Raw genomic sequence first — 57,671 nt, 5'->3', positions numbered from 1 at the left:
TCAGCGCTTTATTTAATGGGGTGTTCATGGCTGCCTTGCCGGAGTCTAACTCCTTCCACCATAGCTGGTTCATATCTTGGAGCTTGGCAAAGTAGTCCGAAAAGAAGTGATTGTTCATAACAAAAACCCTGTACTTGGACTAATTCAATTACACTAAGGAACAGTTGACTCAGCATAATTGAGATAAGCTGTAACAAAAAAGTCGCCCTCATATAAATGAGAGCGACTAGAAATAAACCTTAAGCTACTGGCGTTGCTTTTTTAACATTGTCAGCAACAAGCTCTTCTACTTCTGTTTTGAATGATTGAGCAACAGCGTTGAACTTGTTGCTATCATCAATAAGCTGCTTAGAAAGCTTAGTCAACGTTTCAAGTTGTTGGCTATTGAACGCAGTTAGAGATTGGATATCTTTTACTTCGCTAACAGCTTTAAGCTGAGACAGACCTAAATCACTGTATGCGCGAACAGCAGCAAGTTGAAGTTCAGTTAGTTCTTCAACATTCTTAGTGAATAGTTTGTTGAACTTAACGTATGGTGCTAGAGATTTCTCAGTTTGTTCAGAGAACGACTTAAACATTTCCGTATACATAGATCTTTCCTCATTGATAGTAATAAAGCACTGCATGTATCCTCATACAGCGCCGATATTTAGATAAAAATTAAACGCGTTTTAGAATGACCGCTGTACCCATACCACCACCTACACATAAGGTCGCAATACCGTACTTATCTTCGCGGCGGCGCATTTCATGTAATAAGCTCACTAAAATACGATTACCTGATGCACCTAATGGGTGACCTAGAGCGATGGCTCCGCCATTGATGTTTGCACGTTCAACGAGATCTTCAACTTTTGAATTCGTTTCTTTTGCTACTTCATAAAGCACACCCAGCGCTTGGCCAGCAAAAGCCTCGTTAAACTCTAAACGCTCAATTTTATCAATTGATAGTTGTGCTTTATCTAATGCTTTAAGTACTGCTGGCACAGGCCCTAAGCCCATGATTTCAGGAGCAATACCTGCTTGCGCATAACTTTCAATTTCAGCAAGTGGCGTCAGGTTATATTTATTTACTGCCGCTTCTGAAACAACAATAATTGCACTACCGCCATCATTAATACCTGATGCGTTACCTGCAGTAACAGAACCATCACGTTTAAATGCAGGACGTAGTTTTGCCAGACCTTCGATTGAAGCATCTTGTTTCGGGTACTCATCGGTATCAACAATAACCGTTGCACGACGACCTACTACTTCTACAGGTGTAATTTCATCAACAAACTTGCCTTGCTCAATAGCAGCAACGGCTTTTTGTTGGCTCGCTAGTGCGAAATTATCTTGCTGTTCACGTGTTAAGCCTACTTTCTCAACAACATTCTCAGCGGTTACACCCATGTGGTAATTATTAAAGGCATCCGTTAAACCGTCAGCAATTAATAAATCGCTAAGTTCCAGATTACCCATTTTTTGCCCATCACGAATTTTCGATGATGCACAAAATGGAATTTGAGACATGTTTTCTGCGCCTGCAGCAACCACGATATCAGCATCACCTGCTTTGATGTGGGCGGCAGCATCCATTACCGCTTTCATACCACTACCACACACCATGTTTAATGTGTATGCAGGTACTTCATTAGGAATGCCCGCTTTTAAAGCTGCTTGTCGACCCGGTCCCATACCTTGACCAGCACCAACGACATTTCCGAAAATCACTTCATCAATCGCTTCTACTGGTACTGATGTTTCTGCTAACGCGCCTTTGATTGCGGCTGCGCCAAGTTCTGCTGCTGTTACTGATTTTAGTGCACCGCTAAAACTACCGATTGGTGTACGTTTTGCAGCAACAATAAATACCCTAGCCATATTAATTCGCGTCCTTACTTAAAAATTCAATAATCAGTCAATCTTGATCAGTTCATGTATAAGCCGCCATTTACTGATAATGTTTCACCAGTAATATAGGCTGCTGCATCACTTGCTAAAAATGTCACTGTTGCCGCTACTTCTTGTGGTAGCGCTAAACGGCGCATCGGAATTTCAGCTTTAATTGAATCAAGTATTTCAGGTTTAATCGCTTCAACCATTGGCGTGCCGGTATAACCAGGAGCGACCGCATTTACCGTTACGCCAGCACGTGCGCCTTCTGCTGCTAGTGCTTTTGTAAAGCCAATCATGCCAGCTTTAGCTGCTGAATAGTTTGCTTGACCAAACTGACCTTTAAGTCCATTTACTGATGTAATATTAATAATGCGAGCATTACCTTTATTACACATTGAGTCGAATAAAGGCTGAGTAACATTGAACAGACTATTTAAATTTGTGTTGATTACTGCATTCCATTGATCAGCAGTCATACGCTTGAATGTCGTATCTTTAGTGATACCTGCGTTGTTAACTAGCACATCGATTTGACCTTCTTCCTGAAGCAATGTTGCTAACGCTTCTTGACAGTAATTCGTATCAGTTACGTCGAGTGGAAATAGTCGAACAGACTCAGATGAATAATTATTATCCGCGAACCACTCTTGAGCCGCTTTTTCACCTGTTGGATAATATGTTGCAACTACTCGAAAACCTGCATCGACTAATGCTTGAGTGATCGATGAACCAATACCACCTTTAGCACCTGTAACTAATGCTACCTTACTCATTTAAGGCTCCTTCCTTTCTATCAAATTATTAATACACTTAATAAGCTCAAGGTTTGTTCCATAAATTTAAACAATTCAACCTATGAGCTCTATCTAATCATTAATACAACATAGCTCACATATTAAGCCGCATATAATACAGATGTATTACAAACACGTTGCATATTTAATATAACAACACAGATGCATATTGATGGCAAGAAAGGAATTAACAATTTCAACGCTATTTGTCACTGGTATTAACAAAAGTGTCAATATAACTAAAGTGACAAATTTGAATTTAACAATATATTTATGGATTAATATCAGAGCATTCTTGGATAAATTTATTATTCCAATAAAAAAAATACTGTTAGAAATCTTGTTAACCGTGCAATAAAACACGTTATATATTTGTTAATAATGCATTTCTTATTAAGACGTTGTGAGAAAAGTTATGCGCCATCTTTGAAATACTACTTAGCGTTTACTTTTTGAGCAGCTCTATCTCAACCTTTGTTTGCAGTAATTCAAAACATAAGACGACATAAGTGACTTGATAACTTTCTTGCTGCCCTGATATATATAAAACGCCATGAAACGTATCGAATGAATGGTTAACAGCTATTCTGGTAATCTAAAAAACGTGAACTAAAGCCATATTAGATAGTCTCAGGTTTTTTACTTAATGTATTAAGTAAGCTCTATAGGAAAATGAATTTATGTTAGCGAGTACTTTTCAACGATTAAATCACTACTTACAAAGCCAAGTCATTGGTCAACCCGATTTAGTGAAACAGTTATTAATTGCTTTACTGGCTGATGGACACATCCTTGTAGAGGGTCCTCCAGGACTGGCAAAAACACGCGCTGTTAAAGTGCTTTCTGATTGTATTGAAGGTGATTTTCACCGTATTCAGTTTACGCCCGATCTATTACCTTCTGATTTAACAGGTACTGATATTTTTCGTCCTGAAACTGCCGAGTTTATTTTTCAACCCGGTCCTATTTTCAACTCATTAATTCTTGCAGATGAAATCAACCGAGCACCAGCAAAAGTACAGGCTGCAATGCTTGAAGCGATGGCTGAAAAGCAGATCACTGCTGGTCGAAAAACATACCCATTACCTGAGTTATTCCTCGTAATGGCAACGCAAAACCCCATTGAGCAAGAAGGTACTTACCCACTGCCTGAAGCACAATTAGACCGTTTCTTATTGCAACTTAATGTCGATTATCCAAGTGCTGAAAGTGAATTAGAGATATTACGTCTAAATCGTGGTGAAGCTTTAGGTATTGAAAAAGCAGAGCCTGTTCATATTAGCCAACATGACATTTTTGCTGCGCGAAAAGAAGTGCTTAACATTCATATGGCAGAAGATGTAGAGCATTACATTATTCGTCTCGTCATGGCGACACGTCAATCTGACAAGTTCAGCTCTCAGCTTAAAGATTGGCTTCAAATGGGTGTTAGCCCACGTGCAACATTAGCCCTTGATCGTTGTGCTCGAGCTCACGCTTGGCTAAGTGGTCGTGATTTTGTTACACCAGAAGATATTCAAATAATGGCATATCCTGTTTTACGTCATCGCTTATTACTTAGCTATGAAGCACAAGCTGAAGGGATTGCCGCAGATCGCGTAGTTGAAGAATTGATTTCACAGGTCGCTAGTATATGAGCAAATCACACTTAACCGTAGCGCTGCCCCCCCATAGCGATGGGGTTAATGTGTGTTTGGCTGAGCTACTGCAATATAAGAATCAGGCCGTGCGTTGGTTGCCACCAGCGCACAGTATCTGGTCACAGTTAAATGGCCTACATCAAAGTCGCCACAAAGGACGTGGGATGAACTTCTCAGAAGTACGTCCCTACCAAGCTGGTGATGATATTAGAGCTATTGATTGGCGTGTAACCGCACGAACTGGCAAAACACATACCAAACTCTTTACCGAAGAGCGCGAGCAACCCGTTATGTTGCTTATTGATTTAAGCCGAAGCATGCAATTTGGCTCACAATTAATGCTGAAATCTGTTCAAGCGGCTCACTTTGCTAGCTTATTAAGCTGGCTTGCTATAAGTGAACAAGATCGTATAGGGGCAGTAATTTATAACGGTTTGAATGTTAATGAATGTAAGCCAACGGCACGCCAGCAAGGTCCACTTCATATCATCAATAAGCTGATTGAATCACAACAGTTAGCATTAAATTCATTAGAACAGCCTCAACAATTTAACTTTTCTGATGCATTAAAACGGTTACACCACCTTTGTTCTAAAGGTAGTGAAATTATTGTTATCAGCGATTTTAACCAATTATCGCTTAATGATAAGCGACGTTTAACACAATTACGTCAACATAATCGAATTCAGTTTGTCCAAATCCATGACCCACTAGAACAAGGACAAACACAATTTAGAGGCTATGAACATGTTGCTGATAAAGAGCAATCTGCATGGCTTAATTTTTCATCAAAGAAAACACGTGATTCATTAAGTCAGCAGTATCTAACGCATCAAAACTTTGTGGCTGATATTGCGAAATCACTTGCGATCCCTCTACATTATTTATCTGCAGCGGAACCTTTGTTGCAGCAATTAACAACGCGTCAAAGGAGTTAAGTAATGGCAACACCAAGCGTTCAGCAACTCCCTTTAGCGGATATACATCTTCCTCAAGCTCCAAACTTTTGGCCTTTAGCATGGGGATGGTGGGTATTATTTGCCGTGGTGATCCTCGCTATTGCAGTTGTCGTCACTTTTATTCGGCGTAAAAAGCATGCTGATGCTGCACAAAAAGAAGCATTACAGAAACTGTCGCTAATAACAGCAGAACAAGGGTTACCCGCTCTCAATACGTTACTAAAACAAGCCGCGTTAAGTTATTACTCGCGCACCATTGTTGCACCATTAACAGGTGAGGCATGGTTGGCATTTTTAGATAATCAACTGCCCGTAAAATATAGTGGTTTTTCAGAACTTAAATCGGTATGGCTATCAGGTTCATTTTCAAATACGCCACTGAGTCATGATGACTTTCAACAATGTAAAACAATGGCAAACACATGGCTTAAACATGCTTTGCCGCCACGAAAACTACCCAGCATGACGCAAAAGGAGTCTTCAAATGTTTGAATTTGTATGGCTTTGGGCTTGGGCATTGTTGCCTTTAGCATGGCTCGTTTACCGTTTTAGTAAACCGGTTGTGCAACCTGCGGCAATTCAATTACCCAAATTACCCAGCGGTGTTGGTCAAAAACAGCCTCGCTCTATCATACGTAAAGTATTAATGGCTTTACTGTGGACTTGTCTTGTCTGTGCTGCTGCAAGACCGGTTTGGTACGGGAATCCTATCGAAATAAAACCAGAACACCGTGACATGTTATTAGCTGTCGATTTATCAGGCTCAATGTCAATTCCAGATATGGTGACTAAAAATGGGAAAAGTATTGATCGCTTAACCGCAGTAAAACATGTGTTATCGGATTTTATTGAAAAACGAAAAGGTGATCGCTTAGGTTTAGTCCTTTTCGCTGATCATGCTTACTTACAAACACCTCTTACATTTGACCGTAAGACGGTTGAACAACAACTAGATCGTACTGTTTTAGGCTTAATTGGGCAAAGCACTGCAATTGGTGAAGGCCTAGGTATTGCGACAAAAACCTTTATTAACAGTAAAGCGCCACAACGGGTAATTATTTTATTAAGTGATGGTGCAAATACCTCTGGTGTAATTGATCCACTTGAAGCCGCTAAATTAGCCAAAGAAAGCGGTGTGAAAATCTATACCGTAGGTGTTGGTGCCGATCAAATGGTGCAACAAGGTTTCTTCGGTGATCGCATCGTCAATCCATCACAAGATCTTGATGAAAAGACTTTAACTGAAATCGCCAAGATGACGGGCGGTGAATATTTCCGAGCACGTAATCCACAACAGCTTGAGAAAATTTACGACATCATCAATAAACTTCAACCTGTCAATAACGCCCAGCAAACATGGCGTCCACGTGATGAGTTGTTCCGATATCCTTTAGCCATAGCATTACTACTTTCTGTCGTCATTGCTGTTATGAGGAGACGTCATGGCTAATTTTACTTTTATGCACCCTATGTGGTTTTTGGCACTTGTGCCATTAGTCTTTCTTTTACCTTGGCTTAAAACCAAGAAACAAACCACGGGGTTAATTGCGCCACACCTAGCAAAAAAATTAGGTATGGCTCAGCCTAAATCGACATCATGGCCCATTGCCATACTCACTTTGGGCTGGCTAATCGCTGTTATTGCGATGGCTGGTCCTAGTTGGCAAAAAGTAAAACTACCTGCTTATAACTTAAGTGGCGCACGCGTATTGGTAATGGATATGTCCCGCTCTATGTATGCGACCGATATAAAACCGAACCGTTTAACACAGGCGCGTTTTAAAGCGCTTGATATGTTACCGGGCTGGAAAGAAGGCAGTACGGGGTTAGTCACCTATGCGGGAGATGGCTATGAAGTCAGCCCGTTAACTGAAGATAGCCATACTTTAGCAAACTTGATCCCTAGCCTATCGCCAAAGATTATGCCAATTCCTGGTAGTAATGCCGCGGCAGGTATTGCTGAAGCGATAAAGTTACTTAAACAGGCTGGTAATAGTACGGGTGATATTATCTTAGTGACCGATGGTATGTCTAAGCAGGAATCAGCTAAAAGTTTAGCCGAATTAAAAGGTACTAAATATCGTGTCTCTATCTTAGCAATGGGCACAGTTGATGGAGCACCTGTTCCACTGCCTGATGGTCGATTATTAATGGATAATGGCTCTCCTGTTATTTCAAAAATTAACCTGAAAACACTAGAACCTATTGTTAAGCAAACGGGTGGTATTTTGCAGATGGTTCAACCGACAGATCAAGATGTTAATGCGATTGTCCACTTCACTGCAAAACCACAAGATAGCGGTAAAAAAGATCAACAAAAAGAACTGCAAGAACGTTTAAATGGCGGATTTTGGTTAGTTTTACCTTTGTTATTACTGGCATTACTGGGTTTCCGCCGTGGCGTTGTCATTGCCACTATGTTCTTCTTTTTACCTATTGATCATGCACAAGCGAGCCCATGGGTAAATGCTGAGCAGCAAGCTTACCAAACTTATACCGATGGTAAATATAAGCAAGCGGCACAAGATTTTGAATCTCCGCAATGGAAAGGTATCGCTGAATATAAAGCAAAAAATTATGCACAAGCCATTGAAACCTTAAAACCATTACATGATTCAATGTCGCAGTACAACCTAGGTAATGCTTATGCACAAAGTGGGAAGTTACAGCAAGCAGTAGATACCTATGAAAAGCTACAGAAAGCCGATCCTAACTACCCCGATGTTAAGAAAAACCTCGATATAGTGAAGAAAGCACTGGAGCAACAAAAGAAACAACAGCAACAGAATCAGCAGAAGAGTGACAAGCAACAGCAGCAATCACAAGGCTCTAACAACAAAAATCAGAGCCAAGATAACAGCCAGCAGTCACAACAAAACCAAGATCAGCAGAAATCATCAGATAACAAACAATCTAATGATAAGCAGTCTTCACAATCGAAACAAAATGACCAAAAGCAGGATCAGAGCAACACGAGTAAACAGCAACAAGGTCAGTCTGATAAACAACAAGGGAAAGATCAGCAGCAATCTCAGCAAGCAGGTAGTGATAAACAATCACAGCCAGAAAAAGAGAAAACTGCCGAGCAAAAAGCGGCTGAACAACAACGTGCTGATGAAAATGCGAAACAAGCAGCAAAGCAACAGCAACAGCAACAGCAACAGCAAGCAGAGTCAAAATCAGCCACTAAGTCAGAACAAGATAAAAACAAAGAAACAACCAACAACAATCAAGTACGAATGAGTGACCAAGCAGCAAAAGACGGGGATGTGCTTTCAGCCAGTAACCCTATTTTGAAAAAATTGGAACAAGTGCCTGATGACACCAGTGGTTTGATCCGAGCTCAATTAATTTTGCAAGCGCAACAGAAAGAAGCGCAGCAAAAAACTGAGAACTCATGGTAATAGGACAATGAATAGATTTATGAATAAATTATTTTTTGGCAAAAAAGTAACGACACCATTGTTGTACATTGCTTTGTTTTTCAGTGCGCTACTATCAACCCAAGTGATGGCGGCACAAGCGGAAGCAACAGTGTCTAAAAATATTGTTGGTGTTAATGAGGTTTTCCAATTAACGGTTGCTGTCGATGATAGTGTGAATACCAATTCACTTGATCTTGCGCCATTAAGTCCTGATTTTGCTTATGGTCGTCCTAGCGTAAGTAGCGGGACTTCGATGATTAATGGGGTTATCTCACGTAATACTAGTTGGACAGTAGCACTAGCTGCAACCAAGGTTGGCACTCTTACTATCCCTGCGTTTCAAATTGGTAGCTCAAAAACCGAACCAATTACGATTACTGTTTTAAAAAGCAGTAAACAAACACAGGCAGCCAATGCGAAGCAATCATCTATTTCCATTGAAGGTATTAACGATAAATCAACCATCTATGTGGGCGAATCAATTAATTATCGGGTGCGTATCTTAATTGGCGAGCAAATGGATCAAGCGACTTTAGCACCACCTTATGGTGATGGACTAACAGCAACGCAAGTTGGGCAAGATGCTCAAAACGAAGTTGTTCAAAATGGACGTCGCTATATTGTGATCACCCGCAATTACCAGATCACAGCAGATAAGCCAGGGAATATTACCTTACATGGTGCGAAATTCAGCGGTAGCGTGATTAAAGGGAGTCGTGGCTTCGGCTCAACATTAACAGTGCCAGTGGATAAAACAGCAAAAAATATTGAACTAACAATTAAAGCAAAACCAAGTAACTATAAAGGTTTATGGCTACCAACCTCTGATTTGCAACTCAATCAGGTATGGCAACCATCGGTCAATGGTAAAACAACCGTAGATGCAAAAGTAGGCGAGCCTATTACACGTATTTTAACCTTACGTATTAAAAATATTGCCCAAAGTAATATGCCGAATATCAGCTTAACGTATCCAACATCGGTAAGAAGTTATGATGAGAAACCTGAATATTCAGAAGGGAATGGCTATACAACAATGACGTTAAAGCAAGTCATCATTCCTCGTGAAACAGGCACGATTGAATTACCTGCGGTTAGCATTAATTGGTGGAATACCCAGCAAGAAAAGCAGCAAACCACAAAAGTTGATGGATTAACATTAAATGTAACGGTCGATCCCAATGCAGGCAATACAATTACGCCACCAGCATTAACAACCCCATCCGTTGTTACGCCTCAACATAGCGCTAATACTAACAATGCGGGTAATAATGTAGCACAACATGACTACTGGCAATGGGCGACAGCAGTATTTGCCTTACTTTGGTTAATAACACTAGGACTATTAATTAAAGCCCGTAAAGCGCAGCCTGCATCACATACCGAAATCGTGCTTCAATCAGGAACGACAGATGTAGAGCAAGCGTTGAAAGAAGCCATTACCAAACGTGAAACTGTACAAATTCAAACTTACTACCAACAATGGAAACAGCAGCAGCGTGAGAAACTCTCTGCCAATCCAGATCTAGCAGAACAATTAGATAATGCTGTCGCTGAAATTATGGCATCAACTTACAGCCAAGATCGCCAGCAATGGAATGATAAACGTATTATGCAATTGCTTAATCAAGCACAGCAACTGAAAGCAACTGCATCACGTGCATCATCTCTCTCAGACTTAGATCCTAAATAAATATATAAATTTAATAGCGACCTCAAAAACCTCTGTGGCAGATATAAATGCTGTAGCAGAGGTTTTATTTTCTTACATATTAAAGCATTTAATTCTTTCTGTTTTTTTGCCTTTTCATCACGATTGGCATAACCACACAACATCCATTAACACACATTATACATTCACTGTCATTTATCGTTATCAAACAAGCTGTTTGTATGCCGATTCACCATGTTTTGATAAAAAAATGTTAAATATAACGTTATATTAATGTTGGTTAAAACCTTATAAAAAGATAACTGGCTATTTCAAACAGATCCTGTTAAAAAATGTTTCAGAAGCAAAATAAAAAGCTATTCACAGAATATAAAATGCAGGATGTTATATGAGTCAATCACAACCTTTTTTAGCCAGAGTGGCCAATGGTAGTTTAGTTATACAAATTATGGTCGGTATTGTTGCTGGTGTATTACTTGCAATACTATCACCATCATCAGCGATGAGTGTGAGTTTTCTTGGGGGGTTATTTGTTGCAGCGCTAAAAGCCGTTGCCCCTATTCTTGTTTTCATTTTGGTTGCTTCATCTATTGCCAACCAAAAGAAAGGCACTCATACCAACATGAAGCCAATTATCGTGTTGTATTTATTTGGCACCTTAATGGCGGCATTTACTGCTGTCGCGATGAGCTTTCTTTTCCCGACCACTTTAACGCTTGTTGCTAGTTCTAACTCAATTGCACCACCGGAAGGTATCGCAGAAGTCATTAGTTCCCTGCTATTTAAGATTGTTGATAATCCAGTTCATGCACTTATGAACGGTAACTTTATTGGGATTTTGGCATGGGCTATAGCGCTTGGTTTTGCGCTTCACCAAGCAAGCGATGCAACGAAACAAGTTTTCCATGATATGTCGAATGGCGTTACACTCATTGTTCGCTTTATTATTCGTTTAGCACCTATCGGTATTTTTGGCTTAGTCTCTGAAACCTTTGCTAAAACAGGCTTTGCAGCATTGGCGGGATACGCCCACTTATTAGGTGTACTATTAGGCTCAATGGCAATTCTTGCTTTTGTTATTAACCCAATCATTGTTTACGTAAAAACAGCTGAAAACCCTTACCCACTTGTTTTCCGTTGTGTACGTGAAAGTGGTATTACCGCTTTCTTCACTCGTAGCTCTGCCGCTAACATCCCAGTAAATATGAAACTTTGTAAAGATCTTAACCTGCATGAAGATACTTACTCTGTGTCTATCCCACTGGGCGCTACCATCAATATGGGGGGAGCGGCAATCACTATTACTGTATTAACCCTTGCAGCCGTTCATACCTTAGGTATTGAAGTCGATTTAGCAACAGCCGTTTTACTGAGTGTTGTTGCTGCGGTTTCGGCTTGTGGTGCATCAGGTGTCGCCGGTGGTTCACTACTGTTGATCCCTTTAGCTTCAAGCTTATTTGGTATCCCTAGTGAAGTAGCTATGCAGGTTGTTGCTGTTGGCTTTATTATTGGTGTGATTCAAGATTCAGCAGAAACGGCACTCAACAGTTCAACGGATGTGGTATTTACCGCTGCAGCATGTCGAGCAGCAGAGCGAAAAGAAGCGAAGGCGAAATTACAAAACTCATAATTACGACTTATATACTTAACCCAAATTATGGGTAAAAAAAGCGGCGATATCATTCTATTTATATAGATAATGATATCGCCGCTTTTTTATCACTATACTTAACTTAGTTATGCTTAACTTAATAAACGTTCGTTGCTTTACGTATCGCATTCGATGACTTATTAATGACCCCATTCACGACTTTACGCTTTTGGTTGCGTACTTTTTTTTCAACACGCTTTTCTACATAAGTACCATCTTGAATTTCACTGATAGCACGTTGTGTATTATCAACTTTATTCTGGCCATTGCGTATCGAGTTCTGCGTTCCATGAATTGTATTTTGTACTTTATCTATAGAGTTATCGACACGATTTAACCCTTGAATTAGAGAATCGGCATGGGCCGTTGAGAGAGTCAATAAAGCAACCACTGGGATTAAAGTAAGGTAACGCTTACACATTCATATATTCCTTTAACGTATTGAATTTATTGCACCTATCAATAGTAGCAACAGAGATTAAAATTTCAGACTAAAATGAAATAATAAAAAAAATCGACTATTGATTATTCCTGAAATGGATATCCCCTCCTTTCATATGGCTTTAAAATCAGTGAGTTATGCGTTAATAATTGGTTACATTTTAATAAGTAGAACTGATGATAATGATAGATTTTTTTAGTTGGTAACACCTTGTCTTTGCCCGATAAAATCTTCTGACAGCGACAGACGTTTACCAACGTCCTAGCATATTTTAGAACAGAGGGAGACAAGTCATGGCGCAGTATTCTTCCCATGCCGATATCTATACAATTGCAAGATCAGCCTTAACCAAAGCCAGTAAAAAGCTGGCCGATGATGGTTTTGACACCGATCTTTATTGTATCGATGGTCGTATTCGTTTGGTGATTGATAACAATCGACATCAACCTTATGAATACGCATTACAGCTCCATAAAAACACTGATAATGAACAAATTCATCTTGAGGTAATGATTAAAAACAATCAACAATCGTATTTAGTTGATGGGCTGTCTGAGCCTGAATTGATTGCCGATATTTTATCGCAATACAAACGGTATCGCGCTTAATAGTATCAATAAACATAGATAACTAAGCGTTATCTATGTTTATTTCTCGTTATCTCTTCGCTATTTATCACGTTACACACCCGCTTTTACCTATTCCTAATTTCTTGTCGCAAAAACATTCAACCCAATTTTTTTGCAACCACTATGCTTTTATCATTGCCTTCTGCAATCAACTACGCATGCTGCGTTTCATAGCTAGGTAGGTGTCGATGGTTGATAGTATCAATACCATGATTTTCGAGCTTTGCGCGATTGTGATTAGCGCTGCGGGCTTAGGGAGTTTGTTCCTCTTTGCCAAGCAACCGATCATCATCGCGTACATCGTTGCGGGTATTATTATTGGTCCTTATGGGCTCGGCATGATCAATAATGCTGACGCGATGACCCAAATGGGGCATATTGGCGTCATTTTACTGCTTTTCTTACTTGGCCTAAACTTACAACCTCAACGCTTGCTGCGTCTGTTTAAAGAAAGTGCACTTATCACGCTTTGTTGCAGTCTATTCTTCTTCATTTGCACATTGCTTTTCGCATTAATGATCCAACTTCCTCTCAAAGATGCCATTATCACAGCGGCCGCAATGATGTTTTCTAGTACCGTTATTGGCCTTAAGTTAATTCCTACCACAACGCTTCACCACCAGAAAATGGGAGAAATAATGACCAGTATCTTGTTAATTCAAGATATTTTAGCCATTACTGTTTTACTACTGCTCAATATCGATACCGAGCAGCGTATCGACCTTGCTATCGTTTTGATATTCGCCAAGCTTCTCATTGTGATTGTAAGTGCATACTTCGCCGTTAAGCTCATGCTGCTTCCGCTAATGAAAAAGTTTGATGTTATTCAAGAATACAGTTTTGTCGCAACCCTAGCGTGGTGTTTCTGTTGGGCTGAAATCAGCCATCGTATTGGTCTATCGTACGAAACAGGAGCGTTTATCGCGGGTACATTGTTAGCCGTTAGCCCCATTTCCAATGTTATTTCTATTCACTTGAAACCATTGCGAGAGTTTTTTTTAATCCTGTTCTTTTTCGCTATTGGTGCGAACATTAACTTACTGGCCAGCGATATTTATACTTTATGGGGGATTTTATTTGGTGTAGTACTGATTCGTCTAAAGGCATGGGGATTTTATCGCGCTCTTATCATTTCAAACACAGAAGCTCCTATCAACAAAGAGTTGAGTGCAAGATTAAGCCAAGCCAGCGAGTTTTCTTTATTGCTCGCTTACACTGCCGTCGCTAATGGATTAATTTCAGAACAAGGAAAGACATTTATTCAGATCGTAACATTAACAACTTTCATTCTTTCAACCTATTGGATAGTGAGTCGTTACCCAACCCCTATATCGAATATTAATACGTTACGCCAAGACTAAAAAAGCCAGCTTCTTTATAATAAGAGAGCTGGCTTATTGTATATTGTAAGTAATTACTTACATTGACCACACATAGAATAGCTGAGACTTCATTCGAATGATGATCCCACGTACCACATCTAAGAAACCTAAGAAGCTAATCGGCTTTTCTGCGCTGATCCAACCGATACCGACCGATCCGACAGGAATATCATAACCTTCCGTTTCAAGTACTTTCAGGCGGACGAAGTGATGTTTATTTGCCATATTCGCCCCCGTTGTTTGACGCACATTGGTTTCTCGACCAATCAAGTTACCTTGTGATTCACCCGTCGCTTCAACAATACCTTCCACTTCAGCGGTAAACACCTTTCCAGGGTAAACTGCCGTTGCAAATTCAGCCAGTTGTCCCACTTTTACATTACGGATAGCCTGATGGTTAACTCGCATTAATACGTATTTTTCGTCGGTATACATTTGCATACGAGGTACAGAGCCGACAAACTGCCCTTCACGCATAATAAAGTTTGTTACATAACCATCTGCAGGCGCATATACTTTAGTATGATCTAAATCCCATTGTGCTTTTGCTACATTTTCATGCTGTGTATCAACATCAACTTCACGGCTATTCACGGCTAAACGTGACTTTTCTAATGCCAACTTCGCTTTCTTCACTGATATTTTTGCTTTTTCAATTTGTGAAGCAAGCATCACCTTTTGTGACTTAGCAACTTCTACAGCTGTCCGTTGCTCATCTAATTTACTTTGCGTAATCGTATGTTGTACGACTTTATTTTGCTTAATATAACGATTCAGCATTGCTTGTTTTAATTTATAATCTTCATTCGCGGCAACAAGCTGGTTTTGCGCGATCTCAATATCTTTATCTGCGGCGTGATAACTCGCTTGGGCCATATCAACATCTTCTTTAGCAATATCTAAAGCCACTTCTGCTGATGCTAAACTTGCTTGGGCTTTATTAAGCGCAATACGATAGGGTTCCGTATCAAGCTCATACACTAAATCCCCTTCTTTCACCTGACTATTTGGTGTAACGTGAATAGCCTTAACATGGCCATTAATTGTTGTTGCTGCAGGCCTTAACTGAATATGGGGTGACTGTACTAGTGAGCCTCCAGATAAATCCATCGGTGCGAACGTAATTAACCCGTACCATACAAACACTAGCCAACTACCACCGCCAATATACGCAAAAGCCTTAGTAAACTTATTCCATGGCATACCCACCAAACGAAGCAGATAAATAAATAGCGCCCATACAGCTAAACCTTCAAGCATTCGTCTGCTCCTCTTTTGTTGGTGGCGCTAAAGATGAATCATTATCTACACTATTGGTTTTTGTATTAGGACTATCGCCATGCCAGATATCACGTAATCGCTTCAGTGCTTGCTCTCCATCAACGAACGCAATAATCACGGCAAGAACCCATACCCAATGCCAGATAAAGCCTATCCAGGTTAATGCTGTAATTAATCCTATTTGATGATGTTGACTACTTGATGCTTTATGAATCGGTAATTCATGTAGTTTCCAAAAACCAATGCCAATAGCTGCAATCGTGCCAATCAAGACAACACCTGCAACAATATGTAATACCGTATCTATGTTCGTGCCAGTGAAAGGCATACTAAATAAACTCATTAAATTCTCCGGTCATTTAGTCATTATTCTTATTTAACGGATTAGCGTTATTAATTGAGTTCATTGTGAGTAATTTTGTGTGTCGAGAAATAAAAATGGACTGAAAACATCATTTATTACTACTATTTGATATATTCTATCCATTACATACTTTTTGTCGGTCTGCTAACATGTTAGATATTGCTTTTATAAGAACCTTATTTATCAAGCCTCTCAATAGTGCACTCATAAAGCATTACGACCTTTCATTCAGCCACCTTGAAGTGCCAGATTTATTGCTTAAAGAAAGCATGTCGCTGCTCCCTTTTAATGATTATTTGGCTTGGTTAGAACGTATTGAACAACTCACCGATGACTCCGCTTATATGGTAAAGCTGGCTAAAGAGATAACATTTGAACAAATGGGAGGATTAGGAGAATGGTATTTAAGTTGCCCCGATTTGCCATTAGCACTGAGACGAATCAACTATGGCTTATCATGCTTGCAAAGTGGTGCGTCATACCACAGCGAACTCTCGGGCAATATCTTAAAATGGACTTATCACAACCCTTACTCTAAAGGACGAGGAGGGCTGCATGATAATTTGCGGGTAGCTATCTTATTTGTTCAAACAATTCGTGAGTATTTGGGTGACTACTTCACTCCATTAAAGATCCAACTAAATACCACTGAAACCCACAACTCAGCTATCAATGATTATTTTCAATGCCCTATTCGCTGGAACGCACATTCAACCCAAGTTTGGCTGCCTATGTCAGTATTAGAGCATGTCGATAATCGTGTGCTTAAATTCAAAAAACCCATGTTAATGTCAAATTTACAACTTGATGATTTTTTAAACATGCCACAACCGACTGATACCGCAAAATTAATGTTTGAGTTGATCAATTATTCACGCTACTACCAGTACCCTAATCTCGATTTTATTGCACAACGTTTAGACTTATCAAAGCAACAGCTGCAACGACGATTGCACCGCTTTGGCTGGACATTCACCGATACCACTAACTATGTATTATGTAACATTGCAATAAAGTACATGCAACGCGGGCTGCCCATAACAGAGATCGCGGCGAATTTAAGTTATAAAAATGTCCAAAGCTTTAACAAAGCCTTTCAAAGAAATCGAGGGGTAACGCCAATACAATATCAGCAGCGTTTACTAGAAAAACAAAAATCATAAATAGCAGATACAAAAAAGCGTTAAATAACTCAGTTATTTAACGCTTTTTTCAATTTTAATCATTAATTTAAGCGACAGCTTGTGCAGTTATATCCGTGCCATCGGCTGTAACGTTAATCACTTTATCTCGGATTGTCGACATCAACACGATAGGCCCCATCATATTGACACGCAACGGTGTTCCGCCTAAACCATAGTGTATTTCAGAAGAATCAGATGATGAGTAGTTATATTTGTAGTTAAATTTATCGCACGCCATATGCAACAAATCAAAATCTTTACGATGACAAGAAATATAAGCACGCCAATACATTGCATCAATGATCTCTTCAGGCTGCTCTGCCCGAATGATGAAACGCCAACTTCCATCTTCCCCGTAAAAATCGAGAGGAAAAATTTTCCTTACCTTTCTTTTCTTCAACAAATTAAACCTTCCCACAACCCTTCGTAGAAAAAGATAGCTTTACAAACTGGCCACCTTTTAAGAATAGCTTCTCATTTTAAAGATACGAATTATTTCAAATTTTATTTTTATCAGTACAAACTACGCAGGAAATTATGCAAGGATTTACCAAGAATGGAAGCGAAAAGTTTATAAAAAGTATTACTTTGATAGTAAATCAGGCTAGTTTTATCTTCATTTATCGTCACAAATACACATTTATTTACATTTATAGGCTTGTTTTTGAAAATTTGCTTCCTATAATGTTGAAAACCGGAGCGTCTGACAACGCTCCGGTTTTTTTGTGCCTGCTCACTAGGCGAAAATGTTTACCTGCCAGTAACGATTTCGTTGAGCAGCATTCGATAAGATAAGTTTAAGGAATAACCATGCGTATCGAACAAGACTTGAAATTGGGCTTTAAAGATGTACTGTTTCGTCCAAAACGTTCAACCTTAAAAAGTCGCTCTCAAGTTGAATTAACCCGCGATTTTACATTCAAACATAGTGGTCGTCAATGGTCTGGCGTACCCATTATTGCTGCAAACATGGACTCTGTTGGTAGCTTTGAAATGGTTAAATCCTTATCAAAACACAATGTGATGACAGCAGTTCATAAACACTATACGGTAGAGCAATGGGCTGACTTTATTAACAGCAACGACGCCTCTGTTCTGAATAATGCCATGGTTTCTACTGGCACTTCTGACGCTGATTTCCAAAAAACCAAAGACATCATGGCTATGACAGATGATTTAATCTTCATTTGTATTGATATTGCTAATGGTTACTCTGAACACCTTGTTGAGTATGTTGAAAAAGTACGTGCGGCATTCCCAGATAAAGTGATCAGTGCTGGTAACGTTGTTACAGGCGATATGGTTGAGGAACTGATTCTTGCAGGTGCTGATATTGTTAAAGTGGGTATTGGCCCAGGTTCAGTATGTACAACACGTGTGAAAACGGGTGTCGGCTACCCTCAACTATCCGCTATTATTGAGTGTGCAGATGCTGCGCACGGCCTAGGTGGCCGTATCATTGGTGACGGTGGTTGTTCATGTGCTGGCGACGTATCAAAAGCATTTGGTGGCGGTGCTGATTTCGTTATGCTTGGTGGTATGTTAGCGGCGCACGATGAAAGCGGCGGCGAGCTTATCGAGCAAGATGGCAAAACATTTATGAAGTTCTACGGTATGTCTAGCCAAAGTGCAATGGACAAGCACTCAGGTGGCGTGGCGAAATACCGTGCAGCAGAAGGTAAAACTGTACTGCTTCCTTACCGTGGCCCTGTTGAAAATACAATCCAAGATATTATGGGTGGTGTCCGCTCAACATGTACTTATGTCGGTGCCGCGCAGCTTAAAGAGCTAACTAAGCGTACGACATTTATTCGAGTACAAGAGCAAGAAAACAACGTTTACGGTAAAGAGTAAGTTATTGATTTTATATTTAAAAAATAGAAAGTCATAATTTGATATAGCCTTTTTCTTCGCGACTTCCGTGTTTGAAGAAGGCTTTATTCTTTCCCATAGTTACTCATTAATACTCCTCGCGTTAGTAGAGAAGACGCCTCTCTAAATAACACAACCACAACCGTCCTAGCAGCTATCTGCTCACAATAACTTTCCTGAATCAACGCTGAATGAGCCATTTACCTAACTTATCTTAGCGCAAATCTAATGTTGCAATAGCGCTAGTTGATGTTCTATGAGCTCAAGCGTAACATGCGCACACCATCATTTGAGAGGACACCACTTTGAACACTCCCAGTCGATACTGGAATAATATTTTTCCTCGTTAATCTGTCCTCCCCTGCTTTTGCGTGTGAGTTGACAACGTTTAACTGTCAGCATACGCAGCCCTATTGTTCGTTGCTTTTGTTTAAATCTTATTCCACCAGTTTGTATTGGTAGAAGCTCTGTTTATCTTGCTTCAAATTGTGTTTTAATGTGTTGTTAATATCATCACCATTCGCGGAGATATAAACATGCTAAACGCATTTAAATTGAACGATTTCCGTTTACAACGTTTGAATTTAGAAGATAAAGATCCAATCTCATCAGCATTATGGGTTGATCTTATCGAACCCAATGAAGAAGAACGAGATCGCGTTCAAATAGAACTAGGTCAAGAGTTAGCAACTCGCCCTGAACTAGAAGATATTGAGGCTAGTGCGCGCTTTTTTGAAGATGAAGACGGTCTTCATATTCACTCTTTCTTCTATTATGAGGATGCTGAAGATTATGCCACTAACTCAACAGTGGCTTTTACCATCCGTGATGGTCGCTTATTTACCTTACGTGAGCGTGAATTACCTGCATTTCGTCTTTACCGAATGCGAGCACGTACTCAACATTTACAACAAGGTAGTGCTTATGAGTTGCTGTTAGATCTATTTGAAACAAAAATTGAGCAACTGGCTGATGTTATTGAAGACATTTACAGCGCGTTAGAGTCAATTGGTAAGGTCATTTTAGGTGGTAAACCGGGCGAGCATTTTGACAAAGCCTTATCTAGTCTTGCAGAGCAAGAAGATGCAGGATGGAAGATTCGTTTATGTCTTATGGATACTCAGCGCGCACTAAGCTTTTTAGTAAGAAAAGCGCGTTTACCAGCAAGTGAGTTAGAGCAAGCACGCGAAGTATTACGCGATATTGAATCTCTATTGCCCTACAATGAATCTTTATTCCAAAAGGTTAACTTCCTGATGGATGCGGCTATGGGTTTCATTAATATTGAGCAAAACCGAATTATTAAAATATTTTCGGTGGTATCAGTAATATTTCTTCCGCCAACATTAGTTGCATCTAGCTATGGTATGAACTTTAAGTTTATGCCTGAACTTCATTGGGAGCTCGGTTATCCTTATGCGCTATTGCTCATGCTACTGGCAGGTTTTGCACCTTACCTCTACTTTAAACGTAAAGGCTGGTTATAATATCTCTTTTTATAGCGTCGGCTTGCTATAAAGAAAAAGCCCACAGCTGAAATTCATCATCACTGTGGGCTTTGTTATTTACTTTTGGATCCTAATTAATTAGGAATAATGTCACCATTCACGCCCGTTGCCTGTACATTGAAATTATCTTCAACACACAGCTCGTAATCACCAGCATTCCATGCACTGTAAGCGGTTTGATAACCCACTAACTTACATTTGAAACTAGCATTACTTGGAGTATTCGCATCCCAGCTCCAATCTTTGTCCCAGTACACTTCTAGTGCTCCTGCACCGCTCGTATTAAACGGTTTCATATCAGCGCAATCTAACTTCTCGCCTGAGATATCAAGTTTTAAGTAATTAGTGATTTCTTTATAATAAGCAATACGCGCTTTAGCTTGTGGTGTTGTCGATCCTTTCGTACATTCAAAGGCACCGTTAATGATTTGAATCGTGGCGCCAAAGCCATGCTCAATACCGTTGGCTTTGTCTGCTGCATTTGGCTGCCACGTACCATCAATAACATGTAACATACTCGGCTTTGGTGGTTGTGGATAGACATAAAAGAAAACTGCAGACGCAAGATTTAACCATGTATCAGCCACCAGCTCTGGTTTTTCTAACAGCACCATTTTGTCGTCAAACATAGCCTCAGAGAAAGGTCCGTAGTTATAGTTCCAACTTAACTGTTTTGCCCCACGTCCAAAGTAACTCTTATTTGCACAAGGCCAGCGATCACCAGCCCACCCAGTACATTTATTGTAAGGGCCTGTGGTATCACTTTCTGACTTGTTAATTTCACGCACATAATACAAACCTTGACGCCACTCAGGATTACCTAATGCTCCTTCCCAGTTTGGCGCATGAGCCCCCGTTTCTTGTACAAAATGAGCAAACATAGTGGCAAGTGAACGCTTACAGATCGCTAAAGAGTCTCGACCATCATTATAGGTACGGCAAAACGCAGGGAATTTTGCAATCGCTTGAAGGAAACGATTATAGGTATAAGCTTGATTGCGGATCGGGAACAAGAACTCCCATAATGCTTCATTTACAATCGACTCTGCTCGTTTTACGTTTTCAGGATTCGCTGCACGTAATGGTAATACCGCTTCTACTGATACGTTATCTAACGTTACAGTATCTGAACGTACTCGATCGAATAACTCACCACTGGTTAGGCGTTGTTCAATTGCAATAAACTCAGCACGTGGAATTAAGTATCCTCCGTTACCATCAGAGGTTACTGTCATGGTTGTTGGTACATCAATAGCCGGGCAATCTTCAACCTTAGTTGCAGTTGTGCCATCAGGACACGTCACAGGTATGACAGGGCACTGTGCAATATCATCAACTTGGCTACCATCTTCACAGACCACTTTTTCTGGCGGACAAAACTCAACAGAATCAGCAGAATTTCCATCAGAACACACCACAGGCGGAGCAACTGGACACTCATCTACCGTTGCTGCGTTGCTGCCATCAGGACATTCAACAGGCGCTATCACACATTGATTTTCAATTAATACTTCAGGTAACTCACAAGTAATTGGTGGCTCAACAGTGCCACAACTTGTTTGAGCCCAGAACCATGAACTGGCTTTTGGTGCTTCCCATACCCCAGGGTTATTTTGAGCAATAAAACACTGTCGTTGATAAGAAACAATATCACCATTAGCTACACGAGTTTCACCTAACACAAAAGTGGTAATATCAGAAGGTATGTCTGTTGTTGGTGGCTCTGGGTCTATGACGGGTGGCTCAGTAACAGGAAGTTCGACAACAGGAGGCGCGACAGGCGGTTCAACGGTATCACTTGAGCAGATTACCGGCACCCAAAACCATGAACCTGATTTTGGTGCTTCCCACGTTCCCGGGTTATTTTTTGCGGTGTAACATTCCCCTTTAAAAGAGACAATATCGCCATTAGTGACTTTCGTAACACCAAGCTCAAAAGGGATTTCTTTAGCAGAAACATGGGTGGCAAATAGCCCTATTGCAGCTGATAGGTATAAAGCAATTGAAGCGACTTTATTTGCTGGTTTAATTCTCAGCATTTTATCATCCTTGATTTGGAAGTTTACAAGATGACAAAATAAATGATGATGAATAATGAGAGCTATGTTTAAACCCTCAACCTCTATTTCTCAACTTGTTATTTTATCGTGGATATACTTTTTCAGTATTGCGAGCGCATTTTTACATCGCAACCAAACCCACAATTTTTAGAGAAATAACACAAGTGGTAAGACAAAATAACAAGAGAGCTATCAATAATTACATCAAAGTTGCAACCTATGCCAAATTTATGACGCTATACATCATCCAATAACACTATTACTGCGGCTATTTATTCGCAAATAAAATTTTACGATGGTTATCTTTTAAAACAATACCAATTTCAGCGAGTTTATCTGCTACTAATAAACGCATCTCATTTTTAACCGTATCGGTCGGCTCAATCTCATAAACACACGTAACCGTTAAACTATCTGGAAAAGATTGATAATTAACATTGTGTGTTAACCATTGAAAACCTGACTGGCTTTGTTGGGCAATATGGCAAACATCCGTTAAGGCCGAAATAATGGTGTTATCTATTTTTTTATCTGTTTTTCGCATTTTAAAATACCGATCTAATCAAAAGATGCCCTGTAATATCAACATTATCAGGGCATCTTTAACATTCAAAAAATATGACCTCTATCTATACATCAAAACACGGCGCATCATAATCATAACCTTCATCACTGTAAGCGGTAACAATGGCATCTTCGACTAACCCTGCTGGATCTTTAACTTGGCTATTAAAGAAATGTTGGATTTGTTTACGTCGACCATGAGCGGCCCACGATTCAGCATCTTGCCAGATTTCATTAAAAACAATCGGGTAATCATTTCGAGTTGCACTAGGGTGATCAATCTGACGCGTCAACATATATTGAATACAACCTTCTTCACGGTATGAATCCGGCTCTAATGCTTTTAGCACATCAAATAATTCAGCTTCTTTCCCTGCTTTTGGTTTAAATTGAGCAAGTACATAGACTCGGCTTGTCATTATCATTCCCCTTCTTGTGCTATGTTTTGCGTATCGGTAAGTCAAAACTTTAACGTATCAATGTTTACAAAGATACTTGTTACTTCTTTGATATTTTTATTTTGTTATCTCAATGCAAGTAAAAATAAAAAAAGCGACCCCTAAGGATCGCTTTATGAATGCAATAACGTTAGTTATTAAGCGGTTGCTTCAGTTATTGCTGCTTGTTCTCTCTCTTTCATCAACTCATTGAAAACAACACGTGCTTCCTGTGCTTGTGCTGATGCTTCAAGCTTGGTTTCTTTCGCTGCCATCGCTTCTGTGGTTAGGCGGTGTAACTCTTCTGCTAATTCAGCAGGAACCTCACCCATATCCGCGCCACTATCACCACGGGCTAATGCTTCAGCTCGAATTGTTTTCTTAATTTTCCAGATTGCATTCAGTGCATCACGCTCAGCATCTGCCGCTTCAATCGCAACATCTTTCAATTGCTCAAACTTCGCTAACGCCATGCCTTCTTTTGACCATGGATCAACATCAGGTAAATCTTCGATGTTAATAACAGGATCTTCGTAGCCTTCTTGGTGACTCAAGTCTAATGTTGCAGCTTTAACTGCTGAAATCATTAGCATTACAGTAATGAACAGTAATGGTAAGCCACCTACAATCGCCGCAGTTTGCAATGTTGCTAAGCCGCCCATGAACATCAATACCGATGGCATAAATGACATTGCGAAAGCCCAGAACAGACGGTTCCATCGCATTGGCTCTTCTGTTACGTCGTTTTGTACAACAGAGGCCAGAATGTACGAGATTGAGTCAAACGTTGTCGCTGTAAAGATTAAACATAATCCAGTAAATACAGCGATAACTAATGTGCTAAATGGCAGTTGTTCTAGGATAGAGAAGATCGCTTTTGTTGCACCTTCAGCATTCAGGATCGACACCACATCTAACTGACCCGATAGCTGTAGCGATAAACCATAGTTACCCAGTACCATGAAGAATAGGAAACAGCCCATTGAACCGAAGAAGATAGAACCCGCTACCATTTGCTTGATCGTACGACCACGAGAGATACGTGCGATAAACAGACCCATACTTGGTGCAAACACTAACCACCATGCCCAGTAGAAGATTGTCCAATCTTGTGGGAAGTGCGTGTCTTCAAATGAACCGTAGCCGCCAAATGGCTCTGCCCATGTTGCCATCACAAAGAAATTAGACAGCATACGACCTAGTGAATCTAAGCCTGTTTCCAGCATGAAAATAGTAGGACCAACAGCCAAGATAAACGCAAGTAAGCCAAGCGCACCCCAGAAGTTGATATTACTTAGGATCTTGATGCCTTTTTCCATACCCGCATATGCTGAGTAACCAAAAATTAAAGTACAAATCAGTAGTACGAAAATTTGTGTTTCTGTATTTTTTGGTGTGCCGAACAGGTAGTTTGAACCTTCAGTAATAAGAGGTGCGGCTAAACCTAATGTTGTTGCACCACCACCTAGTAAACCAAAAATAAAAAGAACATCGATAACTTTACCTGTCCAACCGTAGCTACGTGCTTCACCAATAACAGGCATTAGCGCTGCAGAAACTTTTAAGACAGGCTGCTTACGAACATAGAAGAAATAAGCAATTGGCACAGCCGGTACAAGGTAGATAGCCCACGCAACAGGTCCCCAGTGGAATACACCGTAGGTCGCAGCCCAACGTACCGCTTCTTCACTTCCTGGTGTTAATTGGAAAGGCGGACTTTGATAGTAGTAAGCCCACTCAATAGCACCCCAATAAAGGATACTTGCACCAATACCACCACAAAATAGCATTGCAGCCCATGATGCAGTTTTAAATTCAGGCTCTTCGTCTGCATCACCCAATTTAATTTGGCCTATATCAGAGAAGATAATGTAAACCATAAAGAATACAGCAGCTAAACCTAACGCTAGGTATAAGAAACCGAGTTTATCTGTCATGAATGTTTTTGCTGTCGCAATCCAGATAGCCCCTTCTTTAGGGAAAAGGATCAGTGGAACAACCACCGAGATCAACATTGCGAGTGCGCCAAAGAATGTTGGCTTATCGATCAACTTAAAGTTTTTTTGTATTGTGTTCACTATGTTTCCTTACTGCTACACATAGTCCATAAAAGTAAAACTAATGTTCATCTTTTAACAACAACAACACAAACAGAAAACTTAATTGAGGTTATAAGTTTTTTTTATCGATTCTGTTTTTATTCATTTTCTGAGCACTAATCCGCATATATATTAAAAAACAGACGGTAACACGTTACTGAATTAACATTTTGATACAATTGAGAGCTCTTACTTTCCTTTTCACATCTCCCCCTCTCTTTCAAAAATATTCACTCTGATAAGTAGCTATTAACAATCTATTCATACTTTATATCGAACCAGATCATAAATATCCCTAAAAAAAAAGCGAAGCCCTATTCGGGCTTCACTTTATAAATGATGATTAAGCTAAATCAAATAATGAGGTCATTGATAAGTATTTACTTTCACCTTACTTTTTGGGCTGCTTAAATTTATATCGAGCAAGATCAAATCCTTTTATTCTTGGATCTTTAAAAACAGAATACTGAACAATTCTATCTGTGTTTTTGTGCAACAACATTGGGTAGTTTTGCTTACTCTCATATTGGCTTTCAATAATAGAGCATAATGTTAGATAGCTTTTTAGATAGAGCGCGATCAAAACTTCTTGCTATTCTTGCCGACAAAATATCTGACGAACTCATAAGTTCTAACTTATCGAATAGAACAAAGCCTATATCCAGTAGATATAGGCTTCTCTTTTAGTTAAGGTTACAGCTTACGCCAAACACCCCAATCACCCGTTGTTCCTGGCTCTTCGCCTTTAGTGTACCAACCAGCTTTCCAACTTGAGCCGTTGTGAGTTACAACGTCATTCTCGTTGTAAACTCTAGAAGAAGACCAAGCTCCCAGTTCTGGTTTTTCACCTTCAGCGAGTACTTGTTTCCACACATCTGCTTTGCTTGGCTCTTCGCCTTTAGTGTACCAACCAGCTTTCCATGTCTTACCTAGGTGAGTTACCACATCACCATCGTTATAAACAGCCGTTTTGCTCCAGCTACCTTCAGGCACTTCTGTTTCTGGCTCTTCAGGATCAACAGGTGGAACTGGTGGTAGTGGCTCTAGTGCTTTAATCGTACTAACAGCAAATGCGTAATCTTTCTCTGATACCCATACTTGGTTTGCATGAATATTAGAGTCATTAAATTCGTATTGACCTGAAGTTTGGTTCCATACACCTACAATAAGCTTTTCTGAATCTAGAGCATTAATCTCAGATGCTAGTGTTTCTACCCATGTAGCTTGGTTAGCAGCAGTGATCACTAAACGGTGATCAAACACTTCTGCACCCGTTACTGGTGCCATTAGACGGAAACGGACAATGTCACCTTCAGCTGGTACTTGGTAACCCGCAGGTACAAAGTAACCTGGAATTGCGTTCATATCACCACCAACAACTGGTGGAGGCGTCACTTCACCACCATTACCAGACTGCTTAATGATAATATCACTACAGTTGTAGAAACCTTCACCCACTGGATCAATACGCTGCCAGCGAGTGTAAAGTACTGCATCACCTGAACGATCCTTTGGAAGCTTCACTTTAAAGTTATACGTTTTGTAAGGTGAGCCATCACTTGGCATCACATTACCTGCCGTATGAACAAGTTCTAGATCATCCCAGTTTAAAGGTTGTGAAAAATCGTGACCGGGTTTCGTCAGGTAAAATTCCCAGAACGATGGGTTATGTGGTGCTGTTGCTGTCCACACGAAATCGAACTCACCGTTTGCATCAAGAACGATTTCCGTTTTTTGCCAATCTTTATGTGGGATATCTAGACCCGTTTTACCAGGCATACCCGCGGCACAAAGTTGACCATCTTTAATGTTCGCTTTAACCGTATTGATATCATTGTAATTAGGATTCAAAGATGCCACTTCATTACGTTGAATGAATGCCTCTACACCTGATTTTTCGTACGATGCTTTACACGCTGCGTTAGGGATCGCATTTGACCAAAAACCACCATCGTTATAACACGTGTTTTGACGAGCACTTGGGAACTCAGCCCAACCGTGAGCATTTGCAGCACCAATTGCAGCTATATTAGCTAGAGCAAATGCTACAGATAAAGATAGTTTTTTTAATTTAGATGACATTATTTTCTCTCAATAAATGTGTCGTGACCTAAGTTTTATTTAAAATTTAGAACACTATTCTATAACCACTGTTTTAATCCACTTTTATGGTTATTTTTATACAGTGAAAGCGCAAAGAACTCATTCCATCCGCAGCTGCATTTTATAATGCATAGAACAAAAAACGTATAATAAACAAAATTAATCAATACGATAAAACCACAAACAACAACAACCCAACCAATTGTTTTAAAAGAAATAATTACATCACAGATGCGTTGAAACAATACTTTTTGTTACATTTAAAAATGTTAAATTGATATATATTTAAAAATAAACATCACACATCACCATTATTAAAATAAAAAATAAGAATATATTATTGCCACGTCAAAAAATCAGCTACAAATATGTCAATATATCGACAATCGATAATTGAAAAATATTTAAGATTACAATCTACCTACTATTTAATCGTCAGTTTTATTTTAAACATTAAATTATTAAGGTATTTCCAACACTACAGGTAAAAAATCATTTACAACGTCTATAGTAAGAGTACAGGTCAAAACCACACACTTAATGATATTGATTTGTATTACCATTTCATTTTCATTTTCATTTTCATTTGGTATTTAATAGCAACTTCTACCTTCTATCTACGCAACAACAAATGAGATAAAACGAGTGAGCCGATAATAATTGCAGTGAATAAATGCTCATATTGGAATTCCTGAACATTGTTCAAAAAACGATTTTTTATGCTTACACTCCGTCATTTTAGCACTTTAGATAAAATAGCATTCTATATTTAGAATGTTTCATTTCTATATTTTTAATTACGGCATTTCTATTTTATTAATTTTTTAAAAATGAGATTTAGTTTCAAATATATCGCTTTATTTTTCGTGCCTTATTTAAAAACTTAAGTACAATAGGATCTAATACTTCTTTTTATTTCAGAATCAAATTACATGATTGATATTCTTTTAAACCTACGTTCATTGCGTGCACAAGCACGTGAAATGTCAGTTGCAGATCTTCAAGAAGGCCTACAAAAATTCACTCAAGTTGTTGAAGAACGACGTGAGGAAGAAGAAGCAGCAAATGCTATAAACAAAGAGCAAGAAGCTAAGCTTCAAAAATACCGAGACATGCTTGAAGCTGAAGGTATTACTGCCGAAGAGCTTGTTGCCCTTTTAGGTGATGCACCTAAAGCAAAGAAAAAACGTGCTGCTCGCCCTGCTAAATATAAGTTTACAGATGAAAACGGCGAAGAAAAAACATGGACAGGCCAAGGCCGTACTCCAAAAGCACTGCAACAACTGCTAGATAATGGCGCACAACTTTCTGAGTTCGAAATTTAATTTCGTGACATTAAGTAAAAAAGTCGCTAGTAAATAGCGACTTTTACTCATTCCTTATATTCACCGTTAACGCCTCTCCTCTACTTATCTTTCTGTGTTGCTCATTTTATTATTGATCTCTAGTACCACTCTAATAACAGCAATAGATATTTATAATAATACAAAAGACAAATGAACTCAGAATGTTACGTTATAATGATATGGAGGCACATAGATACTGTTATGCCTAAGTGAGCTTAAGTTGCAAATTCTTTCACGACTTTACATTCTAAGAAACTAACCCCATGTAATCGCAGGTTATTTTCATATTGCTTGGGAGTATACAATTTGATAGTGAAATCAATACAAAATATGTAACGAGTGCACTATAGAAGATCATGTAATAAGAGCTGATCTTGTTATTGGAGGGGTCTTATTGCAGGCGTAGCAGCACCTAAACTGTTCACAAAAGCAATGATAGAAAAATGAAGCCTGGAACTGCTATTGTAGATGTTGCTATTGACCAAAGTGGCTGTGTAGAAACATCACACCCAACAACACATGATGATCCCACTTACATTATTGTATTGCCAATATGCCAGGTGCCATTGCTTTAAATAACGCAACACTGCCTTATATTCTTGCATTAGCATATAAAGATTATAAACAAGCACTTCTCACAGATAAACATCTACGTAATGGATTAAATATATATCACGGCAACATTACCTGTAAAAACGTCGTAAATGAAAAAATACTTAACAAAAAGCCACTTACAAAAACGATTGATAGTTTAGGTAAGTGGCTTTTTTATCTAATTTCAATTAACGTGCATTCGTTGGCGCAACAAGCACAGCTTTACCAATAACATGAGCAAGAATGTTATAGCCTGCTAATGCTGGTGATGCATTCTCTGGTAATTTAATATTCGCCGTATTTAATGCATACACTGTAATTTCATAATTATGCGGTTTTGAGTTTGGCGGAGGACATGCACCACCAAAACCTTTAAAGCCAAAATCATTCGTTACCATACTTGCGCCTTTTGGTAATTCTTTACCGCCAACAGCACCCGCGCCCGCAGCTAAACTATGTACATCAGCAGGAATGTTAATAACACTCCAATGCCACCAACCACTACCTGTTGGTGCATCAGGATCATACATCGTAACAGCGAAGCTTTTTGTTCCAGCAGGAACATCTTTCCATGTTAATTGTGGTGATACATTCTTGCCTGTACAACCCCATTGGTTAAACAGTTGCTGATTTTGTAATGTTTTATCATTAGTAATATCGTGGCTCGTTAGCACCATCGCTTGCGACATAAATGCAGGAACTGCTAGAAGTACAGCTGCTACTACTTGTTTGATCTTCATTGTTAGTACTCATCATTATAGATTAATAACGATTTAACAGCATAATGTTATTCTAAATTGGTATACTGCCAAACACTTTTTGTTCGTTTTGAATTATATGCACAAAAAATAAATACTACAAATCGATAATAATATTTTGTGAACTTAGAAAAAATAACTTGAAGGTATACCAATGCGGGTCATCCCACCAATAAAAGCCATTGTCTATTTTGAAGCCGCTGCAAGACTACAAAGCTTTAAACTAGCCGCAGAAGAATTATATGTAACGCCAGGGGCTGTTAGTCATCAAATAAGCACACTTGAAGATTTTATAGAACAAAAATTATTTCAGCGACATAACCGCAGTATTACTCTCACTAATGCAGGTCTTCGTTACTTTAGTCGAACAACAATAATTTTAAATGAACTAGAACAAGCAACGGCCGATCTCGGTATCTCTAAAAAAAATCAAAAGTTAACCGTTGCGATACCACCTGCGTTATTAAATAAATGGCTTTTGCCACTCATTAATATTCGACAGTTATCTCAGCAAGGGATCTCGCTCAATTTTATTGATACATTAGAAACGCTCGATTTTGGCAAAGAGAATATAGACATTGCGATTCGATATGGATTAAAGCCACCAGAGCAACATGAATATGATGTCTTATTTAAAGAAAAGATGGTTGCAGTCTGCACTCCTGATTATATTCCTTCATCTAAAGTAAAACTCACAGAGCAACTACTCAGTGAAATCACATTGATAGAAACGACTAATCGTCTAATTCAATGGGATCTTGTTTTACATAATATGAAGATCAAACCGAACAGAAATCAGAATAAAGTTTTTTTCCAAAACTCAATTCAAGCCATAGAGGCGGCTTGTAACGGTTTAGGCATCGCTTTTGTAAATAGAATCTTAGTCCAAAAGCAACTTAATGATGGCACCTTGGTTGAACGACTCAACATCACTTACATTAATGATAAAATGCCAACTTATTATCTCGTGTGTCCTCAAGATAATAAAAATAACCCATCAACAGTTTTGTTATACAATTCTATTTTGCAACTATCTAAAACCAAATAAAAACGGATGATCATTGTATCTTCATCCGTTTATTCTTAAAGCAACTTAATCCTGTTTTAATTGACTATCTGTTAATGCCCTATCATCAGCGATAGCATCTAGCAATCGCTGTAATGATTCTAGTGATTGTTCAAGACTTCCTGAATGCTCTTGAACAATCACGTCTATCTGTTGTTGATAGTCAGATAAATGTCGCATAATCCCCAACCATTCGACTAGTATTTTTCATTTAACACTGTATCACGTGCACGAGACCAGCCATTAGCATAACAAGCCGCTATTTTAGCTTCTTTGTCAGATTTAATCATTGTTGTATCTGTATTAAGTTTTACTTGTAACTTTTGACATTGGCTATCGATAGCACTTTTATAATGCTCACCTTGACTTGATAAATTATAAACTTGATCTTTTGCTGTTGCTTCAGCTTGTTGATAGCAATGAATCAAGCCTTGCTCATCAAAATTTTGGTTATCAATACAGGATTGAACCACAATCGAATTACCAGATATCTCAGCTGCATTAGCATAAGAAAAACATAAAGAAGATAACAGTGCGATTGATAGAGACACGTTTTTAACTAATGATGACATATTTACAAACTCATATATATTTTTTATATAGTACAACTATATATACCAACACGATATATAAACAACAAAAAAAGAGCAGTGTAAAAATAACATTACGTTTATTGATTGTTTAATTTAGATATGAAGCCAATAAATTTATAAATTTACCAAACCCAACAGAATATTACATGAATATTACATGAATATTACATAAATGTTACAATTAATGTTTGCTTTTTATTAACATTTATATTTATATTTATATAATCAACAAGGTGTTCACGGATTGATTGCACCCCTGCATTTATTTATTAAGGATGAATAAAATGGAAACGACAAGTTTTGAAGTGGATGTAATACGCCTATATCTTAATGATATTTCAAATAAACCTTTACTTAATAAAGATGATGAAATTCAATATAGCCGTAAGTCTTTAACTGGCGATCTTGCTTCAAAAAAAATTCTTATTGAATCTAATTTAAGGCTTGTCGTTAGCATTGCAAAAAAATATCGTGCTTCTAATCTCTCATTAAGTGATCTTATCGATGAAGGTAACATTGGTTTAATGACTGCCGTTGAAAAATTCGATCCAGAAAAAGGGTTTCGTTTCTCTACTTATGCTTCATGGTGGATTAAACAAACCATCGAACGTGCTATTCACAATCAAAACAGAACTATACGTTTACCAGTCCATATTTCTAAAGAAATCAACACATTAATTCGTACTCATCGTGAGCTAATGAAGCGAAATAATAATGAACCTACTCACGAAGATATTGCGCAAGCACTCAATAAAGAAAGTAAAGAAATATCAGCCTTATTCTCTAATGAAGTCAATGTTATTTCACTCGATCAAACCATTGGTGATACTGAACAATCACACACCATTGCTTATTTAGTGGCGGATGAACAAATAACATCACCGAGTGCAGAGGTCGATAATGATGACATGGTAAAAATCACGAACTTGATACTAAATAGAATGAATGCAAGAGATAAGGAGATCATCTGTCGTCGTTATGGCCTGATGGGCTACGAACCGCATACATTACAAGAAGTTGCCGATGCTGTTGGACTAACAAGAGAACGTATACGTCAACTTCAAATAAAATCCTTAAGTAGTTTAAAACGTTCACTAGCACGAGAAAATTATGATTTAGATATTTTATTTTCAAATATAACTTAAAAAAATAAAATAAGTGTGTTTATGGTTCTATTTTATAGCATTCTGCTACAACTCTTTTCTAAAAATAAATATAAACTTGCAATCACACGATTTCATTCAAACAGCAATAATCTTTTAGGCCAAATATCTTACGACTCTTGAAGCTTGTTTGTTCACTCTTCGGGGATTATTGATAATCATCAATTCTATTTTGATATAAAAAAACCTCGTCATTTCTGGCGAGGTTTAAAATGTGGCGGAGAGATAGGGATTTGAACCCTAGATACGCTATAAACGTATGCCGGTTTTCAAGACCGGTGCTTTCAACCACTCAGCCATCTCTCCATGCTGCAAATACTACTCGCTATTTTTAGTTATGTAAATCAGTAGCCGTTTGACTGCGTAATAAAGAGACAAAAGCCTCTACTTCTCTAAATCACTTACCTATCCCAACGTTATTCATCAACTATTCTGATCATTTCTACACAGTAATGCTGCATAACTGGCAATTGCGTCACTGAATGAAGGGAATATCATTAAATGCATTCGTGCAGTTATCTTGCACATTTTGTTAGCGTAAAAGGAAGCATTGCTATGCCAACTGACACTACTTTTGATCATTCTGATTTACTTCACTCACTCATTTCTCGACAATCGCTACTTGCGAATAACCGAATTCAATATATTGCTTATGCAGCAGCACTCGCGACACAAAATAGTACCGTGCTACAACGTATCAAACAGCAAGTCGGTGATATTAATAGCTTACAATTCGCCGATATTAATCACGCTGTCATGCGTATGGCCATGACAAATAACTACTATATGGCAATTCAAAACTTACATTTATCCAATATCAAACAAACTAATGCGTTAGAGCTCAAACCATTACATAGTTTAGATATCGATGATGAAACTGCTTACTACTATGCTTGCATTGCGGCATGTATGGTAAACCAAGGTTATAGTTGTCTAGATGGACATGTTGAATTATTACGATCATTGAATGAATCGGATGATGCAATCAACGCAGCTCTACGTTTAACAGCTTCAATTATGGCAATGGCGCAAGCTGATTTTATTAGTCAATATACTCAATGCTAAAGAAGCGAACTCACAGTTTAAATTTCAGATGCAAAAAAGCCCCGTCATTGCTGACGAGGCTTAAAATATGGCGGAGAGATAGGGATTTGAACCCTAGATACGCTATAAACGTATGCCGGTTTTCAAGACCGGTGCTTTCAACCACTCAGCCATCTCTCCATGGCGCGAATAATACGGAGATAATATGTAGATGTAAATACCCATCTAAATTAAGTGGTTACTATTACAGCGTTATCTTACTATTTACTCTTTCAGCAAGATCAAACACAGCATAAATGCTTATTCTTTGTACTATCTCACCCTATCTCTGACTCTAACTGCAAGAGATAACTTTTCATAAACTCGATCCGTTTAACCGCTTCAATCTTCGCAGCATCTGTTTGCATGGTGTCAGCTAAACCAAGTAACTTAATATAAAAGTGATCTAGGGTGTAACTCGTGTCATCAGGTTGTCGGTTTTGACAAAAAGGATCGTCAAGAGCATACAATGGTCGACCTAAAGATGTGCCAACCTGAATACACCGTGTTAAACCTATCGCGCCAAGTGCATCTAATCTATCAGCATCTTGAACAATTTTTGCTTCCAATGTTAACGGTTTAATATCAGCACTAAAGCTATGCGCCACAATCGCATGATGAATCTCATCATGATGGTCAACGAGTAACTTTTTGTCAGATAAAAACTCGATCGCTTTATTAGCTGCAAGTGTTGAAGCTTGTTTTCTTCGAGGGTCATTTTTAGTAACGGCAACACAGTCATGTAAATAGGCCGCAGCAAGAGTAATGTTTAATCGTGCTTGCTCTTGCTTAGCAAGCTGTTTTGCTACTTTCACCACACGTAAAGCATGCGCTTTATCATGCGCTGCATCTGCACTATTTAACAGCTCAAGCTCTGTCGTTAATATTGATTCTAATGTCTTGAGATGCATATCATCGCCTCTGATAATCAAAAGCCGACATCATGTCGGCTTCAATAGTTATATTTCTTTATGCGACGAGCATTACTCTTCGTCAAACTCTTCATCATCGAATTCGACAACAAAGTTATCTTCTAAGTAATCAACAACACAACCAACAGCGGCTGATGATACTGAGAATGTATTTGGCTCTACACCTGCTTGCTTAGACATTTCAAGTACAGCCAGTGCGGTATGTTCGTCATTAAAGCCAACATCAAACTGTTTAGCGATATCGCAGCTTGTTTGATAAAGCTCATCCGTTAAGATGACCTCGCCATAGTATTCGCCATCGTCTAAATCAAAATTATCAACCAGTACTTCTATAATGATCTCGTAGTAATTTTGAAAATCCATCACTTAACCTTTTTAACCAATAAAATAAGCAGAAAAGCATTCTGCTTGAAGATCGTTATAGTTTCATAATCTTGTTTTACACACAATAAAACAAATCCCCCCACAGTAAGTGGGTGACCAGTCTTAGCAGAGCTAACTTAAAAATAGAGTATCAAACATCAAATCATTACTCTTAAGCTAATTTATAGTAAAATCATTCAAACCCAAGCACTAGACGACTGGTCTAATTTATTCTATAGTGACTTCATGAACGAAAAAACAATTGATACACGGCAGCACATTCTTAATGTTGGTTACCAGCTAGTGGTCACGAAAGGATTTACGAGTGTTGGTTTATCGCAATTATTAAGTGCGGCAGAAGTACCTAAAGGCTCTTTTTATCATTATTTCAAATCTAAAGAGCAATTTGGTGAAGCATTGATCCACTCTTATTTTCATCATTATTTACAACTTGTCGCTCAGGTATTAAAAAGCGAGCAAGGCACAGGCTTTGAACAACTCAATGAGTATTTCAAGCTATGGATCAAAGTTGAAAACGGCATCTGTAATGCCAATAAATGTTTGGTGGTAAAGCTCAGTGCAGAAGTCTCCGATCTCTCCGAGCCTATGCGAGAAGCATTAAAGCAAGGAGCAGATAGTGTTGTCGCTTTAATCGCCAAAACAATAGAAAGAGGAATAAAAGATGGCTCAATCGCTAACTGCGACAGCCATGTAACCGCCCAAACTCTTTATAATTTATGGCTTGGAGCAAGTTTACTCAACAAACTAAGTCACGATTTATCAGGATTACAGCAAGCATTAACAACAACACAATCACTACTGCAACCAAAATGATTATCGACAAGACACGTAATAGTGATAAACCGCAGTATTGAAAAGATAATGCCCGCCTATCTACACATTAACGATGCGATAAGGCGGGATTTTTTGAAACACCAACTAGACGACTGGTCTAATTGAAAAAAGGAAATCAGCAATGACAGCCACTAATCGCCAACTACTATTAGCCTCTCGTCCTGTAGGCGCACCAACTCCTGAAAATTTTCATTTAACAGAAACAACGATCCCAAGCCCGCAACAAGGCGAGTTACTACTTAAAGCCGTTTATCTCTCACTCGATCCTTATATGCGTGGGCGTATGAGTGATAAAAAATCCTATGCTGAGCCTGTCGGTATTAATGAAGTGATGGTCGGTGGCACGGTATGCCAAGTAACCGCTTCTCACCACCCTGACTATCAAGTGGGTGAATGGGTATTAGCGTATTCTGGTTGGCAAGATTATGCCGTTTCAAATGGTGAAGGATTAATAAAGTTAGGAATGAATCCCAGTCACCCATCCTATGCATTAGGAGTAATGGGTATGCCAGGCTTTACCGCATACATGGGGCTACTCGATATCGGTCAACCAAAGCAAGGTGACACTATCGTTGTTGCTGCTGCAACTGGCGCAGTAGGCTCTATGGTTGGTCAAATTGGTAAGATAAAAGGCTGTCGTGTTGTTGGTATCGCAGGTGGTAACGAAAAATGCCAATATGCAAAAGAGACATTAGGATTTGATGAATGTATTGATCACCATGCTGCTGACTTTGCACAACAATTAGCAGATGCATGTACCGATGGCATTGATATTTATTATGAAAATGTTGGCGGTAAAGTCTTTGATGCAGTGCTTCCTCTCCTTAATACAGGCGCACGCATTCCGCTTTGTGGCTTGATCTCTCAATACAATGCAACATCGCTTCCAGACGGCCCAGATCGTATGAATATGTTAATGGGACAACTACTGGTTAAGCGTATCAAGATGCAAGGTTTCATTATTTTTGACGATTATGCTCACCGTTATGACGAATTTGCACAACAAATGTCGCAATGGCTTGCTGAAGGAAAAATTCATTACCGTGAAGATAGAGTCGAAGGCCTAGAGCAAGCTCCACACGCTTTTATTGGCTTACTTGAAGGTGAAAACTTCGGCAAAATTGTAGTTAAAGTTAGCTAACTAAACCTAAAAAGGACTTATCATGATCATATTGCACCATCTTAATCAATCTCGTTCAAAGCGTATTATCTGGCTACTTGAAGAGCTAGGTGTTGAATATAAAATTCAACCTTATTGCCGAGACAAGGTCACATTTCTTGCGCCACCAGAACTTAAAAGTGTTCATCCACTAGGTAAATCACCGGTATTGGAAGATAACGGAATGATCATTACTGAATCAGGCGCTATCACAGAATATTTAATTGAAACTTACGGTAACGGTAAATTTATGCCTGAACGTGGCACTCAAGCCTATATTGATTATATTCAATGGCTGCATTTTGCCGAAAGTTCAGCCATTTTACCGTTACTTTTAAAGATGTTTGTCACCAAAGATGGTGCAAAAATGAATTTCCTTGGTGATTATGCTGACATGGAAACTCAGAAAGTAATGCAATATTTTGATCAACGGTTAGTGGATAAAACTTATCTTGTAGAAGAGCGTTTAACCGGTGCCGATTTCATGATGTCATTTATTACTGAAATCCTTGGTAACTATGGCGTATTAGCTGCGTTTCCAAATATTCAACGTTACGCAGAGCAGTTACAAACACATCAAGGCTATCAAACCGCTCAAGCGTTAGAATTACAATATAACGGTGAATAAACCAGCCTCTAAAGCCAAACAGGTCGTTGTTTGGCTTTTACTATACTATTGATTTACAGTGTGAATAGCAGGCTTTCTGCACAAAGAAGCCATCACATTTCAATAACAATATAGATTTTATATACAAAAAGCCCCGTCATTACTGACGGGGCTTCGTTGTGTTGGCGGAACGGCTGGGCTAGCATTCCAGCGGGACTCTCAACCTCGGCTAGGTGCATCAAGACATACCAACAACAATCAAATTTTAGATACAAAAAAGCCCCGTCATTGCTGACGAGGCTTCGTTGTATTGGCGGAGCGGACGGGACTCGAACCCGCGACCCCCGGCGTGACAGGCCGGTATTCTAACCAACTGAACTACCGCTCCAATTCTTTATGAAACCCGATAAAATCGAACTTCTAGAATATGGCGGAGAGATAGGGATTTGAACCCTAGATACGCTATAAACGTATGCCGGTTTTCAAGACCGGTGCTTTCAACCACTCAGCCATCTCTCCAATGGCGCGAATAATACGTAGATTATTACTTTCTGTAAACTGTTTAATTAAAAAAACCGCTCAACAGGCTAGGTTTTAATCAACTTTAATAATTTACTCGCGCTTCTATGCCCTCAAACAATCAATTAGGTTTTAAAAGATTATTTACTACTTCTATTTCAGCTTTTTTAACACCATCCTGCTGTTGTAACCAATTTAGTTTTTTACTTAAATCAGTGCCTTCAGGATACTGAATTATCCAAATACCACCACCAAGACGTTTTTTAGACATATCTGGCTCATCGAATGGTAGTGCATCAGAAAATATTGTTTTTAAAATAATACTACCTGACACTAGCCCGTTAATATTTAGGTCTTCATTTTGAACTTTTACGCCTTTAGTGACTTTATTGTCTTGAGAGTGAGTCGCACTAAATGCAGTTTGTTCACTCGCAATAACTTCATAATCTAAACCACCACTAGTGAACGTTGTAGATGTATAGGCATTAGCACTACAGCTCGTTAACATAAATAAGCTAATGAATAGTAAATGATTGCTCTTTTCCATAACGATAAATCCTTATTTATGTCCATAAACTTTGATACTGGCATCAAATAACAAACCTGAGAAATAGTTGTTAGGCAATTCCAGCTCGTTATCATCGTAATCAGCTATTTTCATGGTGTTTTTATTTGTATCAACAATCTTAACAGTCCAAATACCTGCAGCAACTTCATCTAAAAATGCATGACTAAGAAATAGAATTTCAGCATCATATCCAAAGTAATATTTCGGATTGAGATAATGTAAATGTCTTGGTGTCGCAACAACAGATCGTGTACCTGAAGGGGAAATAACTTCAACGGCGATATCACTCATTCTTTCATGGTCTAAATCAAGTTTTAATTGAATAGCCTCAATTGTTATATCATCGGTAATTTCAATTTGTTTTGTTATTCCTTCAAAATTTTCTGGAATTTCAACAGCTCCGATAACATCACTAGTGATAAATTCCGACTCAATCAACGGAGGTAATAAAGTATAATTTCGAGTTGCCATTTGTACAGCTTCAACAGCATTAATCATGCCATAGCCATACCAGTTATGATAACGATTCCCAGCCCCGTTAGTAACCCAACCGGGTTCTGCAATATACTGCTCTCCATCTTGTGATAAAATAACAGGCACAAAATCTAAATCTATTTTTGTGGCTGTTTTTGCTATGATATATCTCACATCACGCCACGATAATTCAGGGTTTGATTGCATAATTAATGCTGCAACCCCAGATGCTACAGGCGCAGCAGATGATGTACCATTAAATCTTGAAGTATAGCTACACTCTGATTCACTCTGTATTTCATCATCTAATCCACCAGAATAGCCGCCAAATCCATACTCAATTGAATATCCTCGGTCACAGCCAGCAACATCCGTTGTTATCATAGCAGGATATTCAAAGCCATATTCTCCACCAGGGGCCGCAAACAGTACAGAAGCTCCTACCGTTGAATAGCTCGATAATGGTGTTTCTCTATTGGCATTTAAAGCAGAAACGACCGTATTATAAAAACTCGCACTTTCAGGATCCGAATTAGCGATTTGAGCAGGTAGTCGCGCTTCCTCTTCGGAACTATTCACACGCCAATAGAAACCTAATTCTTGAAAGCCATTGCCTGCAGATTTGATCATTAACGCTGGTTTACTCGCCGTTTCATAATAAGATTTTAAAATCATCGTTTCATTAGATGAATATTTGATTGGAAAAAAGATATTGCTATTAAAGCCATAACTTTGATTTATAACGTCAGCAGTTTGAGTTTTATCACCACCATGAGTTTCATAAAACACATCCAGACCTTGTACTTTCAGGAAATTAAAACCAGACAAAGATGCAGATGGAGCAACACCGCGCCCCCCTTTACCATTAAAACCAACAGCAGCGGTTAACCCCGCAACTGAGGTGCCATGATCACCATCTGTTTCATATTGATTCGGACTAGGATCATTATCCTGCTCGACGAAATCATATGACATACCAGGAATAACATTCTCAACTAAATCTTCATGCGCAATTTCTAAACCGGAATCAACAATAGCGACATGAATATCCTTTCCGGTTATCCCTTGAGCGTGCAGTTGGCCAATATTAATATCAAATCCTTCACTTGCCTTTGATAACGCGTAAGCATCTTGACCTGTATTATTTAGATGCCATTGTTGGAAATATAATGGATCGGAAAAAGCATCAATATTGATATTCTTTTGCTCTGTTAAATACTTTATTTGAGCAGTTACCGTTTTATTGTTACTTGTTAACGTAACATCAATATAAATGGGCTCTGAATAAGGCTGTGCCGTTAATTTAAAAGAACCATCGTTATTAATTACAAAAGAATTGACATCAGGTATTTGCGCTCTATTTACATCACTTATTAACGGTATAAACGACGGAGTATTATCATCTGATATTACGTTATAGCTAAACTCAACATCAGCGCCGGCAATAAATTCAAACTTTCCTTCAACTATATTGTTTAAGCTTTCAAATTCTTCAGGTTTAAGTACCAACTCAGGCTTTAAAGTAATCTCAAATTCAGTTTCATCAATACCATCCGAAGCGATTAAAGAAACAACCTCTTCTTTTATTGATGACAAATTAGATATAAATGTAAATTCACTATTTTCATTATCAATTGAAAAGTTACCACTTTTTGGAGAGTTAATGATTTCAAACGTTACTCTATCACCATCTTGGTCAGTGATAGGTAACTTTTGAGTGAGAGCATCATTACCAATGTAGTAATAAACATTACTTCCATTCAATTTAGGTTTACTATTTCTATCTTTGGTTATACTTGTATCACCTTTATTTTCTGTATCGCCGCTATCTCCACCACCACAACCTAGCAAACTTAGAAAGACTAAGGTATTCATTATTATAATTTTTTTCATTTGAAATCCTTATCAACACAATAAGAACTTACTTTACAAATAACTTATATAAGAATTAAACAACCAAAACTATTTTTTGCGATTGATATAGTAAATAAATAATGAAAGATCTATTTTTTCCAAATAATTGGATACTATTCAATAAGCCCTTTTTCTAATGCATATTTCGCTAACTCGGCTGTTGAATGCAATTCAAGCTTATGTTTTATATTCTGACGATGCGTCTCAACGGTCCGATAACTAATCTCTAATGCTTTAGCAATTTGCTTACTGCTCAGCCCTTCGGCAACATGTTTAAGTACCCTTTCTTCGCGACGGCTCAAAGGATTAATATCAGGGCTTTTCACTGGTGAAGATGTCTGAGTAAAAATAGTTTGGCTCGTCGTTTCACAAAAATATGTCGCACCTTGATTCACTGTTTTAATCGCTTGAACCATTTTTTCTGCCGAAATTTCTTTCAACATATAGCCCATTGCACCAACCTGCATTACCTTCATGATATATTCACGGTTATCATGCATCGTCAGCATCAATACTTTTGCATTAGGCAGTGTTTTTTTAATTTGCTCTGTTGCATCAATACCATTCATGATGGGCATACTGATATCCATTAAAATAACGTCAGGTTGAAGATAACTGACGGTATCTAGTGCCTCTAAGCCATTACTTGCAGTACCAATGACCTCGATATCAGGCTCTAATTGTAACCTTGCCATAAAACCATCAATCACCACTTGATGATCATCGACTATCACAATTTTAATCGTTTGTTCTGTCATACACTAAACCATCCAAGTTTAATAATACGGTGAGTTCAGTACCAAATCCGGGCTCACTATTAAGATCAAACTCGCCACCAATAAACTCCACTCTCTCGCGCATATTTCGCAAACCAATCCCTTTTAAATGATAACGATTTTGGCTATCAAATCCTTTTCCATTATCTCGAATGATCAATTGCAATAACTTTCCAAGTTGTTTCAAATGCACTTCAACATGCGTCGCATCTGCATGCTTAACAATATTATTTAGCGATTCTTGTACTACCCGATAAAGTGTTGTTGCAACATCAGAGTCTAGCTTTCCAGCCTTTGTATCAAATAGCATATCAACTGATGTACCGGCGTGAGATTGATAGTCTTGTAATAATGTGGTGAGTGCCGCTTCTAAACCAATATCATCCAGAGAGCTTGGGCGTAATTTATGAGAAATATGCCTTACTTCATTAATCGCTAATGTTAAGGAATGCATCGATTTATTCAGGTAATCGACAAACTTTACATCAATGGACTGAAGGCTAAGTAACTCTAAGTGACATTTACTTGAGACTAATAACTGATTGATCCCATCATGTAATTCTCGGGCGACATGTTTTTTTTCAGCTTCTTGAAATAAGACCGTTTTATGCGCTAACTCTTTAAGATTTCTATCAGCCAATCGATGTTCATGTAAGTTAATTGCCAATGTGATCACGATAATTACTGCGACAGTTATTGTTAATATCACCACAATGGAAAAGAAGATCGTATCAATATTATGGTTAATCGCTTGCTGCATAATCGCGACATCTTGGCTGACATCTTCAATATATAATCCGGTACCAATCATCCAATCCCATTTATCTAACCATGCGGAATAACTTAACTTAGTAACCGTTTCTCCCGTTGATGGTTTCTGCCATAAATACTGATGATAGCCCCCCCCACTTTGTGCTTGCGATAACAAAGAAGCAATTAAAAAATCGCCTTGTTCATCTTGTATCTTAATAAGATTTTTACCAATCAACTCAGGCATGATCGGATGAACTAAACTGACTCCATTTTTATCATAAACAAAAAAGTAACCGTCTTTTCCATAACGTAAATTAGTCAATATTGCTTTAACACGCTGCTGCGCTATATCAACATCAATTGTAGAATCATGATAAATATGGGAAATGGCATTTAAAGCAAGATCAACGCTATCTTTCAATGCTGCTTCTTTGGCATCAATTAAACTATCACGAAAAACAGTGACTTCTTTCTGGCCTAAGGTTTTTGCCTGATAAATCGATATCCAACTGATACTGACAGTCACAATCAGTAACGGTAATAAGGTTAATAAGATCAATTTTGCTTTTAATGGCATAGAGACCTCCAAACAGCAAAAAGCTGATGTTTTACCACCAGCTCATATTAACAATTTATTATCATTTTTTACTTTTATAGATCACATTATCAATATTAACCCATGCCATAGAAATTCGGGAAAATCAAAATAGAAGCTAGTACCGCAATTTGAATAGCGATAAATGGCATAACTCCACGGTAAATATCACGTGTCGTGACACCTGCAGGTGCAACACCTTTCAAGTAAAACAAACTAAAGCCAAATGGTGGTGTTAAAAATGAAGTTTGAAGGTTCATCGCGACAAGTATGGCAAACCAAGTCATATTTAATCCCATCGCTTCGGCAACAGGCGCTAAAATCGGTACGATAATGAAACAGATCTCAACAAAATCGATAAAGAAACCAAGTATTAAAATAACCAGCATAGTAATGATCAAAAATCCCCACTTTTCACCGGGTAGCGCCATCATCCATTCTTCAACTAAGTAATCACCACCAGTGTAGGTAAATGCCATCGAAAATGCGGTCGCACCTAACAAAATAGCAAAGACCATTGCCGTGACTTTTACCGTTTCTTTTGCTGCCTCATAGATCATTTTCCAACTAAACATGCGATATAAAATTGCTAACACAATCGCGCCAAATCCACCTAATGCAGCAGACTCTGTAGGCGTCGCAATACCTGCAAAAATAGAACCTAGCACCACGATAATTAACGCTAATGGTGGAATGACCGCTTTTAACGCAGTAAAAACCTCTTGCAAACGACTAATGCTGTCATCTCGCTCAATTGGCTGTGTCGCTTCAGGGTTAAGCTTGGCATAAATTAAAATATAAGCGACGTACGCACCTACCAATACAAAACCCGGTAAAATAGCCGCTTGAAATAAATCACCAACAGGCACACCTAGCACATCACCTAATAGTATTAATACAATCGATGGTGGAATAATTTGTCCTAATGTCCCCGATGCACAGATAGTTCCACACGCAAGGCCTTTATCGTAATTATATTTGAGCATAACGGGTAATGAGATAAGCCCCATCGCAACAACAGATGCCCCGACCACACCCGTTGATGCCGCGAGTAATGCACCAACGAGTACAGTCGAAATTGCAATACCACCACGAACGCCACCAAACAGACGCCCCATTGACTCTAATAACTGCTCAGCTAAACGGGTTTTCTGGAGCACTAAGCCCATAAAAACAAACAGAGGCACCGCCATAAGCACCGTATTTTCCATGATTGACTGAATGCGATAAGGCATAAATGCAAACATGTCGAAACCTTCAGCCCAAACACCAAAAATTAAGGCTATTCCGCCAAAAGTAAATGCCACAGGAAAGCCCAGTAATAAGGCAAATAATGCGACAAAAAACATCACGATTCCGATCATTGACGTATTCCTTTACTGATCTTGTTTTAATGCCGCGTGGTGCGGATTAAATAAGGTATTTAATGAGTGAACAACCAGCCCTAAACCGCTGATCGCCATTAAGCCAAATGAGAGAGGGATCATTGCTTTAATTATCCATCGATAAGCAAGACCACCAGGATCGCCAGATGTTTCGCCTAATGCATAGCTCTCTTTGGCGAAATCAATGCCATACCATGCCACCAGTAAACAAAAAGGTAGTAAAAAGAAAAGTGTACCTAAAATATCAATGATCGCTTGGCTTTTACGGGATAGACGCTCATAAAAAACATCAACACGAACATGTCCCGCAGAACGGATCGCGTAAGGAACGCCAAGTAAAAACACAGCGGAAAACAGGTGCCATTCCATTTCTTGAAGGGCAATGGAAACATCATTAAAAACGTAGCGCATAACAACGTCATAAACGACATTAACTAATAATAATATAAATAGGATACTGGCAAACCAACCGAGCACATCACCAATACGATTAAAAAAACGCTCTAGCGTAATCAGACTTTTCATTCCTTACTCCATGGAATCCCACCAAATACGCATAACTGCGATCTTATATGCATAAATGGCAGGATAATAACGTCCTTATTTAAACAGACTTATTGCGCTTGGCTATTAAGGTAGGCACGATGAGATATATTGGTCCATGAACGTACCTGGTTTAGATAATCCGCTTGTGATTTTTGGATCGCTTTTGCTTGTTCATCTTTTTCTGCATGTTGTGCAAGGAGGCGATCATTCGCGTCACGTAATGCTTTCATCACTGCTGGCGGGAAATCTTTCACTTTTATATCAGGGTAAGTTTGTTGAATTGTTGACCAGTTTTTACCGCTTGCATGAGTAGCTTGGGTATACATATCATAAGCCGCAGTACGCATTGCAACACGTAAGATCTCTTGAAGATCGGCAGGTAGACGCTCCCATGTGCGCTTATTTACTAGGAACTGTAATTCTGATCCTGGCTCATGCCAACCTGTGTAGTAATAAGGTGCTATTTTATGAAAACCCATGCGCAAATCTAATGATGGGCCTACCCACTCAAGCGCATCAATGGTATTTCGCTCAAGTGAAGTATAGAGCTCTCCTGGTGCAATATTGGTTGGCTTAGCACCAACTTCAGCAAGAATTTCACCCGCAAAACCAGGGATTCTCATTTTCAACCCTTTCAGATCATCAACGGTATTGATCTCTTTTTGAAACCATCCCCCCATTTGAATATCTGAATTACCGCCAGGAAATGAAAGCAAGTTATGAGGTGAATAGACTTGCTCCATCAACTCCATACCACCACCATGATAGAACCACGCATATTGCTCAGCAGGGGTCATACCAAAAGGCATAGAGGTAAAGTATAAGGTGTTTGGAACCTTCCCCTTCCAGTAATACGATCCTGAATGTCCCATGTCGTATTGACCAGATTTCACCATATCGAAGATACCAAGTGGTGCTTTATGCTTATTAGCAGAGTCAATACGAATTTTCAAACGGCCGTTAGACATTTTTTCTGCCATCGCCGCCATGTTCTTTGTGGCATCACCAAAGATCGGAAAATTGGGTCCCCATGTTTCAGCTAATTTTAAACGGTATACTTTTTCTGATGCTTGTGCGCTTGTTGCCAGAATAGCAACACACCCTAGTGCAACGATTAGGCTTTTTTTCACCACACGTTTCACTACGCTACCAATAATAGTCATTCACTCATCCTTGCTTTATATGATTAGGCTACAAAATGATGTTCAACATACTTTGGCTTAACGCTATACAAGATAAAATGAGAAGGACTACGGATTAAAAGTTAAAAACCGTTAATAAATACAAAAAGAAAACCACGTATAAAATCGTATCGATAAAATTTAAATTATTATTTATCAATAAGTTATAAAATAACTTACACTACGTATTTATACGTACTAATCAAGAATAACGATTCGTTGAACAAGATATAATTTATGTGAACTCAGCACATTTAATTCATTCCGTATAAGAAGAAATTAGTTGAAATATGAAGCTTCATCTAATGTCATGGAAATGACAACTGTGGTAGGATCCCTCGAAATTAGCTTAACAACAAGTAACTAATGTTACTTAAACGTTAATAAACAGAATAAAGCACTATTAAATGTCATTACTATCAATGACATCACTGAGAGATATTTACATTGGTTGATCTATTAAAAGAAGTATTAGGCTGGACTTCCGTCGTCTTATATATCCTGCTTACTATATTTAACAGCATGAAATTCACTCGTTATGCTGCTTTTGCATCTGCAACAAATGATACTGTTTGGTCAATTCTAATGGGATGGTGGCCGAAAGTAATTTTAAACCTTTCCGTTAATGCGATTAATGCTTATCGCTATGTAAAAGACTTCACCAAAATGGGGAAGGCAATAGTCCACACACTCGCTGCCATTATGGCATCTGCCATTATATATATAACTTACGTTGCTATTAGTGCTTTCATTGCAGAGCCAACGATTACTGTCGCATTACAATATTTAGATTTAGCCGTTATTGTTGCCGCGCTTTATATGACTTCACTGAAAAATTATCGCATGTTAATGCTAACATCAGGTTTTGTTGGTATGGCAGGATATTATGGCAATCCACAAATGATGATCATTAAAGCATTAGTGATTGTTATTATGAGCTACAAACTATATTCGACACGTCATCAGACACAAGAACAACTACTAGCTGAAAATCATTAAGATCTCACTGGTTTATTAATAAGCTGTAGAGCGCAACGTTCTGCAGCTTTTTTATAACGAGCGCCACTTTATCCTACCTTTTGCACATTCAATTCAGTGCCAAAATCAACCTAGCCCTTTACTACACATAGATAATGACACTCACCAAGTAAGTTGACTACATATAATTTAATAAGGGGTACAAATAGATACGTCAGGATCATCGACAAGATAGGTGTGTTGAACATCAAGCCGTTCATAGAAGGATCATAGCTGGGAGAATCGATGCTAAGGGACAACTGCTTTTTATCGCGATGGTGTGGAAGGCAGCACTGGAGGCGCTCTATCACGTCAGTTGTGACGTTCAATGTTTTTATTAACGAGGATACAGAATAAACAAGGGAGAGAAAGTTATTATTGTTGGCAATATGGGAAAATAAAGGAAGTGTATGTAAGCCAACATAACCATAGACAAATGATGATTTTTACTTACTAACGGGTAACTATTTGCTAGTTTTAGTTTAAGGCAGACACCCCGTTCTGCCTCTCTGCTTTAAATAAACCATGACTTGCAAACATGTTATTTTAAACCTTAATCAACAATTGAAAAATGCCCAATCTCTTTATTATTGTGATTAGTAATAATGCCTTTTTCTGATTGTTCACAGTACGTAAAGTTGACATCTAATGTATCTAGCTTACCGTTAATTAAAACATGTCGGCGCAATACATCACTATTTAACTGATGCATAGATGCATTCCAGCTAAGATCATTAACCTTGAAGTTGATAATCATAATATACCTCTTTAAATTGTCGCGTTGATGAATTTTAGCTATGACATTAGTAAAGCTAATTATCAACGGTTTTATAGCGTTATGAATTTTTAATGAAGATTATGAATATAGCGATTAGCAAAACTGCTAAGAAGTAAAACCAAGATGAGTAAAGTATTTCGAAGAGTGTAGCGCAGAAGATATTTTTGGATTAAGTGGTGTAACAAGTTACACCACTTAGAAATCTTATAGAAACTATAAAATTAAAGAGCTACAACGTTTGCAGCTTGAAGACCTTTTTGGCCTTGCTCTACTTCAAAAGACACTTTTTGGCCTTCAGCAAGAGTTTTGAAACCTTCAGAAGCGATAGCACGGAAGTGAACGAATACGTCAGCACCGCCGTTGTCTTGAGTAATGAAACCAAAACCTTTCTCTTCGTTGAACCACTTAACGATACCAGTTGACTTAGACATAATGTGTCCCTTATATAAAATTCATAGAAAATATCGCAAAATTGCGATGCACTGAAAGCTTGAATTATTAAATATGATGAAGCGAAGGAAACACAAAGGTACAACTAAACGAAGATACTTCTGGAGATTTTCTTTAACTTAACTTTTCATTAATAACTCTGAACAACAGAGCGAAGACATCATCACATTAAATGTATTGACTGTAAACTGTTTTTTATAAAAAAAACCAAAATAAATTATAACCAACTGATTTAAAATAATTTAACACACATATCACCTATAAAAAAGCAGATCATTATTGATCTGCTTTTTTTCTATCACTCGATTAATGTATATTTACATTCTTAGGCACTGACTATGTTTTCTTAAACTTGAACAGTGTTAAGAGTGGTAACAGCACAATGTAAGAGACAAAAATAAATCCAAAGGTATACACAAAAGCAAGCAAAGTTGACTGCTGATGTAATAGCTCACTGATTTGGGCGATAAAATGAGGATCCGTTACAGTTGTATGCTGCATCATTGCCTGCTGCTGTAATTGCGGATTAGTTAATGTTAAATCCGCCCCTAAGGCATGCCACTCTCGTTGCTCTGTACGTGTAAAATACGTATTAACAATAGAGATACCAAATGAACCACCAATGGTTCGGCAAAGGTTGAAAATAACCGCACCACCAATTGTATCTGTATGACTTAATGTTCGATATGCCATTTGGCTTAATGGTGCGAATACAAGCCCCATCCCTAACCCCTGAACAATCGATGGCATTACTACCCAGTAATAATCAATATTCATTGAATACTGCATCATTAAGTATGTACCAAGAATATTAAAACCGAGCCCTACTGCTACTAGCATACGTGGATCTAATCTATCCATAAATCTAGCAATCACTAGTAGTACAATTGCAGAGGTTAATCCCCTGGGCGCCATGGCAAACCCTGTTGCTTCTACTGGGTAATGTAGTAACTGTTCTAGCATCATAGGTTGTAATTGGGTAATACCAAACATCCCCATTGAGAAGCCAGCCATCATTAAACAAGAAACAGCAAGGTTTCTATCTTTAAGCAACCACATAGGAGCAACATCGCCTTTAGTGATCCATGAGCGTGCGATAAAGAAAATCCACGCGATAACGCTGATCACCGCAGAGAACAGAATAAAGTTAGATTCAAACCATCCTTCTTCATTACCTCTGTCTAATACCATTTGTAACAGCCCAATACCGATAGTCATACCTATCACTAAAGGCCAATCTAGTTTGCTCTTACCGCGTCCATCTAACTTCACAAAGAAATAAAGCAGAGATAAACAAATCAAACCAATGGGTACATTAACGTAAAAAATCCAGCGCCAATCCATATTTTCGGTAATGATACCGCCAACGGTAGGGCCTAAAATAGGCCCTAATAATATCCCAACACTGAATAACGCCATTGCTTTACCACGTTCTTCAGGCGGATATATTTGCACCATGATAGATTGTGATAAGGGGATCACTGATGCGCCGAACGCGCCTTGAAATATTCGAAAAGTTACCATTTCAGCAAGGCTGTCAGCCTGTCCACATAAAGCAGACATAGCCACAAAACCGGCAACCGAAAAGAGCAATAATTTACGTACTCCAAGTTTAAGCGCCAAATAGCTCGCTAAAGGAATGAAGATCGCTTCTGCCATCGAATATGAGGTTAACACCCATGTTACTTGCTCTGAAGTTACGCCTAACGCTCCCATCATATGAGGCAAAGCAACATTCGCGATAGTCATGTCTATCAGCACCATAATGGCAGATAGCATGACAGCAAAAGTGATCAACAACCGATTGGCTGGCGTTAACGTAGCACCCGTCATTACTTAGTCTCTGTTAACGTATCAATAGTGACTTCCGCACTCGCTCCAACACGAAGTAAAGGCTTACCTTTTAAATCATCAAATTGAATACGAACAGGGAAACGTTGAGGTACTTTAACCCAATTACCCGTTGCGTTTTCAGGAGGGAGTAATGAGAACGATGAACCGCTTGCTGGTGATAAGGCAATAACGTGGCCTTGATATGTCACATCTGGGTACATATCTAAAACAATACTGGCTTTCATGCCTGGTTTTAATAAACCAATCGACTTTTCTTTGTAATTAGCTTGAAGCCACGCCGTATTATCTTCAATTAAAGGCATGACAGATAACCCTGGCGATACAATACTGCCAGGTCGGACACTCACCTTACCTAAACTACCGTCATGGGGAGCATAAATATTGGTGTAGGATAAATTCAACGTCGCTTGGCTTAATGCTGCCGCCGCTTGCTTAACCTGAGGCGCTTCATCACCTTTAGCACCTTGCTGGTTAATTAACTGGCTCATTTTAGCACGCGCAGCTTCTAATGCTGTTTGAGCGGAGGCTAATTTAGCTTTAGCATCATCACCTTCCTGTAAAGGTAATAATTTGCGATTCACTAAATCCATTACTCGACGATAATTTTTTTGCACATCAACAAGCGTAGCGTCTGCTGATCGTACATTAGCACTTGCCGCTAAAATTGCATCATCTGTCGCTTTATTTTCTTGTGTCGCAACTTCATACGCAGCTTTTGCTTTTTCTAACTCTATTTCAAAAGGAGCAGGATCAATCGATAATAATAAATCGCCTTCCGCTACATGCTGGTAATCATTCACATTGACTGTAAGTACTTTGCCACTAATTTGTGGTGCAACATATAAAATATTGGCGTGGACATAGGCATCATCCGTCGCTGGATATAACTTTTGATGGCGAATATAAAAATACCCAGCCGTTCCTAACAGTGCCGCTAAAAGTACAAAAATTAATAGATTACGGAACATATGTGAATCATTTTCTGGCGTCTGAAGTTGTTCAGACGGCGAGTTATCAGTCGTTGCCATTAAAATATCCTATTTAGCTGAAATATCGCTAAATTTGAGTCTAGATGATAAATATATATTGTTGTAATAAATCACGTATTTACAAATCACTGCCCCAAAATGCTGGTTGGGATTTTGTAAATTCTAATTGCGAAGACATTAGCCACTCTCTTAATGCTAATGGGTATAAATTACTCGTTACCAGATCTTCTTTTTTTAACCAAAAATAATCGATATGAGCTTCACAACTCTTAATAGTATCAAGATTATTATCTGTTTTTGATGACAATAAAAATAATAAGCATAGTTCAGTATTTAATTCTTGCCCTATATGCCAGTTATTTTCTACGGCCCCCAAAAAACAATCAATGTTAACCTTTAAGTTCGCTTCTTCATTCAATTCTCGAATCACCGTTGTCGCTGCTGATTCTTTTGCATCAATATGTCCACCAGGTAAAAATGTTTTATCATCACCTTTAACTCGGGTTACAAGCACTGCATCATCGTTAATTAAAATACCGCGAGCAGTTGAGTGAAAATGCATATTAAACCCTTTATATTATATGGGATTTATAATCCATAGCTGAATATTCACTCATCGTTAGATGAGTAATAACGGATAAATTACAAATCCGAAAAGAACCTATCGGCTAATCTATCTATATATTTAAATAGAGTTATAGATCTAATAGTATACGAAAAAACAACATGTTCTCTTAACTTTCAGCCAATCATTTATGCAATGTAATATATCAAAATAAGTCATTTAAAATAGCGTTCCAACCAAACAGCCTTATTTTATAAATAACCCTCATTGAACATAAAAAAACGCTGATACTTTCATATCAGCGTTTTCATTTAAAAATTGATCACTTACATACTGACTTTATCAACTAAATAGAGAATTGAGCGATACTCTATCCCGCTATGTTCAGATAGCCCTAACTCACAAGTACGACTATTTGAATAACCTTCAGTACAGTCTACAGGTACTTGACGTTTTAAAGGCGCTAGTGAACTTGCGTTAAGTTCTGGTTTGGTAAAACCTTTATCGCCAGCAAAACCGCAACAGGTAATGTCATCTGGAATAATCACTGTCTTCGCACAAGCTTTCGTGACTTTTTCCATCACCCCAGCTAACCCTTTACGACGTGAAGTACAGGTAATGTGTAACATCACAGGCTCTTCTTGCTGTGTTATGGTTAATTTTGGCAACACATAATTTGCGACAAATTCAAAAGGCTCGTAGATTTTAATTTCACTGCGTAGTGTTTCTTTTCCTGTACTTGCACAAGGGCTGGTATCCATTAATACAGGATAGGTTCCTTGGCTAGATGCTTCCCATAACGCATTTTCTAATTGCTGTGCTTTTTTCGCTGCCGTTTCAGGAAAACCTTTACTGGTATATGGCATACCACAACATTGATTGTTTAAATCCTTCGGAATAACAACTTCATAGCCCGCTTTTTCAAGCAGAGAGATCGTCACATCGACTAATGGTCGAGGATCTTTTGCATTCGCTTCAGTGCCCATTGTACGTGCAGAACAACTCGGGAAATAAACGATCTTTTCTCGACCCACTTTTTTAACTTTCAACATTTCAGTGGATTTTACCGCGACAGGCATATGTGAAGACCACATCGGAATACGATGACCCGATAAGTCATAAGCCGCCTTCGTCAACTTACGCATTTTATTAGTGCCAAGTACCTTATGCATACCATTTGCGACAGTTAAACCAGTTTTAGCTACTGACGTAACGGTTGAAAAATGATCCGCAGTCCAGTTCGCAATTTGTTTTGCTTTATCTGTATGGTTTTGACGTAATTTACGAACAAGATCGCCGGTATTGATCCCAACAGGGCAACGATCGGCACATAATCCTGTTGCGGCACAGGTATCTAGGCCGTAGTAACGATAGGTTTTTTCCATCTGAGTAAGACGGCTAGGATCTTCGTTAGTTTTTCTTAAGCGAGAGATTTCACGAAATACTGTATTACGTTGGCGTGGTGTTAACGATAAATTACGAGAAGGACAAACAGGCTCACAGAAACCACATTCAACACACTTATCAATCAACTCATCTGCTTCAGGCATCCCTTTTAAGTTTTTGATATGTGATTCTTTGTCTTCATTGATGATCACACCAGGGTTTAAAATGCCGCGTTTATCAAAAATGCGTTTAATATTTTGCATTAATTGATAGCCATCAGCGCCCCACTCAAGCTCGATAAACGGCGCCATATTACGCCCAGTACCATGCTCTGCTTTTAATGACCCTTTATAATCAACGGCCACTAACTGAGCCACTGCATCCATAAAATCACTATAACGTGTTATTTCTACTTGGCTATCAAATGACTGAGTGAATACAAAGTGTAGATTTCCCGCCAATGCGTGACCAAAAATGATCGCTTCATGGTAATTGAACTGAGTAAATAACTCCTGTAGTTCACGTACAGCAGGGGCTAATTGTTCAATCGGAAAGGCTACATCTTCAATGATAACTGTGGTTCCAGTCTCTCGCACAGCCCCCACTGATGGGAATAGCTCTTTACGGATCCCCCATAACTGCTCACAGGTTTTGGTATCACGACTAAAATCAACCTGAGCAATCGGCGAGAAACCATTAATAATAGCTAGCAACTGTTCAATTTGTTGCTGTAATGCAGCCTCATTCTCAGCATGAATCTCTATCAATAATGCCGCGGCTTCAGTATCACCTTTTTCACCAAGCTCTGCGATAAAACCTGGCATTCCTGGCTTGTCGGCAACAGAAGCTAAAGAACGGCTATCCATTAATTCAACCGCAGCGACTGAAGTTTTACTCAACTCACTTACTGCAAGGCAAGTGATCTCAATATCACTGAAAACAAACAACCCAGATGCTTTGTGTGCATGATTCACAACTGTGTTGTAAGTTACGTCAGCAATAAAACCTAATGTGCCTTCTGAACCAATGAAAAGGTGTTGCAAAACGTCAATTGGATCATCAAAGTCAATCAGTGAATTAAGACTATAACCTGTGGTGTTTTTTAAACGGTACTTATGACGGATCTTAGCTGCCAGTTCGCTATCTTCCTGACACTGGGTGACGAGTGTCATCAACTCATCAATCATTTCTGCATGACTGAGTTTAAAAGCTTCAACACTGGCACTATCTAATGTATTTAGCACTGTACCGTCAGCTAAAACAACCGTCATCCCAGCAACTGTGCGGTAACTATTCTCTGAAGTGCCACAACACATACCTGACGCATTGTTAGCAACAATACCACCAATTTTACAGGTATTGATTGAGCCAGGATCTGGGCCAATTTTACGGCCAAATGGCGCTAAATACGCATTGACTTCAGCACCAATGATTCCCGGCTGGAGCCAAATCTGTTCACCATCATTTAATATCTCATAATCACGCCAATTTCGAGTCAGCGTGATTAACACAGAATCGGACTGAGCTTGACCAGATAAGCTAGTACCAGCAGCTCTAAATGTCACCGGAATTTGGCGCTCGTAGCACGTTTTAACGGCAAAAATCACCTCTTGCAAACTATCCAGTTGAAGGACAACTTGAGGTGTTAAACGGTAAAAGCTAGCATCGGTACCATAGGCCAGTGCGAGTGTTGGATCGGTGATAATGCGACTTTTATCTATTTGTTGTTCTAATAGCGCAATCAGTTCAAGGTAGGGCTGCTGCATCATGGCTCCATGTATATATACGAGTTAATTGTTTTATTTCTTATAGGTATATTCTACTTTACTCTGTATGGTTGATAAATATTGACTAATTCACATGTTTGTTGAAAAAAGTACACTAATAAATGAAGACGACGAATAATCTACTCCTTTTTTATCACCTAATTGATAAAGGCTCCTTTAGCAAAGCAGCCGAACACATTGGCTTAACAAAATCGGTGGTAAGCAAACGTATCACAGCACTTGAACAAGCGTTAGGCGTTCAGCTTATTTATCGGACTACACGCAAGTTGACACTGACAGAAGCTGGTGATGTTTTTTATCATCATGCGAGAGAAGTCTACAATGCGGTTCAAAATGCAGAAGATGCAATGAGTGGTTTGGGAGAAAGCTTAACAGGTAAAATCCGTATTACTGTCCCTACCATTTCGGGCGAACTTATTTTACCCGAAGCAATTGCAGCATTTAGCCGTCAATATCCTGATATTCATATTGAAATGGAACTCGACAATCGCTTTGTTGATTTAGTACAGGAAGGATTTGATATTGCGATAAGAACAGGCGCAATGCCAGATTCAAGCTTTATTGCCCGTCAATTGGTTCAAGCTCGCTGGGTGATATGTGCATCCCCCAGCTATATCAAGCAATATGGCATACCAACACAGCCTTATGATTTAGAAAAACATAACTGTCTGGGTTATAGCTTCCAAGAAACAGGGGCGAACGAATGGCTAATTGAAGATACATTAGGTATTCATACCGTTAAAGTAAAAGGCAACTTTACCACTAATAACGCTTCTGCTTTACGTGGCGCGGCATTACACGGACAAGGCTTAGTCTACATTCCCAAAGTATTAGTCGCTGAAGATCTTAAAAAAGGTCGCTTGATTGAAGTTCTCACTGATTATGTTGCGAAATCATTAGGCATTTATGCGGTATATCCGTATACCAAACAGCAACCAATGAAAGTGAAACTCTTCATTGAGCATATTTATCAGTATTATCAAAAATACCGAGATACCTTTAAATAAAATGATTTAATTGATCGCCATAACTTCATACCAAGTGACATTATCACCAATATGAACATCGACTTCTTCACCGATCTCACGACCAATCAATGCATCACCAAATGGCGAAGTTGGTGTCACTATCGTGACAGAATACTGATCAAACGTTACGACTAGTCCACCAGAGCTGGGGCCCAGAAAAACAAAACGCACGTTATCATCTTCATCAGCTAACGTTACAATATGCCCAAGTAGTACAGTATCAAAGGCTTTAGGTAAGTTAGCTTGTAATACTTGATAAGCTGCTATATCAGCTTTGCACTCTTCTACTCTTTGTGCCTGACCATGCGCTAAATAAGACGCTTCAAGCGCCAATGTGTCATATTGATTTTCGGCAACATTTTCATCATCAGTCGCCGTATTATAGGCACGTAAAGCCGCTTCAGTCGCCGCTTCTAATATTTGTTGTAGCCTAATTTGTACCTGATTTAATAACTTTTGCTTATTCACTATTACTGCCTATGATCTCAAACGCGCCATATCATAATACGACTTTGTCTGAATTCATATTTTCGTCATTGTGTATCTTCCTAAAAAGCGACTTATCTAGAACAAGATCCCCCTAAAAGAGCATTTAACGATCAATTAAAAGTAACATTGACAGATATAATGACTAAAGATG

General features: G+C 38.7%; 53 protein-coding genes, 4 tRNA genes and 1 pseudogene (1 of these 58 only partly in view). 22 read left to right on the top strand and 36 right to left on the bottom strand.

Annotated elements, in window-relative coordinates; translation table 11 throughout:
• The 4 genes from phaC to C9J46_RS07975 all read right to left on the bottom strand — a co-directional run.
• On the bottom strand, positions 1-118 hold the 5' end (the start) of the coding sequence (gene phaC / locus C9J46_RS07990) for a class I poly(R)-hydroxyalkanoic acid synthase (RefSeq protein WP_107206997.1). The gene continues 1,658 nt to the left of window position 1, outside the view; the window shows 118 of its 1,776 coding nt (coding positions 1-118); the start codon lies at positions 116-118; the stop codon falls past the left edge of the window.
• 121 nt (positions 119-239) lie between these two features.
• Positions 240-590, bottom strand: a complete 351-nt coding sequence (locus C9J46_RS07985; protein WP_005364186.1) for a phasin family protein — start codon at positions 588-590, stop codon at positions 240-242.
• 70 nt (positions 591-660) lie between these two features.
• Entirely contained in the window at positions 661-1,866 is a 1,206-nt protein-coding gene (locus tag C9J46_RS07980) for an acetyl-CoA C-acetyltransferase (protein ID WP_107290744.1), read from the bottom strand.
• A gap of 47 nt (positions 1,867-1,913) precedes the next feature.
• Complete coding sequence (locus tag C9J46_RS07975; protein ID WP_107206999.1) at positions 1,914-2,654, bottom strand: SDR family oxidoreductase; 741 nt, start codon at positions 2,652-2,654, stop codon at positions 1,914-1,916.
• A gap of 701 nt (positions 2,655-3,355) precedes the next feature.
• Between C9J46_RS07975 and C9J46_RS07970 the strand changes: the two genes are divergently transcribed.
• From C9J46_RS07970 to sstT, 7 genes are all read left to right on the top strand, one after another.
• A complete protein-coding gene (locus C9J46_RS07970) occupies positions 3,356-4,312 on the top strand; it encodes a MoxR family ATPase (protein WP_107207000.1) in 957 nt (318 codons plus the stop codon).
• A complete protein-coding gene (locus C9J46_RS07965) occupies positions 4,309-5,253 on the top strand; it encodes a DUF58 domain-containing protein (protein ID WP_107290743.1) in 945 nt (314 codons plus the stop codon). Before C9J46_RS07970 ends, C9J46_RS07965 begins: the two co-directional genes overlap by 4 nt.
• 3 nt (positions 5,254-5,256) lie before the next feature.
• Entirely contained in the window at positions 5,257-5,766 is a 510-nt protein-coding gene (locus C9J46_RS07960; RefSeq protein WP_107207001.1) for a DUF4381 domain-containing protein, read from the top strand.
• A complete protein-coding gene (locus C9J46_RS07955) occupies positions 5,759-6,724 on the top strand; it encodes a VWA domain-containing protein (protein WP_107259822.1) in 966 nt (321 codons plus the stop codon). Before C9J46_RS07960 ends, C9J46_RS07955 begins: the two co-directional genes overlap by 8 nt.
• Positions 6,717-8,678, top strand: a complete 1,962-nt coding sequence (locus tag C9J46_RS07950) for a VWA domain-containing protein (RefSeq protein WP_107290742.1) — start codon at positions 6,717-6,719, stop codon at positions 8,676-8,678. The genes C9J46_RS07955 and C9J46_RS07950 overlap by 8 nt, the downstream gene beginning before the upstream one ends.
• Before the next feature lie 19 nt (positions 8,679-8,697).
• Positions 8,698-10,392, top strand: coding sequence for a BatD family protein (locus tag C9J46_RS07945; RefSeq protein WP_107290741.1), 1,695 nt, complete (start codon positions 8,698-8,700; stop codon positions 10,390-10,392).
• A gap of 367 nt (positions 10,393-10,759) precedes the next feature.
• Complete coding sequence (gene sstT, locus C9J46_RS07940) at positions 10,760-12,001, top strand: serine/threonine transporter SstT (protein WP_107207005.1); 1,242 nt, start codon at positions 10,760-10,762, stop codon at positions 11,999-12,001.
• Between the two features lie 118 nt (positions 12,002-12,119).
• Here sstT and C9J46_RS07935 read toward each other — a convergent pair whose 3' ends face one another.
• Entirely contained in the window at positions 12,120-12,443 is a 324-nt protein-coding gene (locus C9J46_RS07935; protein WP_107246821.1) for a hypothetical protein, read from the bottom strand.
• A gap of 314 nt (positions 12,444-12,757) precedes the next feature.
• Here C9J46_RS07935 and C9J46_RS07930 point away from each other — a divergent pair, with 314 nt between their 5' ends.
• Entirely contained in the window at positions 12,758-13,072 is a 315-nt protein-coding gene (locus C9J46_RS07930) for a hypothetical protein (protein WP_105061871.1), read from the top strand.
• A 209-nt stretch (positions 13,073-13,281) separates the two neighbouring features.
• Positions 13,282-14,454 carry a cation:proton antiporter gene (locus tag C9J46_RS07925; protein WP_107290740.1) on the top strand — a complete coding sequence of 391 codons (1,173 nt, stop codon included), beginning with the start codon at positions 13,282-13,284 and terminating at the stop codon, positions 14,452-14,454.
• A gap of 57 nt (positions 14,455-14,511) precedes the next feature.
• Here the strand turns inward: C9J46_RS07925 and C9J46_RS07920 are convergent, their stop codons facing one another.
• Positions 14,512-15,735, bottom strand: coding sequence for an HlyD family secretion protein (locus tag C9J46_RS07920; protein ID WP_107207007.1), 1,224 nt, complete (start codon positions 15,733-15,735; stop codon positions 14,512-14,514).
• Entirely contained in the window at positions 15,728-16,099 is a 372-nt protein-coding gene (locus C9J46_RS07915) for an MFS transporter (RefSeq protein ID WP_107246826.1), read from the bottom strand. The genes C9J46_RS07920 and C9J46_RS07915 overlap by 8 nt, the downstream gene beginning before the upstream one ends.
• A gap of 170 nt (positions 16,100-16,269) precedes the next feature.
• On the opposite strand from C9J46_RS07915, the gene C9J46_RS07910 reads away from it, so the two are divergent.
• Positions 16,270-17,283, top strand: a complete 1,014-nt coding sequence (locus C9J46_RS07910) for an AraC family transcriptional regulator (protein WP_107290739.1) — start codon at positions 16,270-16,272, stop codon at positions 17,281-17,283.
• Between the two features lie 67 nt (positions 17,284-17,350).
• Here the strand turns inward: C9J46_RS07910 and C9J46_RS07905 are convergent, their stop codons facing one another.
• Positions 17,351-17,704 (bottom strand): hypothetical protein, encoded by a 354-nt coding sequence (locus C9J46_RS07905; protein WP_107207010.1) that lies wholly within the window; start codon positions 17,702-17,704, stop codon positions 17,351-17,353.
• 410 nt (positions 17,705-18,114) lie between these two features.
• Here C9J46_RS07905 and C9J46_RS07895 point away from each other — a divergent pair, with 410 nt between their 5' ends.
• Together C9J46_RS07895 and corA are read left to right on the top strand one after the other, a co-directional pair.
• Complete coding sequence (locus C9J46_RS07895; RefSeq protein WP_107207012.1) at positions 18,115-19,158, top strand: GMP reductase; 1,044 nt, start codon at positions 18,115-18,117, stop codon at positions 19,156-19,158.
• 554 nt (positions 19,159-19,712) lie between these two features.
• Entirely contained in the window at positions 19,713-20,663 is a 951-nt protein-coding gene (gene corA / locus C9J46_RS07890; protein ID WP_107207013.1) for a magnesium/cobalt transporter CorA, read from the top strand.
• A 95-nt stretch (positions 20,664-20,758) separates the two neighbouring features.
• Here the strand turns inward: corA and C9J46_RS21765 are convergent, their stop codons facing one another.
• The 5 genes from C9J46_RS21765 to C9J46_RS07865 form a co-directional block, all read right to left on the bottom strand.
• The gene (locus tag C9J46_RS21765) at positions 20,759-22,723 is read right to left on the bottom strand and encodes a chitinase (protein ID WP_233217720.1); all 1,965 of its coding nucleotides are present in this window, start codon (positions 22,721-22,723) and stop codon (positions 20,759-20,761) included.
• A 289-nt stretch (positions 22,724-23,012) separates the two neighbouring features.
• The gene (locus tag C9J46_RS07880; protein ID WP_107246849.1) at positions 23,013-23,288 is read right to left on the bottom strand and encodes a hypothetical protein; all 276 of its coding nucleotides are present in this window, start codon (positions 23,286-23,288) and stop codon (positions 23,013-23,015) included.
• Between the two features lie 85 nt (positions 23,289-23,373).
• The gene (locus tag C9J46_RS07875) at positions 23,374-23,727 is read right to left on the bottom strand and encodes a putative quinol monooxygenase (RefSeq protein WP_107207015.1); all 354 of its coding nucleotides are present in this window, start codon (positions 23,725-23,727) and stop codon (positions 23,374-23,376) included.
• A 176-nt stretch (positions 23,728-23,903) separates the two neighbouring features.
• Positions 23,904-25,814, bottom strand: a complete 1,911-nt coding sequence (locus C9J46_RS07870) for a BCCT family transporter (protein WP_107207117.1) — start codon at positions 25,812-25,814, stop codon at positions 23,904-23,906.
• A gap of 723 nt (positions 25,815-26,537) precedes the next feature.
• Positions 26,538-27,926 carry a lytic polysaccharide monooxygenase gene (locus tag C9J46_RS07865; RefSeq protein ID WP_107207016.1) on the bottom strand — a complete coding sequence of 463 codons (1,389 nt, stop codon included), beginning with the start codon at positions 27,924-27,926 and terminating at the stop codon, positions 26,538-26,540.
• Between the two features lie 953 nt (positions 27,927-28,879).
• On the opposite strand from C9J46_RS07865, the gene C9J46_RS07860 reads away from it, so the two are divergent.
• Positions 28,880-29,272 (top strand): H-NS family nucleoid-associated regulatory protein, encoded by a 393-nt coding sequence (locus tag C9J46_RS07860; RefSeq protein ID WP_107207017.1) that lies wholly within the window; start codon positions 28,880-28,882, stop codon positions 29,270-29,272.
• A gap of 358 nt (positions 29,273-29,630) precedes the next feature.
• A pseudogene (locus tag C9J46_RS07855) lies at positions 29,631-29,999 on the top strand (alanine dehydrogenase); the annotation flags it as partial.
• Positions 30,000-30,075: 76 nt separating this feature from the next.
• Here the strand turns inward: C9J46_RS07855 and C9J46_RS07850 are convergent.
• Positions 30,076-30,627, bottom strand: coding sequence for a YbhB/YbcL family Raf kinase inhibitor-like protein (locus C9J46_RS07850; protein ID WP_107207018.1), 552 nt, complete (start codon positions 30,625-30,627; stop codon positions 30,076-30,078).
• Between the two features lie 172 nt (positions 30,628-30,799).
• Between C9J46_RS07850 and C9J46_RS07845 the strand changes: the two genes are divergently transcribed.
• Positions 30,800-31,693, top strand: coding sequence for a LysR substrate-binding domain-containing protein (locus C9J46_RS07845; RefSeq protein WP_107207019.1), 894 nt, complete (start codon positions 30,800-30,802; stop codon positions 31,691-31,693).
• 45 nt (positions 31,694-31,738) lie between these two features.
• Here C9J46_RS07845 and C9J46_RS21535 read toward each other — a convergent pair whose 3' ends face one another.
• On the bottom strand, positions 31,739-31,891 hold the full coding sequence (locus C9J46_RS21535) for a hypothetical protein (protein ID WP_158259278.1): 153 nt from the start codon (positions 31,889-31,891) through the stop codon (positions 31,739-31,741).
• Between the two features lie 17 nt (positions 31,892-31,908).
• Positions 31,909-32,283, bottom strand: a complete 375-nt coding sequence (locus tag C9J46_RS07840; RefSeq protein ID WP_107207020.1) for a hypothetical protein — start codon at positions 32,281-32,283, stop codon at positions 31,909-31,911.
• A gap of 305 nt (positions 32,284-32,588) precedes the next feature.
• On the opposite strand from C9J46_RS07840, the gene rpoS reads away from it, so the two are divergent.
• A complete protein-coding gene (gene rpoS, locus C9J46_RS07835) occupies positions 32,589-33,449 on the top strand; it encodes an RNA polymerase sigma factor RpoS (RefSeq protein ID WP_107207021.1) in 861 nt (286 codons plus the stop codon).
• 233 nt (positions 33,450-33,682) lie between these two features.
• Here rpoS and C9J46_RS07830 read toward each other — a convergent pair.
• Positions 33,683-33,773, bottom strand: a tRNA-Ser gene (locus C9J46_RS07830).
• A 249-nt stretch (positions 33,774-34,022) separates the two neighbouring features.
• Here C9J46_RS07830 and C9J46_RS07825 point away from each other — a divergent pair.
• Entirely contained in the window at positions 34,023-34,532 is a 510-nt protein-coding gene (locus tag C9J46_RS07825; RefSeq protein WP_107207022.1) for a hypothetical protein, read from the top strand.
• Positions 34,533-34,600: 68 nt separating this feature from the next.
• On the opposite strand, the gene C9J46_RS07820 is transcribed toward C9J46_RS07825, so the two are convergent.
• The 3 genes from C9J46_RS07820 to C9J46_RS07810 form a co-directional block, all read right to left on the bottom strand.
• Positions 34,601-34,691: transfer RNA gene (locus C9J46_RS07820), tRNA-Ser, on the bottom strand.
• A 137-nt stretch (positions 34,692-34,828) separates the two neighbouring features.
• Positions 34,829-35,461: an HD domain-containing protein gene (locus C9J46_RS07815; RefSeq protein WP_107290738.1), complete on the bottom strand. Its 633-nt coding sequence runs from the start codon at positions 35,459-35,461 to the stop codon at positions 34,829-34,831.
• Between the two features lie 72 nt (positions 35,462-35,533).
• Positions 35,534-35,845, bottom strand: a complete 312-nt coding sequence (locus tag C9J46_RS07810; protein WP_107207024.1) for a hypothetical protein — start codon at positions 35,843-35,845, stop codon at positions 35,534-35,536.
• Between the two features lie 246 nt (positions 35,846-36,091).
• Between C9J46_RS07810 and C9J46_RS07805 the strand changes: the two genes are divergently transcribed.
• From C9J46_RS07805 to C9J46_RS07795, 3 genes are all read left to right on the top strand, one after another.
• Positions 36,092-36,679 (top strand): TetR/AcrR family transcriptional regulator, encoded by a 588-nt coding sequence (locus C9J46_RS07805; RefSeq protein WP_107290737.1) that lies wholly within the window; start codon positions 36,092-36,094, stop codon positions 36,677-36,679.
• Positions 36,680-36,821: 142 nt separating this feature from the next.
• Positions 36,822-37,841, top strand: a complete 1,020-nt coding sequence (locus C9J46_RS07800; RefSeq protein WP_107290736.1) for an NADP-dependent oxidoreductase — start codon at positions 36,822-36,824, stop codon at positions 37,839-37,841.
• Positions 37,842-37,863: 22 nt separating this feature from the next.
• On the top strand, positions 37,864-38,487 hold the full coding sequence (locus C9J46_RS07795; RefSeq protein WP_107259846.1) for a glutathione S-transferase family protein: 624 nt from the start codon (positions 37,864-37,866) through the stop codon (positions 38,485-38,487).
• A gap of 290 nt (positions 38,488-38,777) precedes the next feature.
• On the opposite strand, the gene C9J46_RS07790 is transcribed toward C9J46_RS07795, so the two are convergent.
• The 9 genes from C9J46_RS07790 to C9J46_RS07750 form a co-directional block, all read right to left on the bottom strand.
• A tRNA-Asp gene (locus tag C9J46_RS07790) sits at positions 38,778-38,854 on the bottom strand.
• 40 nt (positions 38,855-38,894) lie between these two features.
• A tRNA-Ser gene (locus C9J46_RS07785) sits at positions 38,895-38,985 on the bottom strand.
• A 121-nt stretch (positions 38,986-39,106) separates the two neighbouring features.
• The gene (locus C9J46_RS07780) at positions 39,107-39,532 is read right to left on the bottom strand and encodes a hypothetical protein (protein WP_107287363.1); all 426 of its coding nucleotides are present in this window, start codon (positions 39,530-39,532) and stop codon (positions 39,107-39,109) included.
• A 12-nt stretch (positions 39,533-39,544) separates the two neighbouring features.
• Positions 39,545-41,920, bottom strand: a complete 2,376-nt coding sequence (locus tag C9J46_RS07775) for a S8 family serine peptidase (protein WP_107290735.1) — start codon at positions 41,918-41,920, stop codon at positions 39,545-39,547.
• A 134-nt stretch (positions 41,921-42,054) separates the two neighbouring features.
• Positions 42,055-42,699 (bottom strand): response regulator transcription factor, encoded by a 645-nt coding sequence (locus C9J46_RS07770; protein ID WP_107207030.1) that lies wholly within the window; start codon positions 42,697-42,699, stop codon positions 42,055-42,057.
• Positions 42,680-44,047 (bottom strand): cache domain-containing protein, encoded by a 1,368-nt coding sequence (locus tag C9J46_RS07765; RefSeq protein ID WP_107207031.1) that lies wholly within the window; start codon positions 44,045-44,047, stop codon positions 42,680-42,682. The genes C9J46_RS07770 and C9J46_RS07765 overlap by 20 nt, the downstream gene beginning before the upstream one ends.
• A gap of 95 nt (positions 44,048-44,142) precedes the next feature.
• Positions 44,143-45,429, bottom strand: coding sequence for a TRAP transporter large permease subunit (locus tag C9J46_RS07760; RefSeq protein ID WP_107290734.1), 1,287 nt, complete (start codon positions 45,427-45,429; stop codon positions 44,143-44,145).
• Between the two features lie 12 nt (positions 45,430-45,441).
• Positions 45,442-45,975, bottom strand: coding sequence for a TRAP transporter small permease subunit (locus tag C9J46_RS07755; protein WP_107207032.1), 534 nt, complete (start codon positions 45,973-45,975; stop codon positions 45,442-45,444).
• Positions 45,976-46,064: 89 nt separating this feature from the next.
• Positions 46,065-47,159, bottom strand: coding sequence for a TRAP transporter substrate-binding protein (locus C9J46_RS07750; RefSeq protein ID WP_107207033.1), 1,095 nt, complete (start codon positions 47,157-47,159; stop codon positions 46,065-46,067).
• Between the two features lie 465 nt (positions 47,160-47,624).
• On the opposite strand from C9J46_RS07750, the gene C9J46_RS07745 reads away from it, so the two are divergent.
• On the top strand, positions 47,625-48,176 hold the full coding sequence (locus C9J46_RS07745; RefSeq protein WP_107207034.1) for a hypothetical protein: 552 nt from the start codon (positions 47,625-47,627) through the stop codon (positions 48,174-48,176).
• A 571-nt stretch (positions 48,177-48,747) separates the two neighbouring features.
• Here C9J46_RS07745 and C9J46_RS07740 read toward each other — a convergent pair.
• The 6 genes from C9J46_RS07740 to C9J46_RS07715 all read right to left on the bottom strand — a co-directional run bounded on the left by C9J46_RS07740 (position 48,748) and on the right by C9J46_RS07715 (position 55,982).
• Complete coding sequence (locus tag C9J46_RS07740) at positions 48,748-48,951, bottom strand: hypothetical protein (protein ID WP_107246857.1); 204 nt, start codon at positions 48,949-48,951, stop codon at positions 48,748-48,750.
• A 242-nt stretch (positions 48,952-49,193) separates the two neighbouring features.
• Positions 49,194-49,403: a cold-shock protein gene (locus tag C9J46_RS07735; protein WP_005364106.1), complete on the bottom strand. Its 210-nt coding sequence runs from the start codon at positions 49,401-49,403 to the stop codon at positions 49,194-49,196.
• A gap of 355 nt (positions 49,404-49,758) precedes the next feature.
• Entirely contained in the window at positions 49,759-51,255 is a 1,497-nt protein-coding gene (locus C9J46_RS07730; RefSeq protein WP_107207036.1) for a DHA2 family efflux MFS transporter permease subunit, read from the bottom strand.
• Positions 51,255-52,304 (bottom strand): HlyD family secretion protein, encoded by a 1,050-nt coding sequence (locus tag C9J46_RS07725; RefSeq protein WP_107246859.1) that lies wholly within the window; start codon positions 52,302-52,304, stop codon positions 51,255-51,257. The genes C9J46_RS07730 and C9J46_RS07725 overlap by 1 nt, the downstream gene beginning before the upstream one ends.
• Positions 52,305-52,383: 79 nt before the next feature.
• The gene (locus tag C9J46_RS07720) at positions 52,384-52,827 is read right to left on the bottom strand and encodes an NUDIX domain-containing protein (RefSeq protein WP_107207038.1); all 444 of its coding nucleotides are present in this window, start codon (positions 52,825-52,827) and stop codon (positions 52,384-52,386) included.
• 329 nt (positions 52,828-53,156) lie between these two features.
• Positions 53,157-55,982 carry an FAD-binding and (Fe-S)-binding domain-containing protein gene (locus tag C9J46_RS07715; RefSeq protein ID WP_107290733.1) on the bottom strand — a complete coding sequence of 942 codons (2,826 nt, stop codon included), beginning with the start codon at positions 55,980-55,982 and terminating at the stop codon, positions 53,157-53,159.
• Between the two features lie 122 nt (positions 55,983-56,104).
• On the opposite strand from C9J46_RS07715, the gene C9J46_RS07710 reads away from it, so the two are divergent.
• Positions 56,105-57,010, top strand: coding sequence for a LysR family transcriptional regulator (locus tag C9J46_RS07710; RefSeq protein ID WP_107259856.1), 906 nt, complete (start codon positions 56,105-56,107; stop codon positions 57,008-57,010).
• A gap of 6 nt (positions 57,011-57,016) precedes the next feature.
• On the opposite strand, the gene C9J46_RS07705 is transcribed toward C9J46_RS07710, so the two are convergent.
• Positions 57,017-57,499, bottom strand: a complete 483-nt coding sequence (locus C9J46_RS07705) for a GreA/GreB family elongation factor (protein ID WP_107207041.1) — start codon at positions 57,497-57,499, stop codon at positions 57,017-57,019.
• Between the last annotated feature and the right edge of the window lie 172 nt (positions 57,500-57,671).

The sequence above is a fragment of the Photobacterium sp. GB-36 genome (genome assembly GCF_003026135.1).
Taxonomy (GTDB): Bacteria; Pseudomonadota; Gammaproteobacteria; order Enterobacterales; family Vibrionaceae; genus Photobacterium.
Note: the sequence above shows the minus strand (reverse complement) of the source record. Positions and strands in the feature narration are given on the sequence as shown.

What these genes read in the sequence shown, in the direction of transcription:
- C9J46_RS07985 (WP_005364186.1), bottom strand. Translation starts at nt 590, where the DNA reads ATGTATACGGAAATGTTTAAGTCGTTCTCTGAACAAACTGAGAAATCT.
- C9J46_RS07980 (WP_107290744.1), bottom strand. Translation starts at nt 1,866, where the DNA reads ATGGCTAGGGTATTTATTGTTGCTGCAAAACGTACACCAATCGGTAGT.
- C9J46_RS07975 (WP_107206999.1), bottom strand. Translation starts at nt 2,654, where the DNA reads ATGAGTAAGGTAGCATTAGTTACAGGTGCTAAAGGTGGTATTGGTTCA.
- C9J46_RS07970 (WP_107207000.1), top strand. Translation starts at nt 3,356, where the DNA reads ATGTTAGCGAGTACTTTTCAACGATTAAATCACTACTTACAAAGCCAA.
- C9J46_RS07965 (WP_107290743.1), top strand. Translation starts at nt 4,309, where the DNA reads ATGAGCAAATCACACTTAACCGTAGCGCTGCCCCCCCATAGCGATGGG.
- C9J46_RS07960 (WP_107207001.1), top strand. Translation starts at nt 5,257, where the DNA reads ATGGCAACACCAAGCGTTCAGCAACTCCCTTTAGCGGATATACATCTT.
- C9J46_RS07955 (WP_107259822.1), top strand. Translation starts at nt 5,759, where the DNA reads ATGTTTGAATTTGTATGGCTTTGGGCTTGGGCATTGTTGCCTTTAGCA.
- C9J46_RS07950 (WP_107290742.1), top strand. Translation starts at nt 6,717, where the DNA reads ATGGCTAATTTTACTTTTATGCACCCTATGTGGTTTTTGGCACTTGTG.
- C9J46_RS07945 (WP_107290741.1), top strand. Translation starts at nt 8,698, where the DNA reads ATGAATAAATTATTTTTTGGCAAAAAAGTAACGACACCATTGTTGTAC.
- sstT (WP_107207005.1), top strand. Translation starts at nt 10,760, where the DNA reads ATGAGTCAATCACAACCTTTTTTAGCCAGAGTGGCCAATGGTAGTTTA.
- C9J46_RS07935 (WP_107246821.1), bottom strand. Translation starts at nt 12,443, where the DNA reads ATGTGTAAGCGTTACCTTACTTTAATCCCAGTGGTTGCTTTATTGACT.
- C9J46_RS07930 (WP_105061871.1), top strand. Translation starts at nt 12,758, where the DNA reads ATGGCGCAGTATTCTTCCCATGCCGATATCTATACAATTGCAAGATCA.
- C9J46_RS07925 (WP_107290740.1), top strand. Translation starts at nt 13,282, where the DNA reads ATGGTTGATAGTATCAATACCATGATTTTCGAGCTTTGCGCGATTGTG.
- C9J46_RS07920 (WP_107207007.1), bottom strand. Translation starts at nt 15,735, where the DNA reads ATGCTTGAAGGTTTAGCTGTATGGGCGCTATTTATTTATCTGCTTCGT.
- C9J46_RS07915 (WP_107246826.1), bottom strand. Translation starts at nt 16,099, where the DNA reads ATGAGTTTATTTAGTATGCCTTTCACTGGCACGAACATAGATACGGTA.
- C9J46_RS07910 (WP_107290739.1), top strand. Translation starts at nt 16,270, where the DNA reads ATGTTAGATATTGCTTTTATAAGAACCTTATTTATCAAGCCTCTCAAT.
- C9J46_RS07895 (WP_107207012.1), top strand. Translation starts at nt 18,115, where the DNA reads ATGCGTATCGAACAAGACTTGAAATTGGGCTTTAAAGATGTACTGTTT.
- corA (WP_107207013.1), top strand. Translation starts at nt 19,713, where the DNA reads ATGCTAAACGCATTTAAATTGAACGATTTCCGTTTACAACGTTTGAAT.
- C9J46_RS21765 (WP_233217720.1), bottom strand. Translation starts at nt 22,723, where the DNA reads ATGCTGAGAATTAAACCAGCAAATAAAGTCGCTTCAATTGCTTTATAC.
- C9J46_RS07880 (WP_107246849.1), bottom strand. Translation starts at nt 23,288, where the DNA reads ATGCGAAAAACAGATAAAAAAATAGATAACACCATTATTTCGGCCTTA.
- C9J46_RS07875 (WP_107207015.1), bottom strand. Translation starts at nt 23,727, where the DNA reads ATGACAAGCCGAGTCTATGTACTTGCTCAATTTAAACCAAAAGCAGGG.
- C9J46_RS07865 (WP_107207016.1), bottom strand. Translation starts at nt 27,926, where the DNA reads ATGTCATCTAAATTAAAAAAACTATCTTTATCTGTAGCATTTGCTCTA.
- C9J46_RS07860 (WP_107207017.1), top strand. Translation starts at nt 28,880, where the DNA reads ATGATTGATATTCTTTTAAACCTACGTTCATTGCGTGCACAAGCACGT.
- C9J46_RS07850 (WP_107207018.1), bottom strand. Translation starts at nt 30,627, where the DNA reads ATGAAGATCAAACAAGTAGTAGCAGCTGTACTTCTAGCAGTTCCTGCA.
- C9J46_RS07845 (WP_107207019.1), top strand. Translation starts at nt 30,800, where the DNA reads ATGCGGGTCATCCCACCAATAAAAGCCATTGTCTATTTTGAAGCCGCT.
- C9J46_RS21535 (WP_158259278.1), bottom strand. Translation starts at nt 31,891, where the DNA reads ATGCGACATTTATCTGACTATCAACAACAGATAGACGTGATTGTTCAA.
- C9J46_RS07840 (WP_107207020.1), bottom strand. Translation starts at nt 32,283, where the DNA reads ATGTCATCATTAGTTAAAAACGTGTCTCTATCAATCGCACTGTTATCT.
- rpoS (WP_107207021.1), top strand. Translation starts at nt 32,589, where the DNA reads ATGGAAACGACAAGTTTTGAAGTGGATGTAATACGCCTATATCTTAAT.
- C9J46_RS07825 (WP_107207022.1), top strand. Translation starts at nt 34,023, where the DNA reads ATGCCAACTGACACTACTTTTGATCATTCTGATTTACTTCACTCACTC.
- C9J46_RS07815 (WP_107290738.1), bottom strand. Translation starts at nt 35,461, where the DNA reads ATGCATCTCAAGACATTAGAATCAATATTAACGACAGAGCTTGAGCTG.
- C9J46_RS07810 (WP_107207024.1), bottom strand. Translation starts at nt 35,845, where the DNA reads ATGGATTTTCAAAATTACTACGAGATCATTATAGAAGTACTGGTTGAT.
- C9J46_RS07805 (WP_107290737.1), top strand. Translation starts at nt 36,092, where the DNA reads ATGAACGAAAAAACAATTGATACACGGCAGCACATTCTTAATGTTGGT.
- C9J46_RS07800 (WP_107290736.1), top strand. Translation starts at nt 36,822, where the DNA reads ATGACAGCCACTAATCGCCAACTACTATTAGCCTCTCGTCCTGTAGGC.
- C9J46_RS07795 (WP_107259846.1), top strand. Translation starts at nt 37,864, where the DNA reads ATGATCATATTGCACCATCTTAATCAATCTCGTTCAAAGCGTATTATC.
- C9J46_RS07780 (WP_107287363.1), bottom strand. Translation starts at nt 39,532, where the DNA reads ATGGAAAAGAGCAATCATTTACTATTCATTAGCTTATTTATGTTAACG.
- C9J46_RS07775 (WP_107290735.1), bottom strand. Translation starts at nt 41,920, where the DNA reads ATGAAAAAAATTATAATAATGAATACCTTAGTCTTTCTAAGTTTGCTA.
- C9J46_RS07770 (WP_107207030.1), bottom strand. Translation starts at nt 42,699, where the DNA reads ATGACAGAACAAACGATTAAAATTGTGATAGTCGATGATCATCAAGTG.
- C9J46_RS07765 (WP_107207031.1), bottom strand. Translation starts at nt 44,047, where the DNA reads ATGCCATTAAAAGCAAAATTGATCTTATTAACCTTATTACCGTTACTG.
- C9J46_RS07760 (WP_107290734.1), bottom strand. Translation starts at nt 45,429, where the DNA reads ATGATCGGAATCGTGATGTTTTTTGTCGCATTATTTGCCTTATTACTG.
- C9J46_RS07755 (WP_107207032.1), bottom strand. Translation starts at nt 45,975, where the DNA reads ATGAAAAGTCTGATTACGCTAGAGCGTTTTTTTAATCGTATTGGTGAT.
- C9J46_RS07750 (WP_107207033.1), bottom strand. Translation starts at nt 47,159, where the DNA reads ATGACTATTATTGGTAGCGTAGTGAAACGTGTGGTGAAAAAAAGCCTA.
- C9J46_RS07740 (WP_107246857.1), bottom strand. Translation starts at nt 48,951, where the DNA reads ATGATTATCAACTTCAAGGTTAATGATCTTAGCTGGAATGCATCTATG.
- C9J46_RS07735 (WP_005364106.1), bottom strand. Translation starts at nt 49,403, where the DNA reads ATGTCTAAGTCAACTGGTATCGTTAAGTGGTTCAACGAAGAGAAAGGT.
- C9J46_RS07730 (WP_107207036.1), bottom strand. Translation starts at nt 51,255, where the DNA reads ATGACGGGTGCTACGTTAACGCCAGCCAATCGGTTGTTGATCACTTTT.
- C9J46_RS07725 (WP_107246859.1), bottom strand. Translation starts at nt 52,304, where the DNA reads ATGGCAACGACTGATAACTCGCCGTCTGAACAACTTCAGACGCCAGAA.
- C9J46_RS07720 (WP_107207038.1), bottom strand. Translation starts at nt 52,827, where the DNA reads ATGCATTTTCACTCAACTGCTCGCGGTATTTTAATTAACGATGATGCA.
- C9J46_RS07715 (WP_107290733.1), bottom strand. Translation starts at nt 55,982, where the DNA reads ATGCAGCAGCCCTACCTTGAACTGATTGCGCTATTAGAACAACAAATA.
- C9J46_RS07710 (WP_107259856.1), top strand. Translation starts at nt 56,105, where the DNA reads ATGAAGACGACGAATAATCTACTCCTTTTTTATCACCTAATTGATAAA.